52 protein-coding genes (2 of these 52 running past the window's edge) are annotated in these 55,606 nt (G+C 71.6%); 30 read left to right on the top strand and 22 right to left on the bottom strand.

All coding sequences use genetic code 11. The features are described from left to right. The 3 genes in view from ngcE to ACIBHX_RS34035 are tightly spaced (at most 17 nt apart) and all read right to left on the bottom strand, a layout consistent with a single transcriptional unit that may run on beyond the window. A protein-coding gene (ngcE, locus tag ACIBHX_RS34025) for an N-acetylglucosamine/diacetylchitobiose ABC transporter substrate-binding protein (protein WP_397071499.1) crosses the window boundary here: on the bottom strand, window positions 1–839 show its 5' portion. The gene continues 568 nt to the left of window position 1, outside the view; the window shows 839 of its 1,407 coding nt (coding positions 1–839); its start codon is at window positions 837–839; its stop codon lies off the left edge, out of view. Window positions 840–856: 17 nt separating this feature from the next. Beyond that, complete coding sequence (locus ACIBHX_RS34030; RefSeq protein WP_397071500.1) at window positions 857–1,591, bottom strand: sugar isomerase domain-containing protein; 735 nt, start codon at window positions 1,589–1,591, stop codon at window positions 857–859. A gap of 2 nt (window positions 1,592–1,593) precedes the next feature. Further along, complete coding sequence (locus ACIBHX_RS34035; RefSeq protein WP_397071501.1) at window positions 1,594–2,463, bottom strand: MurR/RpiR family transcriptional regulator; 870 nt, start codon at window positions 2,461–2,463, stop codon at window positions 1,594–1,596. A 79-nt stretch (window positions 2,464–2,542) separates the two neighbouring features. On the opposite strand from ACIBHX_RS34035, the gene ACIBHX_RS34040 reads away from it, so the two are divergent. After that, window positions 2,543–3,475: an N-acetylglucosamine kinase gene (locus ACIBHX_RS34040; protein ID WP_397071502.1), complete on the top strand. Its 933-nt coding sequence runs from the start codon at window positions 2,543–2,545 to the stop codon at window positions 3,473–3,475. Window positions 3,476–3,493: 18 nt separating this feature from the next. Here the strand turns inward: ACIBHX_RS34040 and ACIBHX_RS34045 are convergent, their stop codons facing one another. Next, window positions 3,494–4,570 carry a thiolase C-terminal domain-containing protein gene (locus ACIBHX_RS34045; protein ID WP_397071503.1) on the bottom strand — a complete coding sequence of 359 codons (1,077 nt, stop codon included), beginning with the start codon at window positions 4,568–4,570 and terminating at the stop codon, window positions 3,494–3,496. Window positions 4,571–4,831: 261 nt separating this feature from the next. Between ACIBHX_RS34045 and ACIBHX_RS34050 the strand changes: the two genes are divergently transcribed. Beyond that, complete coding sequence (locus ACIBHX_RS34050) at window positions 4,832–5,668, top strand: LysR family transcriptional regulator (protein ID WP_397071504.1); 837 nt, start codon at window positions 4,832–4,834, stop codon at window positions 5,666–5,668. Between the two features lie 15 nt (window positions 5,669–5,683). After that, window positions 5,684–6,304: a MerR family transcriptional regulator gene (locus ACIBHX_RS34055; protein ID WP_397071505.1), complete on the top strand. Its 621-nt coding sequence runs from the start codon at window positions 5,684–5,686 to the stop codon at window positions 6,302–6,304. On the opposite strand, the gene ACIBHX_RS34060 is transcribed toward ACIBHX_RS34055, so the two are convergent. Further along, window positions 6,288–6,950, bottom strand: a complete 663-nt coding sequence (locus ACIBHX_RS34060) for a ThuA domain-containing protein (RefSeq protein ID WP_397071506.1) — start codon at window positions 6,948–6,950, stop codon at window positions 6,288–6,290. The genes ACIBHX_RS34055 and ACIBHX_RS34060 overlap by 17 nt on opposite strands. 110 nt (window positions 6,951–7,060) lie before the next feature. Between ACIBHX_RS34060 and ACIBHX_RS34065 the strand changes: the two genes are divergently transcribed. Together ACIBHX_RS34065 and ACIBHX_RS34070 are read left to right on the top strand one after the other, a co-directional pair. Then, window positions 7,061–7,915: an RNA polymerase sigma-70 factor gene (locus ACIBHX_RS34065; RefSeq protein ID WP_397071601.1), complete on the top strand. Its 855-nt coding sequence runs from the start codon at window positions 7,061–7,063 to the stop codon at window positions 7,913–7,915. A 9-nt stretch (window positions 7,916–7,924) separates the two neighbouring features. Beyond that, the gene (locus ACIBHX_RS34070) at window positions 7,925–8,686 is read left to right on the top strand and encodes an SDR family NAD(P)-dependent oxidoreductase (RefSeq protein WP_397071507.1); all 762 of its coding nucleotides are present in this window, start codon (window positions 7,925–7,927) and stop codon (window positions 8,684–8,686) included. On the opposite strand, the gene ACIBHX_RS34075 is transcribed toward ACIBHX_RS34070, so the two are convergent. Continuing rightward, window positions 8,676–9,248, bottom strand: a complete 573-nt coding sequence (locus ACIBHX_RS34075; protein ID WP_397071508.1) for a TetR/AcrR family transcriptional regulator — start codon at window positions 9,246–9,248, stop codon at window positions 8,676–8,678. The genes ACIBHX_RS34070 and ACIBHX_RS34075 overlap by 11 nt on opposite strands. 83 nt (window positions 9,249–9,331) lie before the next feature. Here ACIBHX_RS34075 and ACIBHX_RS34080 point away from each other — a divergent pair, with 83 nt between their 5' ends. The 3 genes from ACIBHX_RS34080 to ACIBHX_RS34090 are packed head-to-tail and all read left to right on the top strand — an operon-like array spanning window position 9,332 to window position 13,216. Beyond that, entirely contained in the window at window positions 9,332–10,981 is a 1,650-nt protein-coding gene (locus tag ACIBHX_RS34080) for an FAD-dependent oxidoreductase (RefSeq protein WP_397071509.1), read from the top strand. Next, a complete protein-coding gene (locus ACIBHX_RS34085) occupies window positions 10,978–12,432 on the top strand; it encodes an ATP-binding protein (RefSeq protein WP_397071510.1) in 1,455 nt (484 codons plus the stop codon). Before ACIBHX_RS34080 ends, ACIBHX_RS34085 begins: the two co-directional genes overlap by 4 nt. 7 nt (window positions 12,433–12,439) lie before the next feature. Further along, entirely contained in the window at window positions 12,440–13,216 is a 777-nt protein-coding gene (locus ACIBHX_RS34090) for an SAM-dependent methyltransferase (RefSeq protein ID WP_397071511.1), read from the top strand. On the opposite strand, the gene ACIBHX_RS34095 is transcribed toward ACIBHX_RS34090, so the two are convergent. Further along, on the bottom strand, window positions 13,206–14,885 hold the full coding sequence (locus ACIBHX_RS34095; RefSeq protein WP_397071512.1) for a hypothetical protein: 1,680 nt from the start codon (window positions 14,883–14,885) through the stop codon (window positions 13,206–13,208). The genes ACIBHX_RS34090 and ACIBHX_RS34095 overlap by 11 nt on opposite strands. Before the next feature lie 158 nt (window positions 14,886–15,043). On the opposite strand from ACIBHX_RS34095, the gene ACIBHX_RS34100 reads away from it, so the two are divergent. Both ACIBHX_RS34100 and ACIBHX_RS34105 read left to right on the top strand, forming a co-directional pair. Next, window positions 15,044–16,096, top strand: a complete 1,053-nt coding sequence (locus tag ACIBHX_RS34100; RefSeq protein ID WP_397071513.1) for an LLM class flavin-dependent oxidoreductase — start codon at window positions 15,044–15,046, stop codon at window positions 16,094–16,096. Next, entirely contained in the window at window positions 16,093–17,550 is a 1,458-nt protein-coding gene (locus ACIBHX_RS34105) for an AMP-binding protein (protein ID WP_397071514.1), read from the top strand. The genes ACIBHX_RS34100 and ACIBHX_RS34105 overlap by 4 nt, the downstream gene beginning before the upstream one ends. 76 nt (window positions 17,551–17,626) lie before the next feature. Here ACIBHX_RS34105 and ACIBHX_RS34110 read toward each other — a convergent pair whose 3' ends face one another. Then, window positions 17,627–18,199, bottom strand: coding sequence for a TetR/AcrR family transcriptional regulator (locus ACIBHX_RS34110; RefSeq protein ID WP_397071515.1), 573 nt, complete (start codon window positions 18,197–18,199; stop codon window positions 17,627–17,629). Window positions 18,200–18,255: 56 nt separating this feature from the next. On the opposite strand from ACIBHX_RS34110, the gene ACIBHX_RS34115 reads away from it, so the two are divergent. Then, window positions 18,256–19,341 (top strand): cytochrome P450, encoded by a 1,086-nt coding sequence (locus ACIBHX_RS34115; protein ID WP_397071516.1) that lies wholly within the window; start codon window positions 18,256–18,258, stop codon window positions 19,339–19,341. Here the strand turns inward: ACIBHX_RS34115 and ACIBHX_RS34120 are convergent. Next, window positions 19,319–20,185: a cyclase family protein gene (locus ACIBHX_RS34120; RefSeq protein ID WP_397071517.1), complete on the bottom strand. Its 867-nt coding sequence runs from the start codon at window positions 20,183–20,185 to the stop codon at window positions 19,319–19,321. The two genes, ACIBHX_RS34115 and ACIBHX_RS34120, sit on opposite strands and share 23 nt — an antisense overlap. 29 nt (window positions 20,186–20,214) lie before the next feature. Here ACIBHX_RS34120 and ACIBHX_RS34125 point away from each other — a divergent pair, with 29 nt between their 5' ends. After that, complete coding sequence (locus ACIBHX_RS34125) at window positions 20,215–21,387, top strand: serine hydrolase domain-containing protein (RefSeq protein WP_397071518.1); 1,173 nt, start codon at window positions 20,215–20,217, stop codon at window positions 21,385–21,387. 2 nt (window positions 21,388–21,389) lie between these two features. On the opposite strand, the gene ACIBHX_RS34130 is transcribed toward ACIBHX_RS34125, so the two are convergent. Beyond that, window positions 21,390–22,193 carry an SDR family NAD(P)-dependent oxidoreductase gene (locus ACIBHX_RS34130; RefSeq protein WP_397071519.1) on the bottom strand — a complete coding sequence of 268 codons (804 nt, stop codon included), beginning with the start codon at window positions 22,191–22,193 and terminating at the stop codon, window positions 21,390–21,392. After that, entirely contained in the window at window positions 22,190–22,792 is a 603-nt protein-coding gene (locus ACIBHX_RS34135; protein WP_397071520.1) for an isochorismatase family cysteine hydrolase, read from the bottom strand. The genes ACIBHX_RS34130 and ACIBHX_RS34135 overlap by 4 nt, the downstream gene beginning before the upstream one ends. Window positions 22,793–23,064: 272 nt before the next feature. Here ACIBHX_RS34135 and ACIBHX_RS34140 point away from each other — a divergent pair, with 272 nt between their 5' ends. Genes ACIBHX_RS34140 through ACIBHX_RS34165 form a run of 6 tightly spaced genes read left to right on the top strand, consistent with a single transcriptional unit; the run spans window position 23,065 to window position 29,649 of the window. Beyond that, window positions 23,065–24,789 carry a serine/threonine-protein kinase gene (locus ACIBHX_RS34140; protein ID WP_397071521.1) on the top strand — a complete coding sequence of 575 codons (1,725 nt, stop codon included), beginning with the start codon at window positions 23,065–23,067 and terminating at the stop codon, window positions 24,787–24,789. A 40-nt stretch (window positions 24,790–24,829) separates the two neighbouring features. After that, window positions 24,830–25,054, top strand: coding sequence for a Zn-ribbon domain-containing OB-fold protein (locus ACIBHX_RS34145; protein WP_397071522.1), 225 nt, complete (start codon window positions 24,830–24,832; stop codon window positions 25,052–25,054). Then, window positions 25,051–25,368 (top strand): VOC family protein, encoded by a 318-nt coding sequence (locus ACIBHX_RS34150; RefSeq protein WP_397071523.1) that lies wholly within the window; start codon window positions 25,051–25,053, stop codon window positions 25,366–25,368. The genes ACIBHX_RS34145 and ACIBHX_RS34150 overlap by 4 nt, the downstream gene beginning before the upstream one ends. A gap of 16 nt (window positions 25,369–25,384) precedes the next feature. Beyond that, window positions 25,385–26,893, top strand: coding sequence for a class I adenylate-forming enzyme family protein (locus ACIBHX_RS34155; RefSeq protein ID WP_397071524.1), 1,509 nt, complete (start codon window positions 25,385–25,387; stop codon window positions 26,891–26,893). After that, on the top strand, window positions 26,874–28,913 hold the full coding sequence (locus ACIBHX_RS34160) for an acetate--CoA ligase family protein (protein WP_397071525.1): 2,040 nt from the start codon (window positions 26,874–26,876) through the stop codon (window positions 28,911–28,913). Before ACIBHX_RS34155 ends, ACIBHX_RS34160 begins: the two co-directional genes overlap by 20 nt. Beyond that, window positions 28,900–29,649 (top strand): glucose 1-dehydrogenase, encoded by a 750-nt coding sequence (locus ACIBHX_RS34165; protein WP_397071526.1) that lies wholly within the window; start codon window positions 28,900–28,902, stop codon window positions 29,647–29,649. Before ACIBHX_RS34160 ends, ACIBHX_RS34165 begins: the two co-directional genes overlap by 14 nt. 76 nt (window positions 29,650–29,725) lie before the next feature. Here ACIBHX_RS34165 and ACIBHX_RS34170 read toward each other — a convergent pair whose 3' ends face one another. Then, window positions 29,726–30,421, bottom strand: a complete 696-nt coding sequence (locus tag ACIBHX_RS34170) for a GntR family transcriptional regulator (protein ID WP_397071527.1) — start codon at window positions 30,419–30,421, stop codon at window positions 29,726–29,728. Window positions 30,422–30,626: 205 nt separating this feature from the next. After that, window positions 30,627–30,977 (bottom strand): VOC family protein, encoded by a 351-nt coding sequence (locus ACIBHX_RS34175; RefSeq protein WP_397071528.1) that lies wholly within the window; start codon window positions 30,975–30,977, stop codon window positions 30,627–30,629. A gap of 270 nt (window positions 30,978–31,247) precedes the next feature. On the opposite strand from ACIBHX_RS34175, the gene ACIBHX_RS34180 reads away from it, so the two are divergent. After that, window positions 31,248–32,873, top strand: a complete 1,626-nt coding sequence (locus ACIBHX_RS34180; RefSeq protein WP_397071529.1) for a CHAP domain-containing protein — start codon at window positions 31,248–31,250, stop codon at window positions 32,871–32,873. On the opposite strand, the gene ACIBHX_RS34185 is transcribed toward ACIBHX_RS34180, so the two are convergent. The 3 genes from ACIBHX_RS34185 to ACIBHX_RS34195 are packed head-to-tail and all read right to left on the bottom strand — an operon-like array spanning window position 32,868 to window position 35,670. Next, entirely contained in the window at window positions 32,868–33,695 is an 828-nt protein-coding gene (locus tag ACIBHX_RS34185) for a TIGR03619 family F420-dependent LLM class oxidoreductase (RefSeq protein WP_397071530.1), read from the bottom strand. The genes ACIBHX_RS34180 and ACIBHX_RS34185 overlap by 6 nt on opposite strands. After that, window positions 33,692–34,576, bottom strand: coding sequence for an acyl-CoA dehydrogenase family protein (locus ACIBHX_RS34190; protein ID WP_397071531.1), 885 nt, complete (start codon window positions 34,574–34,576; stop codon window positions 33,692–33,694). The genes ACIBHX_RS34185 and ACIBHX_RS34190 overlap by 4 nt, the downstream gene beginning before the upstream one ends. Continuing rightward, window positions 34,573–35,670 carry an acyl-CoA dehydrogenase family protein gene (locus ACIBHX_RS34195; RefSeq protein ID WP_397071532.1) on the bottom strand — a complete coding sequence of 366 codons (1,098 nt, stop codon included), beginning with the start codon at window positions 35,668–35,670 and terminating at the stop codon, window positions 34,573–34,575. The genes ACIBHX_RS34190 and ACIBHX_RS34195 overlap by 4 nt, the downstream gene beginning before the upstream one ends. A 54-nt stretch (window positions 35,671–35,724) precedes the next feature. Here ACIBHX_RS34195 and ACIBHX_RS34200 point away from each other — a divergent pair, with 54 nt between their 5' ends. Further along, window positions 35,725–36,705 (top strand): helix-turn-helix domain-containing protein, encoded by a 981-nt coding sequence (locus tag ACIBHX_RS34200; RefSeq protein WP_397071533.1) that lies wholly within the window; start codon window positions 35,725–35,727, stop codon window positions 36,703–36,705. On the opposite strand, the gene ACIBHX_RS34205 is transcribed toward ACIBHX_RS34200, so the two are convergent. Next, window positions 36,683–37,642 carry an alpha/beta hydrolase gene (locus ACIBHX_RS34205; RefSeq protein WP_397071534.1) on the bottom strand — a complete coding sequence of 320 codons (960 nt, stop codon included), beginning with the start codon at window positions 37,640–37,642 and terminating at the stop codon, window positions 36,683–36,685. The two genes, ACIBHX_RS34200 and ACIBHX_RS34205, sit on opposite strands and share 23 nt — an antisense overlap. A gap of 102 nt (window positions 37,643–37,744) precedes the next feature. Between ACIBHX_RS34205 and ACIBHX_RS34210 the strand changes: the two genes are divergently transcribed. Together ACIBHX_RS34210 and ACIBHX_RS34215 are read left to right on the top strand one after the other, a co-directional pair. After that, window positions 37,745–38,500 (top strand): SDR family oxidoreductase, encoded by a 756-nt coding sequence (locus ACIBHX_RS34210; protein ID WP_397071535.1) that lies wholly within the window; start codon window positions 37,745–37,747, stop codon window positions 38,498–38,500. A 105-nt stretch (window positions 38,501–38,605) separates the two neighbouring features. Then, a complete protein-coding gene (locus ACIBHX_RS34215; RefSeq protein WP_397071536.1) occupies window positions 38,606–39,325 on the top strand; it encodes a dienelactone hydrolase family protein in 720 nt (239 codons plus the stop codon). A gap of 329 nt (window positions 39,326–39,654) precedes the next feature. Here ACIBHX_RS34215 and ACIBHX_RS34220 read toward each other — a convergent pair whose 3' ends face one another. The 3 genes from ACIBHX_RS34220 to ACIBHX_RS34230 all read right to left on the bottom strand — a co-directional run bounded on the left by ACIBHX_RS34220 (window position 39,655) and on the right by ACIBHX_RS34230 (window position 44,981). Then, window positions 39,655–40,395, bottom strand: coding sequence for an ABC transporter ATP-binding protein (locus tag ACIBHX_RS34220; RefSeq protein ID WP_397071537.1), 741 nt, complete (start codon window positions 40,393–40,395; stop codon window positions 39,655–39,657). A gap of 156 nt (window positions 40,396–40,551) precedes the next feature. Continuing rightward, window positions 40,552–43,752: an ATP-binding cassette domain-containing protein gene (locus ACIBHX_RS34225; protein WP_397071539.1), complete on the bottom strand. Its 3,201-nt coding sequence runs from the start codon at window positions 43,750–43,752 to the stop codon at window positions 40,552–40,554. Further along, window positions 43,749–44,981, bottom strand: coding sequence for an ABC transporter substrate-binding protein (locus ACIBHX_RS34230; RefSeq protein WP_397071540.1), 1,233 nt, complete (start codon window positions 44,979–44,981; stop codon window positions 43,749–43,751). The genes ACIBHX_RS34225 and ACIBHX_RS34230 overlap by 4 nt, the downstream gene beginning before the upstream one ends. A 129-nt stretch (window positions 44,982–45,110) precedes the next feature. Here ACIBHX_RS34230 and ACIBHX_RS34235 point away from each other — a divergent pair, with 129 nt between their 5' ends. From ACIBHX_RS34235 to ACIBHX_RS34245, 3 genes are all read left to right on the top strand, one after another. After that, window positions 45,111–46,202, top strand: a complete 1,092-nt coding sequence (locus tag ACIBHX_RS34235; RefSeq protein ID WP_397071541.1) for an alcohol dehydrogenase catalytic domain-containing protein — start codon at window positions 45,111–45,113, stop codon at window positions 46,200–46,202. 137 nt (window positions 46,203–46,339) lie between these two features. Next, window positions 46,340–47,047, top strand: a complete 708-nt coding sequence (locus ACIBHX_RS34240; protein ID WP_397071542.1) for a BTAD domain-containing putative transcriptional regulator — start codon at window positions 46,340–46,342, stop codon at window positions 47,045–47,047. 103 nt (window positions 47,048–47,150) lie between these two features. Further along, window positions 47,151–47,453 (top strand): hypothetical protein, encoded by a 303-nt coding sequence (locus tag ACIBHX_RS34245; RefSeq protein WP_397071543.1) that lies wholly within the window; start codon window positions 47,151–47,153, stop codon window positions 47,451–47,453. A 7-nt stretch (window positions 47,454–47,460) separates the two neighbouring features. On the opposite strand, the gene ACIBHX_RS34250 is transcribed toward ACIBHX_RS34245, so the two are convergent. Further along, entirely contained in the window at window positions 47,461–49,656 is a 2,196-nt protein-coding gene (locus tag ACIBHX_RS34250) for an MMPL family transporter (protein ID WP_397071544.1), read from the bottom strand. A gap of 69 nt (window positions 49,657–49,725) precedes the next feature. Here ACIBHX_RS34250 and ACIBHX_RS34255 point away from each other — a divergent pair, with 69 nt between their 5' ends. Then, window positions 49,726–50,256: a TetR/AcrR family transcriptional regulator gene (locus ACIBHX_RS34255; protein WP_397071545.1), complete on the top strand. Its 531-nt coding sequence runs from the start codon at window positions 49,726–49,728 to the stop codon at window positions 50,254–50,256. A gap of 80 nt (window positions 50,257–50,336) precedes the next feature. Beyond that, window positions 50,337–51,545: a beta-ketoacyl-[acyl-carrier-protein] synthase family protein gene (locus ACIBHX_RS34260; RefSeq protein WP_397071546.1), complete on the top strand. Its 1,209-nt coding sequence runs from the start codon at window positions 50,337–50,339 to the stop codon at window positions 51,543–51,545. Here the strand turns inward: ACIBHX_RS34260 and ACIBHX_RS34265 are convergent. Further along, on the bottom strand, window positions 51,542–52,624 hold the full coding sequence (locus tag ACIBHX_RS34265; RefSeq protein WP_397071547.1) for an ROK family transcriptional regulator: 1,083 nt from the start codon (window positions 52,622–52,624) through the stop codon (window positions 51,542–51,544). The two genes, ACIBHX_RS34260 and ACIBHX_RS34265, sit on opposite strands and share 4 nt — an antisense overlap. A 100-nt stretch (window positions 52,625–52,724) precedes the next feature. Here ACIBHX_RS34265 and ACIBHX_RS34270 point away from each other — a divergent pair, with 100 nt between their 5' ends. The 3 genes from ACIBHX_RS34270 to ACIBHX_RS34280 all read left to right on the top strand — a co-directional run. After that, complete coding sequence (locus ACIBHX_RS34270) at window positions 52,725–53,954, top strand: Gfo/Idh/MocA family protein (protein WP_397071549.1); 1,230 nt, start codon at window positions 52,725–52,727, stop codon at window positions 53,952–53,954. Beyond that, on the top strand, window positions 53,951–55,198 hold the full coding sequence (locus tag ACIBHX_RS34275) for an ABC transporter substrate-binding protein (protein ID WP_397071550.1): 1,248 nt from the start codon (window positions 53,951–53,953) through the stop codon (window positions 55,196–55,198). The genes ACIBHX_RS34270 and ACIBHX_RS34275 overlap by 4 nt, the downstream gene beginning before the upstream one ends. Before the next feature lie 139 nt (window positions 55,199–55,337). After that, a protein-coding gene (locus ACIBHX_RS34280) for a carbohydrate ABC transporter permease (protein WP_397071551.1) crosses the window boundary here: on the top strand, window positions 55,338–55,606 show its beginning. 676 nt of this gene lie beyond the right edge of the window; only the first 269 of its 945 coding nucleotides appear in the window; it begins with the start codon at window positions 55,338–55,340; its stop codon lies beyond the right edge, outside the window.

The following is a 55,606-nucleotide window of genomic DNA, read 5'->3' on the forward strand; positions in this document are numbered from 1 at the left end:
CCCTGCAGCAGGTACTTGGCGCCGATCTCGGCCCACGCCGTCGCCGACTGCTTCATCGCGTCGGTCGTCCAGGCGCCGTCCTCAAGGTTGTCGATGTTGACCAGTGTCTCCGGGCCGCCGACCTTCGCGGCGAGCGTGAGCAGCGGCTCGTAGAGGTACTGCGGGAACTTGCCGGCGTAGGTGAACGGGGCCATCTTGCCGGACTTCTTGATCGTCTCGCAGAGCTTGAGGAAGTCGTCCCAGGTCTTCGGAGGCTCCCAGCCGTTCTCCTTGAAGACCTTGCCGGAGTACCAGATGCCGAAGATGTAGTTCACGTAGCCGACCACGCTGAACTTGCCGTCGTAGGTGCCGATCTTGACTGCGTTGGGGTCGAGGATGTCCCTGACCTTCTTGGACGGGTCGTCCCAGACCGGCGCGTCCAGCAGCGGCGCCAGGTCCTGCAGCTGGCCGTCCTGGGAGAGGGCGCCGAAGTCCATGAAGTTGGCGCCGGAGTTGTCGATGACGTCGGGCGGGTTGCCGCCGGCGAAGCGCGGCTGCAGGACCTTGGTGATCTCCTTGGTGAAGTTGTGCTTGACGTCCACCTTCGGGTACTTGCCCTTGAACAGCGGCTCATGGATGTCCTTGGCGTAGGCGTTGCCGAAGCCGCCGTCGAAGATCCACACCTCCAGCGGCTTGCCCCCCACGCCGAAGGGATTGTCCGCGCTGGTCGGGACCGCTGCGGGAGCCGACGAGGCCGGCGTGGACGACGGGGTGGCGCACGCGGCCAGCGCTCCCGCCAAGGGGACGAGGGCGGCCGCGCGAAGGAGCTCGCGCCGGTTGATGCGGGGGGTGTCGGACATGTATGACTCCTGACTTCCTATGCTCCGCGTCTGATCCGCCCTGCGTAGCGGTTCTCCAGGGCCTTGTTGTGTTCGTCGCCGCCGGCCACGTTCGCCGACAGGTAGATGGGTGGCGTCTCGCCGAGCGCCACGAGCTGCTCGATCGCCTCGGTGACCATCAGCTGGGCCAGCAGCGCCGAGGTGATCGTGGACACCGCGCCGTAGCTGCCGCCGCCGGGCAGCTCGAGGATGGCGTCGCCGTACGGCGCGCCGTTGTCCAGCACGACGTCGGCCAGGTCGAGCAGCTTGCGGCCCGACGGGTGGCGCGAGGTCATCCGGGTGGAGTGCTTGACCGAGGTGATGGCGATCAGCGGGTGGCCGCGGTCCTTGACGATCCCGGCCAGCTCGACCACGACGCCGTTCACGCCGGAGCTGGAGATCAGGACGAACACGTCCTGCGGCTGGACCGGCGCCAGGTCGAAGATCCGCTGGGCGACCGCGGGGTCGCGTTCGAGCTCGGGGGTGAGCACGGAGGGGGGCTGCCCGCCGTACAGGACCAGGTCCCTGGGGGTGAGCCGGTTGCTGGGGACCAGGCCGCCGGCGCGGCCGGCGATCTCCATCGCGATGGCCTCGGAGTGGCCCGAGCCGAAGGCGTTGACGATGCCGTCGGCTCTGAGGGACGCCACGACCAGGTCGGCGGCCTGCCGTATCCGGTCGCGCTGGGACTCGGCGACCTCGCGGGCCAGCTCCAGGACCTGTGTTGCGTAGGACAAGATCAGCCTCTCTCCACCCGATGACTCTCCACGGCGCTGATGGTCAGCTCGAAGGCCTGGTTGGTGCGCTCGTAGGTGCGCTGCGCGACCGCCACGTAGACGGCGTCCAGCACGAACAGCTGGGAGTGGACCGCCGCCAGGCCGCCAAGCCTGAACGTCGTCTCCCTGCTGGCGGTGGTCAGCACCAGCTCGGCCAGCTCGGCCAGCGGCGAGCGGGCGAACGAGGTGACCGCGACCGTCATGGCGCCGTGGCTGCCGGCCTCGACCAGGGCCTCCATCACCTCGCGGGTGCGACCCCGGTGGCTGATGCCGATGGCCACGTCGCCGGGCCCGAGCAGCGCGGCCTCCGACAGCGCCTCGTGCGCGTCGCCCGCGCTCCAGCACGGCACGCCGATCCTGCGCAGCCGCCCTTCCAGCATCTTGGCCACGTTGCCGCTGGTGGAAACGCCGAACAGCAGCACGCGGCGGGCAGCCACGACCGCGTCGGCCACCTGGGCGACGGTGTCGAGGGTGAGCTGGGCGGCGGTGTCCTGGATGAGGCGGGTGTCGGCGGCGGCCATCACCTCGATGGCCACGTCCAGCGGGTCGTCGGGGCCGATCTCGTGGCCGACGCCCGCGCCCCAGCCGGCCTGCGCGGCCCTGCCGGTCTCGGTGGCCAGCGCCACACGCAGCTCGGCGTAGCCGGAGAAGCCGAACGCCCGGCAGAACCGGGTCACGGTCGCGGGCGAGCTGCCCGCTCGCTCGGCGAGTTCGATGATCGTGGAGCGGGCCGCCTCGGCCGGGGCACCGAGGATCACTTCGCCTACCCGCCGCAGCGCCTCCGGCAATGCGGATAGTTCGGTCTCGATGCGCCCTAGAGCACCAGAAGTCACGAATATTCCTTCCGAATACCCGGTCTTCTGGCGAAAATTATTCTTGCTTCCCGGTCACGTCAAGACCCACAATCCAACCGTGACTAAATCGCTCGTGATCGGTGTTGACGCCGGTGCCACCTCCACGCGCGTGTCCGTGCACGCGCTCGACGGCACGCGCGTCGGCTACGCCAAGGCGGGTCCCGGCAACCCCACCGCCCACGGGCTGGCGAAAGCGGTCTCGGCGATCACTTCGGCGCTCGACCAGGCACTCGCCGGGGTGGACGCCGCGCAGGTCGCCGCCTCCCTGGCGGGCGTGGCGGGGAACGCCGACGAGCTGGTGCCCGAGCTCGCCGAGGTCTGGGCCGCGCGCGGCATCCCTGCCGGGCCTCGGATCACCGGCGACCTGCCGATCGCCTACGCGGCGGGCACCTCCTCCCCCGACGGCTCGGTGCTGCTGTCGGGCACCGGCGCGGACGCCGCTCGCTTCGCCGGGTTCGAGCTCGACGTGATCGCCGACGGGCTCGGGTGGCTGCTGGGCGACTTCGGGTCCGGGTTCTGGATCGGCAGGGAGGCGGCCAGGGTCACCGTGCACACCCTGGACCGCGGCGAGCCGACCGGCGCGCTCGGGGCGCTGGTGATCGAGCACTTCCTGGGCCCGGCTGCCGACCTGCCGCCACGCGGGCTCGCCGACCGGATCGTCCGCCTGGCGCAGGCCGACCACATGCGTCTGGCCGCCCTGTCGGCGCTGGTCAGCCAGGCCTTCGAGGCCGGCGACCCGGCGACCGCCACGATCGTGGCCGAGGCGGCCGACCACCTGGCGGCGACGCTGCGCCGGGTGCACGCCGGCGGTCCCGTGGTGCTCGCCGGGAGTGTGCTGACCTCCGAGGGTCCTGTACGGCATGCCGTACAGGACCTGCTGGCGGGTTACGAGGTGCGCACCGCCGGGGACGCGGCGGGAGCGGCGGCCTGGCTGGCCGCGCGCGAGCTGCTGGACGAGCCTGAGCGGGCGCACGCGGCGTTCACCCTTTGACGGCGCCCGCGGGGGCGGTTAGGAGGTGAGGAGGGCGGCGCTGCCGTAGGAGGCGCCGAAGCCTGTGACCAGGGCTACCTGCTTGCCCGCGCGGAGTTCGCGGACGGCTTGGGCGACGTTGTTGAGGCCGTGGACGTACCCCTCCGAGAGGAGGCCGCCGTGCGGGTTGACCCAGGCGTGATGGCGACCGAGGAGGTAGTCGCCGAGGTCCGCCCGCCGTACCAGGCCGAAGTCCTCCAGCTGGCGGGGCACGAGCCAGGAGTAGGCGTCGTAGAGGAGGGCCGTGTCGACGTCCGAGGGGCGCATGCCGGAGGCGTCCCAGAGCATGGGCGCCACGTAGGCCGAGAAGATCGCCGACACGTCCGGCGCGGTGGACATGGTCGAGCAGCCGGGGCCGCCGCCGCGGACGACCGCGTGGATGCGCGGGCCCGGCAGGGTGGCACTCACGAGGAGGGCGCAAGCGCCGTCCGTCTCCTGACAGCAGTCGACCGTCCGCAGCGGCGTGCAGACGTACGGCCGGCCGAGGTACTCCTCCCACGACAGCGGCTCCCTGCGCAGGGCACGCGGGTTGGCCTTGGCGTTGTCGCGGGACTGGGCGACGACGGCGTGCAGGTGCTCCGCCGTGAGCGAGGTGTCGTGCAGGTAGCGGGTCGCGGCGAGGGCGAACAGCGGGATCGGCCCGGCCATGCCGTACCTCTGCGTGACCTCCTCCTCGGGGCCCGTGGAGACGGTGTTCATGCGGCGGCCTGAGCGACCGTTGAGCGCCCGATATATCAGGACGTGGCGTGCGAGCCCGGCGTGGACGAGCATCGCGGCGGAGCCCAGGATAGACGCCGCCTGAGTGCCGCCGCCGGCGATGTCGTTGTGCCAGCCCAGCCGCTCGATCCCGAGCGCCCGCGAGACCTGCGTCACCGGCGCCGAGTCGCCGAGGTGGTAGCTGAGCACCGCGTCCACCTCCCCCGGCGCGATCCCCGCGTCCTGGCAGGCGGTACGGCAGGCCGCCACGGCGAGCTCTTCCTCCGTACGGCCGGACCGCCTGGACAGCTCCGTCATGCCGATCCCGGCGATCCCGGCGAGTCCGGCGAAGGGTTGCATGGGGCTCCCGAGCCTCGAAGTCGTCCGCCGGGGCGGGGCGCGATCCGTCCCGGCGGGCGACGCGTGTGGTGCTCGACCGTCACCGTAACGCTCCGCGGTCGTTAGGACAAGCGCTTGCTCGGTTCGACGTCGCCGCGGGGGAAGGGGCGGTGAGGGATCGTCATTGGATGGCAACCTAACCGGGGCGTGTTGGGTATCCCCTTTTGCGGGGCGGGGTGGCATCATCCCGATAGCCCGCTCCTATCAGCATCGAGGTGCGCGATGGATCTTCGCCAGGTCCGGTACGCGATCGCGATCGCGCGCGCGGGAAGCCTGCGCCGTGCCGCCACCGTGCTGCACATCGCCCAGCCGACCCTGTCCGAGCAGTTGAAGGCTCTGGAGAAGGCCATCGGCGTCGAGCTGTTCACCCGCTCGTCGAGCGGCGTGAAGCTCACCGAGGCGGGCGAGGTCTTCCTGGCGCAGGCGACCGTCGCGGTGGACGCGTTCGAGCGGGCCGTGCGCGCGGCCCGCGGCAAGGGCAGGTCCTCCCGGCTGGGCGTGGCCGACGGGCTGGACGACATGCTGGCCCGCCTGCTGCCCGAGTTGCACGATCCGCGGCTGCGCGTGGCGCCCATGCCCACCGCCGAGCAGATCGTCTCGATCATGGATGGCACGCTCCAGGCGGGCCTGGGTTACGCGCCCGGCTCGCTGCCCAGGAGCGTGGCGCGGATGCTCATCCAGCGCTCCCCCGTCCGCGCGCTGCTGCCGCGCGAGCACCGGCTGGCCGCCAACGGCCAGATCGCTCTGTCCGACCTGGCCGCCGAGCCGCTGGTCACGCCGGAGTCCGACGCGGGCCGCTATCTGGAGGGCTTCGTCCGGCACGGCCTGCACCCCCGGCTCGGCCCCGCGGCCCCCACCCACGACCTGGTGGTGAAGCTGGTCGAGGACGGCGCCGGATACACGCTGTGCGTCAGGGACACGGTGCCGGTGCCCGAGCGGCTGGCGTTCGTGCCGCTCGCCGAGGAGGTGCCACCCATCGAGGTGGTCTTCCTGTGGAACCGCCAGTCGGACGTGCACGACCTGGTGCACGCGGCCCGCCATCTGGCCAGAACGGGCTAACGCTATTGTCCACGGATGCGAATGTCCGAGCTGAGCACCACATCCGGGGTGCCCATCGCCACGATCAAGTACTACCTGCGCGAGGGCCTGCTCCACCCGGGTGAGCAGCTGGCGGCCACCCGCGCCGACTACGACGAGTCCCACCTCCGCAGGCTCCGCATGATCCGGGCCATGCTGGAGGTGGGCCGGGTCCCCGTGGCCGGGATCAAGAAGGTGATAGCGGCCGTCGAGGACGAGTCGCTCCCCCTCCACTTCGTCCTGGGCACCGCCCACTACGCCCTGGCCCAGAACGCCGAGCTCGAGCCGGGCCAGGAGTGGGCCCGCCAGGAGGTCGACCGCCTCATCACCGAGCTCGGCTGGCAGATCTCCCCGAACGCGCCCACCCGCGACGAGCTCGCCCAGACCCTGGTCCGCATGCGCCAGCTCGGCCTGCCCCAGGACCTGGGGCCCTACGCCGCCGCGGCCGAGAAGCTGGTCACGGAGGTGGAGATGGACCACGTCCCGCTCGGCGGCCCGCGCGAGGCTGCCGTCGAGACCCTGGTGCTCGGAACGGTCCTGTACGGCAGGGCCCTGGACACGCTGCGCCGCCTGGCACAGGAGTCGGAGTCGGCGCGCAGGTTCACACCGGGTTCTTGAGCACCCACTGCGCCGCCCGTTGCAGCAGGGTGCGGTGGATCTCGTTGTCGTAGGAACGGGTGTCGTGCCCGAGCGCGTCGTAGACGACGCGGCCGCGCCGTACCGGGCGGGCCCAGACCAGCGGCTGGCCTTCGGCGGAGGCCAGCGGCCGCACGTCGGGCAGCACGTCCAGGTCGGAGTAGACCTCGTCGACCACGGAGAAGTCGCGCAGCCCCTCGACGATCGGGTGCGAGCCGTGCACCCGGACGCTGGTCCAGCCGAGCGGCGGGTGGTGCGACTTGGGCCAGGTCCAGCAGCCGCCGAGCACGCGCGGCCAGCCCTGCCAGTCGTCGAAGCAGATCGAGGCCGCGTGCATGCACAGCAGCCCGCCGCCGCGGTCGAGGTGGTCGAGCAGGGTGGTGCGCGCCTGGGCGGGTAACGAGAATCCCCACGTGCCGCGCAGGTCGGCGAAGCGGTCGAGGCCCATCCGCCAGCGCAGGGCGTTGACGGTGATGAGCTGGTGCTCCGACGGCTCGCCGAGCGCTCCCGCGATGTCCTCGGTGATGTCGGATTCGACGCCGACCTCGGCCAGCACCTCCGCGAGCGCGGCAGACGTGGCGTCGAAGTCGTGGAACGGGCCTCCAGACAGGATCAGGTTTCTCGCCACGCCCCAAGCTCATCACGCTCAACGCGGCATTTCCATACCGACAACGCCCGCGCCCGGCTGCGGCTCAACTGGCGGCCCCGGTACGCCTGCTTCCTGGACGAGCAGGCATGATGCCAACCGTGGATTTCGAGGAGTACCGCTCCATGCTGCTCGGGCTGGCCTACCGCCTGCTCGGCAGCATGTGGGACGCCGAAGACGTCGTCCAGGAGGCCTGGCTGCGCTGGGAGAGCACGGACCAGAGCGAGGTGCGCGAGCCGCGCGCGTTCCTGGTGACGATCGTGTCCCGGCTGGCGCTGGACCAGCTGCGCTCCGCCCGGGTCAAGCGCGAGGCCTACACGGGCCCGTGGCTGCCCGAGCCGGTGCTGACCTCGCAGGCGGGCCCGCTGGACACCGCGGAGCTGCGCGACACCGTTTCCTTCGCCACGCTGCACCTGATGGAGCGGCTCTCGCCGCCTGAGCGGGCGGCGTTCGTGCTGCGCGAGGCGTTCGAGCTGCCGTACGAGGAGATCTCCGAGATCGTCGGCACGAGCCTGGCCAACGCCAGGCAGCTGCACTCCCGCGCGGCCAAGCGCCTGGCCGCGGGCCGCGACAGGTTCCAGCCGTCCGACCAGGAGCACGCCAAGCTGCTGACGCGCTTCATCGAGGCGGCCGCCGGCGGCGACCTGTCGGCGCTCACCGACCTGCTGCACGAGGACGTCGTGTCGTGGAGCGACGGCGGCGGCAAGGTCCGCGCGGCGCTCAACCCGATCCTCGGCCGCGACAAGGTCCTCGCGTTCTTCACCGGGCTGGTGCGGCGCTACAGCGGCTTCGAGTCGCACCTGATCGACATCAACGGCGAGGCCGCCCTCATGGTCACCATGGGGGACGACACGCGGGTGCTCACGTTCGGCATGCGCGACGGCCGCATCGCCGACGTGTTCCTGGTCGCCAACCCAGACAAGCTGGGCCGCGTCCAGGATCTATAGTCTGCCCCTATGGATCTCGGTATCACGGGCAAGGTCGCACTGGTCACCGGCGGGAGCTCGGGGCTGGGGCTCGCCTCCGCCAAGAGCCTGGCCCGCGAGGGCTGCAACGTCTGCGTGAGCGCCCGCAACCCGGAGCGGCTGGCCGAAGCCGTGGTCGAGCTGCAGGAGTTCGGCGGCGTGGTGCACGCCGTGCTGGCCGACGTGGAGGACCCGGAGGCGGCGCCGCGGGTGGTGACCGAGACACGCGAGGTGCTCGGTCCCGTGGACATCCTGGTCGCCAACGCGGGCGGGCCGCCGCCGGGGCGTTTCGTGGACATGGGCCCGGACGAGTGGGACATCGCGGTCCAGCGCAACCTGCTCGGCACGGTCCGGCTGATTCATGCAGTGCTGCCCGACATGCGCTCGCGCGGGTGGGGGCGGATCGTGACGATCACCAGCCGCTCGGCGCGCGAGGTGCTGGACGGGCTGGCGCTGTCGAACGCGACCCGCTCGGCTGTCGCGGGCGTTGTCCGTACGGTGGCCCGCGAGGTGGGCCGCGACGGGGTGCTCGTGAACAACGTGCTGCCGGGGCCGTTCGACACCGACAGGCTGCGCTCGATGGTCGGCGGCGAGGAGGGCATGGAGCTGGCGGCCAACGGGGTGCCGGTGGGCCGGGTCGGGCGGGCCGAGGAGCTGGGCGACGTGGTGGCGTTCCTGTCCAGCCAGCGCGCCTCGTTCGTGAACGGTGTCTCGCTGCTCGTCGATGGCGGCGAGAGCCGCGTCATCGCCTGACTGCGGCCCGCACGATGCCCTCGGCCCAGCGGGCGGGCTCATCCGGCAACGTGACGAAGTACGACAGATTTGCGCGATGGAAGCAAGCGCCCATGAGCAGGGTGGCCGCCGCCGCGCTGTCGAGCGCGGAGTCCAGGCGTCCGAGCCGCTGCTCCTCCCTCAGGTATCTGGCCAGGCGCTCGATGGGCAGGTGGGGGCCGCCGCCGATGGTGGCGAGCATCTCGCGGAACCCGGCCAGGAGCTGCGGGTCGCCGATCACGCCCGAGGCGATGCCGGCCGCCTTGCCGTAGAAGTCCAGCGCGGTCAGGGCGAACGCCGTGAGGTTGGCCACCAGGTCGCCCTGGCCCGCCTCCAGCTCGAGCCGCGCCAGCGCCGGAGCCATTGCGGGCATCCGCTCGAGCAGCACGGCCAGGACCAGCCGTTCCTTGCCGGTGAAGTGCTTGTAGAGCAGGGCCTCCGAGCAGTCGGCCCGCTGCGCGATGCGCTTGGTCGTCGCCCCGGCGATCCCGTGCTCCCGGATGACCTGCTCGGCAGCATCGATGATGCGCTCGCGCGTGTTCATGCGCACATCATATGAGTGAGCGCTTACTAACTTGGCGAGCCATGACATCCTTCCCTTAGAAGACATCAGGGGAAGGCAGGGGCATGGACAAGCCGGTCATCGTGACGGTCGACGACGACCCGGGCGTGTCGCGGGCAGTCGCCCGTGACCTCAGACGCAAGTACGGCCAGGAGTACCGGATCGTCCGCGCCGAGGATTCCGTGCAGGGCATCGAGGCGGTGAAGGAGATGCGGCTGCGCGGCGACGACGTGGCGGCGATCCTGGCGGACTACCGCATGCCGCAGATGAACGGGGTGCAGTTCCTCGAGGCCGCGATGGACATGTATCCGTACGCGCGGCGGGTGCTCTTGACCGCGTACGCCGACACCGACGCGGCGATCCAGGCGATCAACGTGGTGGACCTGGACCACTACATGCTCAAGCCGTGGGACCCGCCGGAGGAGAAGTTCTACCCGGTGATCGACGGCCAGCTGGACGCCTGGCAGCGCACCGAGCGGGTGGAGCGGTCCGAGCTGCGCGTGGTGGGCGACCGGTGGTCGGCGCCGTCGTACCGGGTGCGCGACTTCCTGGCGCGTAACCATGTGCCCTACCAGTGGATGCTGTCCGACGATCCCGAGGGGGCGCAGCTGGTGGCCGCGGCGGGCGAGGACTGCCACCTGCCGCTGGTGATCACCGTGGACGGCGTCACGATGGAGTCGCCCGACCAGGCCACGCTGGCCTCGGCGGTGGGCCTGTCGACGACGCCGGCCACCGACTTCTACGACCTGATCGTGATCGGCGGCGGGCCCGCGGGGCTGGGCGCGGCGGTCTACGGCGCCTCGGAGGGGCTCAAGACCGTGCTGGTCGAGGCGCACGCCTCCGGCGGGCAGGCGGGGCAGAGCTCCAGGATCGAGAACTACCTGGGCTTCCCCGACGGCGTCTCGGGGGCGCAGCTGGCGGACAGGGCGCGCAGGCAGGCGCTGAAGTTCGGCGCGGAGCTGCTGACCGCGCGCAAGGTCACCAGCCTGGAGTCGCGCGGCCAGGCCAGGGTCGTGGGCTTCAAGGACGGCGGGGAGATCGCGGCGCACGCGGTCATCCTGGCCACCGGCGTCACCTACCGCCGCCTGGAGGCGCCGGGCCTGGACGACTTCGTGGGCCGGGGCGTCTTCTACGGGGCCGCGCTGACCGAGGCTCCCTCGTGCCAGGACGGCGAGGTCTACATCGTGGGCGCGGCCAACTCGGCCGGCCAGGCGGCCGTCTACCTGGCGGGATTCGCGAGCAAGGTCAATTTGTTGGTGAGGAGTGACGGTTTGGAGAAGTCCATGTCGCACTACCTCATCGAGCAGATCCAGGCGCTGCCGAACATCGAGGTGCACCTGCAGACGCAGGTCACCGGCGGCGATGGCGACGGCCACCTGGAGCGGCTGACGATCGCCACCAAGGGCGAGGAGCGCACGGTCGACGCGCAGTGGCTGTTCGTGTTCATCGGCGCCGAGCCGTACACCTCCTGGCTGGGCGACACGATCGAACGCGACGCGAAGGGGTTCGTGCTGACCGGGCCCGACCTGGTGCACGGCGGCAAGCGTCCGCGCAACTGGACGCTGCGCCGCGAGCCGTACTACCTGGAGACCAATGTGCCGGGTGTACTCGCGGCGGGTGACGTGCGGGCCGACTCGATCAAGCGGGTGGCTTCGGCCGTCGGTGAGGGCGCGATGGCCGTCGCGCTCGTGCATCGTTACCTGGAGAAGCAATGACAACCCCTATCGACGGCCCCATCGACGGCACTGTCGACATCGACGCGCTACGCAAGCTGTTCCTCTTCGAGCGCCTGACGGACGAGCAGCTGAACCTGCTGGCCGCCAAGGGCGAGGTGCGCGAGTACGCCAAGGACGAGTTCATCCTGCGCCAGGGTGAGCCGTCGGATTCGTTCTTCGTCCTCATGGAGGGCGAGATCCAGATGATGACCGACACCGACGCCGGTCCCGTGGCGCAGCCGCGTTCCACCCAGCCGGGCGTGTACGCCGGGGCGGTGTCGGCCTACCTGGGCAACCGGGCGCCGGCCACCTACCAGCACTCGCTGCGGGCCTGCGCGCCCACCCGGATGTTCGTGCTGCCGGCCAAGAAGTTCGGCTACATCGTGACCGAGTGGTTCCCGATGGCCATGCACCTGCTGGAAGGCATGACGTACGGCGGGCGGGCCGCCCGGGAGATCATCGACCGGCGCCAGCGGCTGACCGCCCTGGGCACGATCACGGCGGGGCTGACCCACGAGCTGAACAACCCGGCGGCGGCAGCCGTACGGGCGGTGAGCGAGCTGCGCACGCTGATCAGGGAGTCGCGCCTGCAGCTGGCGGGGCTGGCCACCAACGGGATACCGCCGCAGAAGCTGCTGCACCTGATCGAGATGGCCGAGGGGTGCGCGGGGGCCGTGGGCACCCTGGCGCCGCGCAGCCCGCTCGAGGTGTCCGACGCCGAGGACGAGGTGGGCGAGGCGCTTGAGGATCTCGGCGTGAACGACGCGTGGGAGCTGGCGCCCTCGCTGGTCAACGCCGGGTTCAACCTGGAGACGCTGGCCAAGATCCGCACCAAGGTGGGCGAGGAGCACGCCGGGGTGGCCCTGCGCTGGCTGGCCGACGCGGTGGAGATCTCGCAGATGCTGGGCGAGATCACCGAGGCCACCGAGCGGATCACGTCGCTGCTTTCGTCGGCCAAGCAGTACTCCCAGATGGACCGGGCGCCGTTCCAGATGGTGGACGTGCACGAGCTGCTCGACAGCACGATCGCGATCTTCCGCGGCAAGATCCCGCCGGACATCAACGTGGTCACCGACTACGACCGGACGCTGCCGGAGATCCCTGCCTACGCCGGCGAGCTCAACCAGGTGTGGACGAACCTCATCTCCAACGCGCTGGACGCGATGGGCTCGCAGGGCACGCTGACCATCAGGACCGCGCACGACGAGGACGAGGCGATCATCGAGATCGGCGACACGGGTCCCGGCGTGCCGGACGCGATCAAGGACCGGATCTTCGAGCCGTTCTTCACCACGAAGACCGTGGGGCACGGCACAGGGCTCGGCCTGGACATCTCCTACCGCATCGTGGCCGGCCGCCACAGCGGCGAGCTGAAGACGCGCTCGGTGCCGGGCGACACCTGGTTCGAGGTACGGCTTCCGCTCAGGGAGACGCCGGGGGCGGTTGTATGATCGGCCCGTGGACCAGGTCCCAGTCGGGATAAATCCCCGTATCCCCAACGTCGCCCGGATGTACGACTACTACCTGGGCGGCAAGGACAACTTCGCCTCCGACCGTGAGGCCGCGGAGCAGGTTCTCGCGATCGTGCCCGCGACCAGGGACGCCGCGAGGGAGAACCGTGCGTTCATGCAGCGCGCGGTGCGGTACCTGGCCGAGCGGGGCATCCGCCAGTTCCTGGACATCGGCACCGGGCTGCCGACCCAGGGCAACGTGCACGAGGTGGCGGGCGAGGACGCCCGCGTCGTCTACGTGGACAACGACCCGATCGTGCTGACCCACGCCCGCGCGCTGCTGGCCGGGTCGCGGGACGTGGACGTGGTCCAGGGCGACCTGCGCGACCCGGCGGCCATCATGGACGAGGCGAAGCTGATCGACTTCTCCGAGCCGGTCGCGGTGCTGGTCGTGGCGGTGCTCCACTTCGTCCAGGACTCCGACGACCCCGCGCGGCTGATCGGGCTGCTCAAGGAGCGGATGGCGCCCGGCAGCCACCTGGTGCTCTCGCACGCCTGCCCCAACCGGCCCGTCGAGTCGGACGACATCTCGCACGTCTACGACGCGGCCACCTCCGGCATCAGGCTGCGCACGCGGGCGGAGATCCTGCCGCTGTTCGACGGGCTCGAGCTGGTGGAGCCGGGATTGGCGAACGTGGCCGAGTGGCGGCCCGAGGTGGCCGAGCTCGCCCCGCTGCAAGGGGTGGGCGACTACCTGCTCGGCGGCGTCGCGCTCAGGCCTTAGCCGCGCAGGCCGGGCCCGCCCAGATGACCCAGTCGCTGCCGGTGGCGGTGGCGGTCCAGCCGCTTGCCGGTGGTCCCGCGGCGAGCGGGGTCAGGGCAGTGCACGCACCGGCGGGCGGGGCGCCCTGGTAGCGCTCCAGCGCCGTCCATGACACCTGGTACGTCAGCGGGACCCACACGCGCCACGAGACCCGGGTGTCCAGCGCGACCCTGCCGGGTGGCGGCGCGGGCAGCCAGCCGGGTCCGGCGGCGGGCGCGGTCTTGGGTGCGAGGTCGGCCAGGAAGGCCAGGTGTACGGCGGCCACCCCGGCGGCGACCAGCGGCAGCCTGGCACGGCGCGGCATCCACAGCGCCATCGCCACCAGACAGGCCAGGAGCGACAGCGCGGCGGCCGAGGCGGCGATCATGTCGAGGCGCTGCCAGGCTCTGGTCAGGAAGTTCACCTCGGGGAAGTCGAAGGCGATGAAGCTGTACGTGGTCAGCCGGTCTCCCGCGTACCAGGCGGCCGCTCCCCCCGCGGCTACCAGGATCCCGGCTCCCGCCAGGGCCCGCCGTACGACAGCGGCGCGGCGCAGGCGCAGCAGGACGACGAGGCCCGCGAGGAGCCAGACGGCGGCGACGCAGGCGGTGTAGCGGCCGTAGACGTAGTTGCCGACCCGGTGCTCGTCGGGGAGCGCGGCCGAGGAGGCGTAGGCGATGCCCAGCGTCGTCAGCAGGAGCGTGGCGGCCAGCACGCGCGGGCCGGGAAGCCCGCCCCGCCTGAGCGCGACCACGGTGGCGCCCGCCATGCCGACCCCGGCGAGGCCCCAGGTGGCGGTGACCAGGTACCAGAGCTGGCCCAGCGCGCCGGACAGCGCCCAGGCCTGGCCGCCGGCGCTGGTGAGCCGGTCGGCCAGCATTCCCGACAGGTCGCGCACGCCGTCGTGGTAGAGCGCCGCCGACACCGCCCGGTTGAGCGCCAGCCCGGCCACGGCCACGGTCCCCGCGACGGCCAGCGCCTTCAGCCCGGCCGATCGCGGCACCCGGTGCGTGAGCAGCAGGGCGGCGACCACGACGACGAAGACCCCGAAGACGATCGTTCCCCGCATGTGCACCGCCGTGGCGTACCCGGCCAGCGCCCCCGCCACGATCCCTGACCTGCCCGCCGTACGGCCCTGCGCGAGATCGTGCAGCGCGATCAGCCAGCCGAGCACCAGCGTCGGCAGGATCGCGTCGGTCAGCGCCAGCCCGGCGAACTCCACCAGCGCAGGGCACAGCCCGGCTACGAAGGCCAGCAGCAGCGCGGGCCGCCTGCCCGTCCGCAGCCGCCGCAGCGCCAGGTACGCCAGGGGGAACGCGGAGGCCGCGGCCATCGAGCCGATCGCCACCACGAGCCGGTAGGCGGTCTCGGGATCCGAGGTCACCCAGAACGCCGGGACCAGCAGCAGCGGGTATCCGCCCTGGTAGAAGGTCGAGCCGGAGAAGTCGCCGCCCGGCCCGCCGGCCAGCCATCGGGCGGCGATCAGGTAGCCGGTCTCGTCCGGGTTGGCCACCGGGCCCGCGTGGTAGCGGAACAGCCACAGCCGTACGGCCAGCTGCGCGATCCAGCCGCCCACCAGGACCCAGGTGATCGATCTTCGCGGGGCGGGCAGCGTCACGCGAGGTCTGCTGCGGGCAGGTGCGAGCGTCATGGGTCCCCCTGATCCGGTGTGCTGGATCAGGAAGTCCACCAATGTCGGCATAACTCGGCCGTCACCCGACATGGTTATGCGGACGTTAGGGCTGGCATCCCGGCGTAGAACTGATACGCTCCCAAGCGAGCGCTTGGTCACATCGAGAGGCTGTCCGCATGAAGTTCTCGACCTTCCACCTCTTCCATCGGGCCGACGGCCAGAGCTTCAAGGAGGTCTACGACTACCACCTGGAGCTCATCGAGCTGGCCGAGGAGCTGGGGTTCGACGGGGTACGGCTGGCCGAGCACCACTTCCGTGACTACGGGGTCGTGCCGAACCTGTTCACGCTGCTGGCGCACGCGGCGGCCAGGACGTCGCGGATCAGGCTGGGCACCGGGATCGTCGTGCTGCCGCTGCACAACCCCGTCCACGTGGCCGAGGAGGCCGCGATGGTGGACCTGCTGTCCGGCGGGCGGCTCGACCTGGGTATCGGACGCGGATACCAGAGCTTCGAGTTCGAGGGGTTCGGCATCGACCTGGCCGAGGCCCGCGACCGCTTCAACGAGGCGCTCGAGGTGATTCTCGGGCTGTGGACGCAGGACGTCTTCCAGCACGAGGGCAAGTTCTACAAGACCGGCGCCGAGGTCTCGCTCGTCCCCCGCCCGCTGCAGGATCCGCACCCGCCGCTGCACGTGGCCGCCGTCTCCCCCGAGACCGTGACCATGTACGCCGAGCGCGGCCTGCCCATCCTGGCCGACCCCGCCGCGACGTTCCGCAAGGTCGTCAACGCGGCCAGGACATGGACGGAGCTGTCCCCCAAGCCCGGCGAGCTGGTCGTGGCCCGCACCGTCTACGTGGCGCCGACGCTGGAGCAGGCGCGCGAGGACCTGGCCAGGTTCGAGGCGATGTTCGACAGGTCGCGGATCTTCAACGAGAAGAGCTCGCCGATCGACCCGAAGACCGGGCGTGCCGCCCAGGGCTTCGAGTACTACCAGGACCGCTACCTGAAGGGCGGTTCCGTCTCCGCCGACTTCCGCTGGGAGCAGCTGGAGGTGATCGGCGATCCCGCGCGCGTCATCGAGCAGATCTCGCTGCTGCGCGACGCCGGGTTCGCCAACCTGCTCTGCGACTTCGGCAGCACGCGGCCGCTGCCGCTGGAGGAGATGAAGCGGGTCATGCGCTTCTTCGCCCGTGAGGTCATGCCCGCATTCCAGAGGGAGGTTCGATGATCCACTCGTTGACACTCTCCGACGTGCTGGCCGAGCATGCCCGTAGCCGCCCGCAGGTCACCGCCGCCGTGGACGGCGAGGTGCGGCTCACCTACCCCGAGCTCGACGAGCGCGTGTCCCGGCTGGCCGACGCCCTGGCCGGGCGCGGGGTCACGGCCGGGGAGCGGGTGCTGTGGGTGGGGCAGAACTCGCATGCCGTACTCGAGCTGCTGCTGGCCTGCTCGCGGCTGGGGGCGATCTTCTGCCCGGCCAACTGGCGGCAGTCCGCCCAGGAGCTCCAGTTCATCGTGGACGATCTGACGCCGCGCGTGGTGTTCTGCTCCCCTGATTCCGCTGCCGAGGCGTCCTGGATAGCGGACTACGCGGGCTTCGTCGCGAGCGGCTCCGTGCGGGACTTCCCGTCGGTGGACGACACCTCTCCCACGCTGGCGCTGTACACGGCCGCCTTCGACGGGCATCCTCATGCCGCCCTGCTCAGCAGCGCGGCCCTGGTCGCGCACAGTGCTTCCCTGCTGGTGGTACGGCAGATGGAGCCCGGGTTCACGTTCCTGAACAGCGGGCCGCTGTTCCACGTGGGCACCATGATGTTCTGCCTGGCCACGCTGCAGATCGGCGGGACGAACGTGTTCATGCCCGGCTTCGACGCCGAGGAGCTCTGCCGGCTGGTCGACGCGGAGAAGGTCACGCAGGCGTTCCTGTTCGGGCAGATGATCGACGCGGTGGTGGCGGCCAACGGCGGGGGGAAGTACGACCTGTCGTCGCTGCGGTTCGTCGCGCACTCTCCGGAGTGGGACGCGATGATCACGGTGGACGACTCGCCGTGGTGCCGGTCCACGATGGGCGGGTACGGGCAGACCGAGGTGGGCGGGATGCTCACTTTCCTGGGGCTCGCACCTGGGGGTGCCGGCTTCGCGGGGCGGCCTTCACCGCTGGTCCAGGTCCGCATCCTGGGTCCGGATGGCGGCGAGGTTCCGGCCGGTGAGGTCGGGGAGATCTGTGCCCGCGGCAAGTCCCTCTTCTCCGGATATTTCGCCCGTCCCGACTTAAATGCGGCTAAGTGTGCTCACGGGTGGCATCACACCGGGGACCTCGGGCGTCGCGAGCCCGACGGGACCCTCACGTTCATCGGTCCCAAGCTCCGCATGATCAAGTCCGGGGCGGAGAACATCTATCCGGCGGAGGTGGAACGCGCCCTCAAGTCCCACCCCGCGGTCACGGACGCCGCCGTCATCGGGGTCCCCGACGACCGGTGGCACCAGTCGGTCAAGGCCATCGTCGTCACCTCCTCCGAGGTCTCCCCGGAGACCTTGATCGCCCACGTCCAGTCGCAGATCGCCTCCTACAAGAAGCCACGCGACATCGTCTTCGTCCCGGAGATCCCCAAGAAGGGCTACACCCCGGACTACGACACCCTCGACACCACCCACGGCGGCGGCAACTACCCCGGCACCTAACCCCGAGCATGCCGGTCCGCGGACGGGCAGCCGTCCACCCGCGTCCGGGGGTTCGGGTGCTCGCCGGGCGGGTGGGCTAGAGGGTGAAGCCGGAATCGAGGGAGGCGAGGGCTCGGTCGAGTTCGGCGGGGCCATCGAAGTCGGGGTCGCGGACCCAGTCGAACCAGACGGCCATGACGACGCCCGCGATGGCGCCCGCGATGTTGCGGATTTCGGGGTCGTCCGTGGGTCTGCCCGCGCGGGTGGCCAGGAGGTCCCGGAGCGAGGCGAGGGCCTGGGTGATGTTGTCGAGGTTGGCGGCCCACAGCTCGGGGACGGTGAAGACGAGGCGCTCGATCTCCAGGCCGGCGGCGCGCTCCTCGGGCGTGCGCTGGGCGTTGACCTCGCGCAACGCCAGGCGGACCGCTTCGATGGGCCCGGCGTCGGCGGGCGCCGCGGTGAGCGCGTCCACGAACGGCGGGAAGTCGTCCATCACCACGAGGTCCTCTTTGGTGCGGAAGTAGCGGAACACGGTGCTGGGCGCGACTTCCGCGGCCTCCGCGATCTGCTCGACCGTCGTGGCGGCGAAGCCCTGATCGCGGAAGAGCCGCAGCGCCTCCCGCTGGATCAGCACCCGCGTCTTCGCCTTCTTGCGTTCCCGGAGACTCATGCACTGATTCTGCACCATGCTAGTCAACTTCCAAATGAGAGCGTACTCTCAAAATCATGCGACGTATTCAATCCGCCGACGGTCACCTCGGCTGGCTTGCGACCACGCACGCCGAGGTCCGCGCCGTGCTCGGCGACCCCCGATTCTCCGCCCGCCAGGAGCTCAAGCACCCCCTCCGGCAGGCCGTACGACCCAACGGCGCCACGGACCCGGCCGCGCCGGGCTGGTTCCCCGGCATGGACGCGCCCGACCACACCCGCTACCGGCGCATGGTGCACGCGCAGTTCAGCCCGCGCCGCATGCGGCAGCTCGAACCCCGCATCCGCGAGATCACCGAGGAACGCCTGGACGCCATGGCGGGGCCGACCGCCGACCTGGTCAGGGAGTTCGCGCTGCCGATCCCGTCGCTGGTGATCTGCGAGCTGCTCGGCGTGCCGTACAGCGACCATGAGTTCTTCGAGCAGCAGTCGGCGATGATCGCCCGCCTCGACCCGCGCGTGCAGGAGGCGATGGGCGCGCTCGCGACCTACCTGGGCGAGCTGGTCAGGAGCAAGCGCGACCTGCCGGGCGACGATCTGATCAGCGGGCTGATCAAGGAGGACGAGCTCACCGACGAGGAGCTGGTGAACATCGCCCTGCTGCTGCTCGTGGCCGGGCACGAGACCACCGCGAACATGATCGGCCTGGGCGTCCTGACGCTCCTGGAGGATCCGGCCCACATCGAGAGTCTCAGGCGAGACCCGGGCGCGGCGGTCGAGGAGCTGCTGCGACGCCTGTCGATCGTCGGGACCATCAGCCGGGCGGCGCTGGAGGACGTCGAGGTCGAGGGCACGCTGGTGGCCGCGGGCGAGACGGTGTCGCTCGACCTCATGGCGGCCAACCACGACGCCGCCGTGTTCGACGAGCCCGACCGGCTCGCGCTTGACCGCGAGGAGGCCAGGCTGCAGCTGGCCTTCGCCCACGGCCCGCACCTGTGCCTGGGGCACCACCTGGCCAGGCTGGAGATGCGCATCGCCTACCTGGCGCTGTTCGACCGCTTCCCCGGGTTGCGGGTGGCCGTGCCGTACGAGGAGGTGGTGTTCAAGCAGGGCGCCGTCCGCGGCCTGGTCGAGCTGCCTGTCACAGGATTGCGAGCGGGTTGACGGCGCTGCCGGTGCCGCCCTGGATCCGCAGCGGCGCCACCACGAAGACGAAGTCCGTACGGCCGGCCGCGGCGAGCTCCTCCAGCCACAGCATCTCGAGCAGGTGGACACCGTGGCGGTGCAGCAGGATCAGGTGGAGGTCGTCGTCCAGGTCCTCGTCGGAGAGCTGGCGGTCGTTCAGCCCCTCGATGGCGGCGTTGTCGCAGGCGACGACCGAGACGTCGTGGCGCGCGAGCCACCGTCCGGCGTCGGCGGACAGGCCCGGCTGGCCCGGCGAGCTGTCCCAGACCGTGGGCCAGCCGGTGCGGATGACGACCGCGTCGCCGGGTTCCGGTTCCGCGATGTCGGCCAGGACTTCCGGGGTGATGCGGTGGTCCGGCGGCAGGTGGTCGACGCCGAAATAGCCGGCCACGTCGTAGAAGAGGCCTCGGGCCACCACGCCGCCCACCTGCTCGATCCCGCACCGGGCGGCGCCGTGGGAGCGGACCCGGGCGGCCGGGTGACCGTTGTAGATCTCCTCGCCCGACCACATGTGGCACAGCGCGTCCATGTGCGTGGTCGTCCCGTGGGAGCTGACGATCAGCACGTCGTCGGCCATCCGCAGCCCGGGCCCGACCGGGCGGGCGCCGGCCGCATAGTCGCCGCCGTCGACCGACATGAAGTGCTGCGGCGCGGGGCGCCCCCTGAGCCGTGGGGCGCCCTTGACCGGCATCGCCAGGCTGAGCACCTGCCCGGTCCTGGCGGCGCCGAGCGCCCGCAGCACGACGTCGGGGGTGAGCAGGTTGAGCGTCCCGCGCTGATCCTCTGGGCCGAAGCGGCCCCAGTTGTTAGGCTCGGCAACCAAGTAAGCGCTTCCTTTCACGCGGAGGGTTCATGCACTGCCATCCCCGGTTCGCTCGAGTGCGCGCGGCCTTCGAGCGGAACTTCGCAGACGGGCACGAGGTCGGTGCCGCCTTCGCCGTCTATCTGGACGGCGAGCTCATCGTGGACCTGTGGGACGGGACGGCCGACCGGGTGTCGGGCAGGCCGTGGGAGCGCGACACGCCCGCCTTCATCTTCTCGTGCACCAAGGCCGTCACGGCGGCGGTGCTGCTGCGCCTGGCCGAGCGCGGGCTGGTGGACCTGGCGGCGCCCGTCAAGGAGGTGTGGCCGGAGTTCACGGCTCCTGCGACCGTGGAGCACTTGCTCACGCACCAGGCCGGGCTGCCGGTGATCGAGGAGCGGGTGCCGGTGGAGGAGTTCGGCGACCTGCCGGCGATCGCCGCCCGCCTCGCGGGGCAGCAGCCGGTGTGGGAGCCGGGGACGGCGCACGGCTACCACGCGCTGACGTACGGCTTCCTGATCGGCGAGGTGGTCCGCCGGGTCACGGGCAAGTCGGTGGGCGAACTGGTCGCGGCCGACATCGCCGGGCCGCTCGACCTCGAGCTCTGGCTGGGCGCCCCCGACCCGGTCATCGCCCGCGCGGCCCGCCTCACGACCAAGCGCCTCTCCCAGCAATCCGGTACGGCAGGCCCCACGGAACCCGCCACGGAAGCCCTCGAGGGCGGGGATGCGACAGCAGGACCACTGGCCGGGATGGTGGCGGCGGGACGGGATCCCGAGAGCCTGGTGAACCGGGCCATGGGGAATCCGCGGATCAACGATCTGGAGGGCGGGGCGAACAATCCGGCGCTCCTGCGGGCCGCCTGGCCGGCCGTGGGCGTCGTGGCGACGGCGCGCGGGCTGGCCGGGTTCTACCGGGCGCTGGTGGCCGGGGAGGTGCTGGAGCTCGGCACGCTGACCGACGCGATCCGCCCGAGAGTCAGGGGCGAGGACCGGGTGCTGCGGCTGGACAGCTCGTTCGGGCTCGGATTCATGCGTCCGGCGCTGACGTTCTTCTCCCCCGCCGAGACGGCCTTCGGCCACACGGGCAGCGGCGGCTTCATCGGGCTCGGCGACCTGGAGCACCGCCTGGCCATCGGCTACGTGATGAACCACATGGACAACGCCCCCGCCGGAAGCCTGCGCGGCTACCACCTCACCAAGGCGGTCTACGACTCGCTGTGACCTCACTGCATCGTCACGCCGCCGCTCACCGACAGCGTCTGTCCGGTGATGTAGGAGGCGCGCTCGCTGCAGAGATAGGCGACAAGTCCGGAAACGTCGGAGGGGGTGCCCAGCCGCCTCAGCGGAATGCCGCGGGCGATCTTGTCCACCAGGCCGGGGTTCTGGGCGTCGACCCGGCGCAGCATCGGCGTGTCCGTGGGTCCCGGGCAGATCACGTTGGAGGTGATCCCGGACTTGGCGACCTCCCGCGCCAGGCTCTTGGCCAGCCCGAACAGCCCAGACTTCGTGGCCGCGTAGGCGCCCTCGCCGCCCGAGCCCGCCCGAGCCCCGTCGGAGGCGATGAACACCAGCCGCCCCCACCCGCGCTCGATCATCCCGGGCAGCAGCAGCTTGGTGAGCAGCATCGGCCCGCGCAGGTTGACCTGCCACATCAGGTCCCAGTGCGCGGGATCGCTCGCGACGAACTCCTCCACGACGGACACGCCCGCGTTGTGCACCACGATGTCCACCACGCCGACGTCGCGGCAGAAGCTCTCGATGGAGACGGGATCGCTCAGGTCCAGTTCCTTGGCCTCGGCGGTGCCGTGCTCCGGCTCCTCGGACCAGGCGACGCCGCCGCGGTCCACGACCCAGGGCGCGTGGACGCCCACCTCGCCGGCCACCTTGGCCGCGCCCGCGGCGTCCAGGTCGGCCACGATCACGGCCGCTCCCTGGGCCACCAGGTCGGCGCAGATGGCCGCGCCGATGCCGCCCGCGCCCCCGGTCACCAGGGCGCGTCTGCCGTCGAGCTGCCAACCGGCTGTCATGCTTCCGAACCTAACATTTGCTTGAGCAGGTCGCCCGTGCGCACGCGGGTGGCCAGGAGGCTGATGGTGTTCCTCAGTACGGCTCGCGCGTAGTCGTCGGGGATGCCGGCCACGGCGTCCGTCACGACGGTGACCCGGTAGCCGAGGTTGACCGCCTCCAGGGCCAGGCCGGGGATGCCCAGGTTGAGCGAGACGCCCACGGCGATCACGTGGGAGACGCCCAGGGAGCGCAGCCTCATGTCCAGCGAGGTGCCGGTGAAGGGCGAGAAGCCGTGGTATCGCCTGCTCTCCAGGTCGCCCGGGTCCCGTAGTTCCGGGAGGACCTCCACGGCGGGGGTTGCTTCGAGCATGTGGGCGGGGTCTTTCAGCAGGGCGACGATGAACGGGCAGTTGTCGGTGTGGGATCCCGCCCGGTCCGCCCGGAAGGCGGCGGTGCAGTGGATGACCGGGATACCGGCCGCCCGGGCGGCCTCGAGGATCGCGGCGGTGTGCGGGATCACGTCGTGGGCCTCACAGGCGGCCACCAATTCCGGAAATTTCGTTAGATCGCCGACGACGCCTCGCTGCATCTCCATGACCAGAACCGCCGTGCGCGCCACCCGAGCCTCCAGCCTGCCGAGCGCTTGCTTGGTATGTGGACCTTACCATCCGGGTCCCGTGCGCCGTGGCGGCGGGTGAGTGTCATCGACTCGCCGGAAGCGCCGGTCGCGGGCCCCCGGCCGGAGTGCGGCGGGCGGGCGGTGGGGCGGCTCGCCGTACAGGATCGTGATTACGGAGAGTCACAGGATACAAGCAGATGACGAAATATCGTCACTCGTGACAACCGGAAACCCCAATGAGACCGTCGAATGAGAGACGGATGGGTTGGGGGTTGGACTTGGTTCCTGGCTACAGGGAAGTTCGCCAGCTCGGCGCCGGCCACAGCGGCCGGGTGTTCCTCGCCACCTACCAGGCCACCGGCGCCTACGTGGCGATCAAGTACCTGAACGCGACCCTGCGCAGGGACGACGAGTTCATGGCGCGCTTCCGGACGGACAGCCACGCCCTGGTGGAGATCGACGACCCGAACGTGGTCAAGCTCTACGAGTACGTCGAGACGCCGACCCGGGCCGCCGTCGTGATGGAGCTGGTCGACGGCGTCTCGCTGCGCACGATCCTGGCCGAGCACGGCCGCATCACTCCCGAGGCGGCACTGGTCGTCCTGAAGGGCACGCTGCTCGCGCTGGCCGCCGCGCACGAGCGGGGTGTGCCGCACCACGACGTCAAGCCGGAGAACGTGCTGGTCCAGGCCGACGGCACGAGCAAGCTGGCCGACTTCGGCATCGTCGTGCACGCCGAGGAGCCCGGCGTCCCGGCAGGCAGCCCGCCGTACATGTCCCCCGAGCTGTGGACGAACGGTACGGCGGGGCCGCCCGCCGACCTGTACGCCGCCGCCTGCGTGCTGTTCGAGACGGTGCGCGGCAGGCCGCCCTTCCGCGGCCCGAGCGAGAGGGCGACGGGCCCCGAAGCGGCCGCGGCCATGGGCACAGACGTCGCCGCCATCAGGGACAAGCACCTGGTCGAGCCCGTGCCGCTGGAGGTGGCCCCCGACACGCTGCGCGACCTGCTGCGGCGCGGGATGGCCAAGGACCCGGCCGCCAGGTACGCCTCGGCCAGGCAGTTCGCGGCCGAGCTCGAGGAGGACGCGGTCGCCGGCTACGGCCCCGAGTGGGAGCAGCGCGGGCGCCGGCACCTGGCCGAGCTGGCCACGCTGCTGGCGCTGAAGTTCCCGCTGGCCAAGACGGCCTCGACGGCCGAGGCCGCGCCCACGCTCAGGGAGCGGACGGTGCGGGTGCCGCGGTTGCCGCCGCACCTGTGGATCGCCGCCGCGACCGTGGTGGCGGTTCTGATCGCGGCGCTGCTGTCGGGCGGCCGGCTGCCTCCCGGGCCCGGCACGGTGCTGATGCCGCCGCCCAAGTCGCCCTCCTCGATGAACCCCTCCTCGATGAACACCGTCCCGGTGGACGACAAGACGCCGGAGCGCAAGGCGACCACCCCGCCGCCGCCCGTGAGGACGACGACCGCTCCCCCGACGCGGCGGCCCCAGCCCTCCTCGACCCCCACGCCGCCCGCCCCGGCGCCGACGCCGACGCAGGCGAGGGCCTCCGTGCCCGCCCGGCCCGCGGTGCAGGCGGCCAGCATCATGTCGTGGAGCGGCTCTGCAGGCTCGATCAAGGTCGCGGCCGACGGCACGGGCCCGGTGCGGCTGACCGTGTCCTACACCCGGCGCGACGGCGACGGCCCGGTCCGCACCCTGCACACCGAGAGCAGGACGCTGGCCGGCAAGACCGCCTACGTGGACGGCGTCCAGCGCGACCTCGGGACGGTGGCCTGCGGCCAGCGGTCGTACTTCGGCATCGTGGTGATGACGGATCCCGCCTCGGCCAACGGCCCGCAGGTCAGCGAGGTGGCCGTGGACGGTCCCGCGTGCCCGGGCCACACCACGACGCCGACTCCCACGCAGCACACCGCGGCGGGCTCGCCGACCCCGGACCAGCAGTCGAGCCAGGAGCCGTTCGCCCCCACCGACGTGCCCTCGGACGTCACGACCGAGTGACCCTTGTCGGTCAACCAAGCGTGCGCTAGCTTGGCGAGCGATGGCCGACGCAGAAACCGGTGTGGTGCACACCTTCACCGTGGTGCACCGCTCGTTCGTGCCCGCCTACCAGGGGCGCGAGCCGTACGTCCTGGCCTGGGTGGAGCTGCCCGGCGGCGGTCGCGCGTTCGGGCACGTCGTGGGGTGCCAACCGGAGGAGGTCAGGATCGGCATGGCGGTACGGGTGTCGTACGTCGACGGGCTGGCGCAGTGGAGGCCGCTATGAAACTGGGCAACGTGTTCGTCCCCGTCGACGACCTGGACAAGGCGATCGCGTTCTACGGGTTGCCGGTGAAGTTCCGCGACGGCGACAGGTTCGCGGCGCTGGACGGGGGCGGGGTGACGATCGCGCTGGCGGGCCCGGCCGAGCACGTCACCGCCGGGATCGCGCCGTCCTACAAGGTCGAGGACGTACGGCAGGCCGTGCGGCTGTTCGAGGAGCGCGGCGCCCAGGTGGTGCGGGAGCCCGAGAGCGGCCCGCACGAGACGCGGGCCGTGCTGCGTGACCCCTCAGGAAACGTCTTCGTGCTGTATTCGTGATTCGGAGGCACCCCCCATGTTCGGCAACTACGGTTACGCGATCTTGACCGCGGGGGCGATGCGGACCCCCGACCGGGTGGCGCTCACGTACTGCGGAGAACAGTCCTTCACCTACGACGAGCTGAACAGGGCTGTGAACCGGCGAGCGCACGCGCTGCTGGCCGCGGGCGTCGGGCCGGGGCAGCGGGTGGCCGCGCTGCTGAACGAGACGCTGCTGGTGGCCGAGGTGTACCTGGCCCAGGCCAAGATCGGGGCGATCACGGCGGCGCTGAACCCGTACTGGCCGGTCGAGACGCTGCGCGGGGTGGTCGCGCAGTCGGGGTGCACGGCCTTCGTCTACGACTCGACCGTTTCCTCCGTGGTCGAGGAGATCCGGCCGTCGCTGCCGGGGATCACCACGTGGATCGAGGCGTCCTCGCTGGAGTCCGCCTCGGAGGAAGAGCCCGCGATCGCCGGGTCCTTCGACGACCCGCTGGCGCTGTACTACACCTCGGGCACCACCGGGCTGCCCAAGCCGGTCGTCCACACGCACGCCTCGTCGCTGGCCACCGCGCAGATCTGGCTGGACGTGCCGCGCTCGCCCGACTCGGTGTTCGGGACCGGGGCGATCATCTGGGGCATCGGGTTCCCTGCCATCGTGGGGCCGGCGCTGTACGCCGGGATGCGACTGGTGCTCGAGCAGGACTGGGGGCCCGCGAACTTCCTGCGGGTCGTACCGCGGGAGCGGGTCACGCACGTGTCGCAGATCCCCTCGTTCTACTCCGCCCTGCTGGCCTCGCCGGACCACGAGCCGGTGGACCTGTCGTCGCTCAGGGTGATCATGCTCGGTGGGGAGCCGCTGACGGCGACCATGCTCGGGCGGATCAAGGAGCGGCTGCCCGAGGCGGGCGTGTACTCCTACTACGGCCAGACCGAGGCCCCCTACACCTGCATGGGCCGGGTCGACGACGGTTCGACCCCGCTCGGCTCGTCGGGCAGGGCCCGCACCGGCAACGCCGTCCAGATCACCGACCCCTCGGGCAACCGGGTCGTCGACCAGGTGGGTGAGATCAACCTGGCGGGCCCGCACCGGATGGCCGGCTACGACGGGCTGGCCGACAAGACCGCCGAGGTGCTGCGCGGCGAGTGGTACGTGGGCGGCGACCTGGGCACCCTGTCGGCCGACGGCGTGCTGCGGGTGCTCGGGCGGCGCGAGGACGCCATCGTCAAGGACGGCCGGTGGACCCAGCCGGCCACGATCGAGGAGGCCGCCGCGGCGCTGGACGGCGTGGCCGAGGCGGGTGCTGTCGGCGTTCCCGAGGGAGCCACGTCGCAGCGGATCCTGCTCGCCGTGGTGCCGCGGGCAGGGCAGTCGCTGGAGGCGTCGAAGGTGGCGCTCGCGCTGGCCGACACGTTACCGGCGCACCAGCGGCCCGACCACGTGGTGGTGGCCGAGTCGCTGCCGCACTTCGAGGACGCCTCAGGCGGGCCCGGCAAGCTGCTGCGCAGGGAGATCAGGGAGCTGTATGGCCACCTCTTGGGCTGAGCACGAGGTCAAGGCGCTGCTGCGGGAGGCGGGGATCCCGGTGCCGCGCGGGGTCCTTTCCCTGGACGAGGCGGGGTCGCTGACCCCGCCGCTGGTGCTCAAGGCGTACGGGCCGTCCCTGGTGCACAAGTCGGACTCCGGCGCGGTGGCACTCGGCCTCGATCTTCCCGATATTTCGGGCGCCGCCGCCGATATGCGGACTCGTCTCGGGGAGCGCGTCGCCGGTTTTCTGGTGGAGGAGCAGGTCCCGCCCGGTGTCGAGCTGATCGTCGGCCTCGTCAGGGATCCGTCCTTCGGGCCGCTCCTGCTCGCGGGACTGGGCGGTGTGTTCACCGAAGCCCTGCGGGACACGGCGATCCGCCTGTGCCCGATCACGGAGTCCGACGCGCGCGCGATGCTCGCCTCGCTGCGCGGCTCCAGGATCCTGTACGGCTGGCGCGGCGGCGACCCGGTCGACGTGGACGCCGTCGTGAAGCTCCTGATGACGATCGGTGGACCCGGCGGGCTGTGGGAACGGCTGTCGCTGGGCGAGTTCGAGCTCAACCCCGTCATCGCTTCGCCGTCCGGGGTCGTGGCGGTCGACGCCCGCTACCTCCCGGCCCCTATGCCTTCGGGGCAGGGAGATCCCGGCCCTCTTGTCGACTTCTCGGCGCTGTTCGAGCCTCGCCGGGTGGCCGTGGTCGGGGCGTCGGCGACGCGGCCGAACTTCGGGAACATGTTCCTGGAGTTCTACAAGACGACCGGGATACCGCTGGTCGCGGTGCACCCGTCGGCCCGCGAGATCGACGGCGTGCCCGCCGTGCCGTCGCTGAAGGACGCCGACGTCGACTACGCGCTGGTCGCGGTGCCCGCGGAACGCTGCGCCGACGTCGTACGGCAGGCGGGCGGCGTGCCGTACGTCCAGGTCATGAGCGGCGGCTTCGCCGAGGCCGGGAACCCGCAGCTTGAGGCCGAGCTTCTCGCGGCCGCACGCGAGAGCGGCACCCGGCTGCTCGGGCCCAACTGCATGGGCGTCTACTGCCCGCGCGGGCGCCAGACCTTCATCGGTGGCGGCCTCGGCCCCGCGGGGACGATCGCCCTGGTGTCGCAGAGCGGCGGCCTGGCCGGGGAGGTCGTCAAGGTCGGCGAGCGCCGCGGCCTCGCCTTCAGCCGCGTCGCCACCGTGGGCAACTCCGTCGACGTGACACCCGCCGAGCTCGTCTCGTGGCTGTCCGACGACCCCGCGACCCAGGCCATCGGCCTCTACCTCGAGGACCCCCGCGACGGCCGCGCCCTCTTCTCGGCGATCTCCGGGTCCCGCGTGCCCGTGGTCCTGCTCGTGGGCGGGCGTACCTCCCAGGGGCAGCGGGCCGCCGCCTCCCACACGGGCGGGCTGGTGAGCGACGCCCGCGTCTGGGAGGCGCTCGCCGCGCAGGCCGGCGCCGCCCTGGTCACCAGCCAGGACGACCTCATCGGCATCCTGCACTACTGCCAGTCCCACGCCTCCCGCCCCGCCCCCGAGGAGGGCGGGGTGCTGGTGGTGGGGCCGAGCGGCGGGGCGAGCGTGCTGGCCGCCGACGTGTTCTCGCGTGCCGGGGTGGAGTTGGCCGCGCTGCCCGACGCCGCGCTGGACGACCTACGGGCGCTTGGACTCGGGGTGGGCAGCTCGCTGGCGAACCCGCTGGAGGTCCCCGTGGGGCCGCGAGGCAGGCCGGACCTGGTGCGGGAGACGGTCACGGGGATCGTGCGGCGGCAGCCGTACGGCGATGTCGTGGCGCACGTGAACGTGCAGAGCTTCTTCACCTACGGGACGTCGGCCGAGCCGCTGCTGGAGTACGCGCGCCGGCTCTCCCGGGCGCAGGACGCGCTCGAGACGAGAATCACGCTCGTCGCCAGGAACGCCGAGTGCGCGCCCGCGGGAGTCGTGGACGAGGTCAGAGCGATCGTGTCGGGGATACCTGTGTACACGTCGATGGAGGCGGCCGCGGTCGCCGTCGCCGCCGGGCGGCGGCTGTTGGGAGGCAACGATGGGGCTGCTTGACGGCAAGGTCGCGCTGATCACCGGCGGGGCCCGCGGCATGGGCGAGGCGCACGTGCGGCTCTTCCTCGCCGAGGGCGCGCAGGTGGTCTTCGGCGACGTCCTGGAGGAGGAGGGCAAGGCGCTGGCGGAGGAGACGGGCGCCGTCTTCGTCCGCCACGACGTCACCAGCCCCGCCGAGTGGGAGCGCGCCGTCGCCACGGCCACGGAGCTTTACGGCAAGCTGGACGTGCTCGTCAACAACGCGGGGATACTGAAGTTCGGCCGGATCGCCGACATGACGATGGACGACTTCTCCCGCATCGTCGACGTCAACCTCAAGGGCACCTGGCTGGGCGTCAAGTCGGTCATCGAGCCGATGAAGGCGGCCGGGCGCGGCTCGATCGTGAACATCTCCTCCATCGAGGGCTTCATCGGCGCCGAGGGCCTGTCGGCCTACGCGGCCTCCAAGTTCGCCATCCGCGGCGTCACCAAATCGGCGGCCCGCGAACTGGCCCGCTTCAAGATCCGGGTCAACTCGGTCCACCCCGGGGCGATCAACACCTCCATGGCCATGGACGCCGACATGATGGCGGAGGTGGACGGGGAGGCGTTCGTCAAATCCATGGTCATCAAACGCTTCGCGAAACCCGTCGAGGTCTCCCACGTGGTCGCCTTCCTGGCATCCAACAGGTCCAGCTACTGCACGGGCAGCGAGTTCACGGTGGACGGCGGCCTCACCACCGGCGCCGGCTACTAATCGGCCATTTCCGTCCTGCGGTCACGCCTGCGTTGGCCCCATCGAGATCGAGAGTTACGCCGCTTAACGCGCGAGGTCAATGCCGCGAGGCGGGGGCGGGGCGGCGGCGGCGCGTCCGGGTGGCGGCTACGGGGTCGATGGTGGCCCAGGTGGCCGCCAGGGCGACCGAAGGAGTGCGGCCCCTGACGACGTGGCGCAGGGCCGCGGCCGCGGCCGCGATCGCGTCGTGGGATTGGATGGCCGCGTAGATCTCGTGGTGTTCGGCGCACTGCTGGTCCGGGTCACCGTGCGTGAGGCGGAAGAGCCAGCGTAGGCGCGCCTCGAGCGGGCGCATCATGTCGATGAGCAGCGCGTTGCCCGACAGCTCCACGACCGCCGTGTGGAACTCGGCGTTGGCCAGGGCGATGTCGCGGGGCTCGCCGCGGCTGGTGGCGTCGTCCGCTCTGTCCAGTACGGCGTGCAGCCGCGCCAGCCCGTCCGCGTCGGCACGCTGGGCGGCGAGCTTGGCCGCCAGCACCTCCAGGCTCTCCCGCACGTCGAAGAAGTCGTCCACGTCGGCCGGCGTGAACGGGCTGACCAGCACCCCCTGCCGGGGCACGAGCACGACGAGGCGTTCGGCCTCCAACCGGCCGAGAGCCTCGCGGACCGGGACGCGGGAGACGTCCAGCTCGGCCGCGAGATCGCGCTCGATGAGGCGCTGCCCCGGCGTCAGGTCGCCCTCGATGATGCGCTCCTTGAGCGTGTTGTAGACCGCTTCACGCGCCGTCGGCATGTCCCCAACCTTGTCACAGATAACGGTATACCGCTATTTGCCGGTATACCCCTACCGTGAAAGGAGGCCCGCTGTGAGCCTCCGCCCCCCGGTCGTCGTCCTGGCCCTCATCCCGTACGTGGCCATGATCGGTGGCATCCCCTTCTTCTCCGGCTCCGGCCGGATCCTGTTCGCTCTTCGAGCAGCGTGATCTCTTACGAGGGCGTTACGCGCGGTGGGAGACGACGTTGACGATCTTGCCGCTGGGGTCCTGGACGAAGAAGCGGCGGACGCCCCAGGCCTCGTCCTGGAGGGGGTGCACGATGGTGGCGCCGGAGGCGAGCATGGTGGCGTGGACGGCGTCGACGTCCTCGACCTCGACGCTGAAGTCGGCCTGCACCGGCGCCGTGGCGTCCTTGGTGACCAGGGTGACCTGGGCCGTGGGGTTCGTGGGCGAGGCGAGCGTGACCACCCAGCCCAGGTCCATGACCTCGACGAACCCGAGCCGCTCGTAGAAGGCCCTGCTCTCGTCCAGGGCCTCGGAGGCGATGTCCGGCACGACGCGTCTGATGCTCATGCCAGGCAGGCTAGTCGCTGCTTCCGACAGATCCCGGCCATCTGCCCGGATTCCGAGCTAAAGGTAGATCTTTTTAGGCTTTGTCGGGTTTGTTGGGAGATTTCTGGCGGCCTCTTGACCTGCGATTTTGCTGGTCTTGGCGCTTTGAAGGTTTCTTGACCCTGGCGTGACCTGCCCTTTTGCCAAGGTAATGTCCCCTCATCACGAAATCTGGTCACACGTGTCCCGGGGATCTCTCCTGTCGCCCCGGGCTGCGCCCCGGAAGGTTTCATGTCACCTGAGATGAAGAAGTACATCGACCTGCTCGAAAGCCAGATCGGCTACTCCGAGAAGGCCGGTGCCTACACCAAGTTCGGCGACTGGTACGGCAAGCACGTGGAGTTCGACGCCGACTACAGTTCGGGGCCCTGGTGTGACATGTACCTTTCGTGGGCCGCGGACAAGCTGGGCTACCAGGACTGGATCGGCCAGTTCGCCTTCACCCAGGCGCACGCCGAGTGGTTCAAGGAGCACGGCGCCTGGGGGCACAAGCCGGAACCGGGCGCGTTCGTCTTCTACGACTGGGGCGGCTCCCGGTCCATCGACAACATCGACCACGTCGGCCTGGTCACCAAGGTCGTGGGCGACAAGATCTTCACGATCGAGGGCAACATCGACGGCGGCACCGCCAAGCGCAAGGAGCGCGACACCAGCAAGGTCGTCGGCTACGGCTACCCTGAGAAGATCAAGGACCGGCTCGACGCCGAGGCGATCGCCAAGCAGCAGGCCGAGGAGCAGTCCACCCCGCCCGCCGACCCCGAGGTGGGAACGCTCCAGCTCGCCCAGAACGACCTCACCTCCCTGATCCACCCGCCCGCCGAGCCCGTCTCCCGCCCTGTCCCCCTCAGCGCCGGCGCCCCGGCCGGGACCCCGGTGTCAGCCCCGCCGGCCACCACGACGCCGAAGAAGGCCACGCCCAAGGCCGCGCCGGAGCCGCCGGAGAGCCCCAAGAAGGGCAAGCACGCCAAGCCGGCCACCGCCGACACCCAGGCCTCGACCACGCAGCCGCTGCCGGTCATCACGCACGCCTCCGCCGCCACGCCCCTGCCGGCGCTCAACTCCCCCACGCTGCTCGGCTCCGCGGTGGTGGCCGCCCTCGCGGTCCTGGCCGTCGCCAAGACCCGCCAGCGCCGCGTACGGCCGGCCATGGCCACCGCCCGCCCGGCCGCCACCCGCGCCCGCGGGAACCGCCGAGCCCCCAGCCGCCGGGCAGCCCGCCGCGCCCACAAGGAATCCCTCCCCGAGACCGCACTCCCGTCGCCCGCCACGGAACTCGCCGAGACCACGCTCCCGTCGCCCGCCACGGAACTGGCCGATGCCATGTCCGCCCCCGCCATGGAGCTCGCCGAGACCGCGTTCGAGCCCCAGGCCCTCGCCGATCCGGGAGACGTGCTGGCGGCCAGCATCGCGGCGGCCCGGGCGCTCACGATCCCCGAGGCGACGACCCCGTTCGACGCCTTCAGCCAAGGGCCCCGCCCCGACGCGCCGCTCGCCGCCGCGGAAGACCTACGGTTTGTCGAAACCCGGCCCACCACGGAAGCCCCGCGCCACGTCGACGGCTCGCCCACGGAAACCCAGCGTCACGCCGACGGCTCGCACATGGAAACCCGGCGTCACGCCGACGGCTCGCACATGGAAACCCGGCGTCACGTCGAGCCCGGGCATCACACCGTGCGGGAGTCCAGGCCCGAGCCGTACCGGGGGCGGCGCGGCGAGGCCCAGGAGCGCGTTCGCCGCCACCGTGGCGCCCGTCCCGAGGAGCCCCGGTTCAACCAGGACGCCCCGCTGCGCGGCCGCCGGCACCGCCCCGCCGTACCGGAGCAGACCCGCCGCAGGGGCCGCCACCGCGCGCTATGACAGCCCGTAGGCGCGGGCGAAGGCGAGGAGGGCCGATACGGCGTCGCGGGACCGACCCCAGGGCCGGACGATGAGGCGGTCGACGCCGAGCGCCGCCCACGCGGGGACCTCGGCGGGTGAGGCCAGCGAGTAGGCGTGCGCCGTGACCGAGAAGGGCCGGCCGTCGCGCAGCGCCGCCAGGTGGGCGAGCTGCGGCCCGATCGAGTCGAGCGTGTGCGGCATGCTGATCCACCCGTCGCACAGCCGGGCCGCGCGCCGCAGCGCCGCGGGTGATTCGCCGCCGGCGAGGATCGGCAGGTGCGCCTGGACGGGCTTGGGATCGAAGGCCACCTCGTCGAAGGAGTAGAACCGCCCCCGGTGCGACACGGCGGGCTCGGTCCACAGGCGGCGCGTGACCAGGATGGCCTCGTCCAGCCGAGCGCCGCGGGTCTCGAAGGGGATCTGGGCGGCGTCCCACTCGCCGCGGTACCACCCGGCGCCCACCCCGCAGACGGCGCGCCCGCCTGAGACGGCGTCGAGCGTGGCGAAGGCCCGGGCGGAGACGAAGGGGTGCCGCAGGGCGAACAGGTGGACGGCGGTGCCGAGCCTGACCCGGGTGGTGAGCGCGGCCAGGTGGCTGAGGTAGGCGGGGGCGTCGAAGAGCGGCGTGGTGGGTTTGATGCCGGGCTTGTCGGTGCCCGGGTAGACGGCCAGGGAAAGGTCCGTGGCGAAGACCAGGTGCTCGGGGAGCCATACGGATTCGAACCCGAGCTCGTCGGCGGCCACCGCGACGTCCTTCCACGCCGCCGGGTGCACCAGCCCGAGCGGCACGCCGTACTTCACGGAAACCTCCTCAGACTGGACAGCGAGGCCCTGACGCGGGCGCGGTGCTCGGCCGAGGTTCCGTGGGCAGCGGCCAGCGACCACGCCCTGGCCAGCCAGAAGCGCAGGTCCAGCTCGTGGGTGTAGCCGATGGCCCCGTGGATCTGGAGCGCCACCCGGGCGGCGAGGTCGGCGGCCTCCCCCGCGGCGGCCTTGGCCGCGCTCACATCCCGGGAGAAGAGCGAGAGCGCGGCCCGGTGGACCAGCGGCGCGGCGAACTCCAGGGCGATGGCCACGTCGGCGAGCCGGTGCTTGACCGCCTGGAAGGACCCGATCGGCTTGCCGAACTGGGTGCGCACGCGGGCGTAGGCCACCGTGGTGTCGAGCAGGTGGCGTCCCACCCCGATGAGCTGCGCCGCCGTGGCCACCGTGGCCTTCGCGACGACCGTCTCCAGCGCGACAGACAAATGCGAAATATCCGTATAAGTCACGTCGAAAAGCAGCCGCCCGGGATCCGGGCTCGGCCGCGGCGACAGCCGTACGTCAGAAGCGAGATGCAACCCCCCGTCGACAGCGACGACGACCTGGTCGGCGAGATCCGCGTCCGGGGCGAGGCCGCCGAGCTGCGCGCTGACGCACGCCTTGTCGAAGGGCAGGTACGGCAGCGCCACCAGGGTCTCCACCACGGGCCCCGTGAGGCAGGCGCGTCCCGTCTCCTCCAGCGCGGGCAGCGCGTCCACCAGTCGGAGCCCGAGCCCGCCGGGCGCGAGCAGGGTGAAGAACCCGAGCGCGGCCAGCTCGTCCCAGCCCGAGCCGCGCCGGGCCGGACTGGCGTGGTCGCGCAGCACGTCGCGCACGGTGGCGGCGATGGCCAGTTGGTCGTCGGTGAAGGCGAAGTTCATCGCGGCAGCCCCAGGACTCGTTCGGCGACGATGTTGCGCTGGATCTCGTTGGTGCCCGCGTAGATGGGGCCGGCCAGGGAGAACAGGAACCCGTCCAGCCAGGGCGTGGCCGCCGCCCGCTCGCCCAGGATCTCCATGGCCAGGGCGTGCATGCGCAGGTCGAGCTCGGACCAGAAGACCTTGCCCATGCTGCTGGCGGGCCCGATCTCGGCGCCTGACAGCAGGCGGTGCGCGACGCCGAAGGTGTGCAGGCGGTAGGCCTCCGCGTCGATCCAGCACCGGGCGGCCCTGTCGGCGAGCACGGGATCGCCGGTGGCGAGCCGGACGAGCCGGTCGGCGGTGGCCAGGAAGCGTCCCGGGCTGCGCAGGGCGAGCCCACGTTCCGACGAGGTGGTGGCCATCGCGATCCGCCAGCCCTCGCCGACCTCGCCGAGCACCATCGAGTCGGGCACGAACACGCCGTCGAAGAACAGCTCGGCGAAGCCGTGCTCGCCGTCCAGCTGCGCGATCGGCCTGACCGTGACCTCCTCGAGCGGGAACAGGAAGTACGTCAGCCCGTGGTGCCGCTCGCCGCCGGTGCGGAAGAGGCCGAACCCGTGGGAGGCGAAGGCGGCCCGCGAGCTCCACGTCTTGTGCCCGTAAAGCCGCCAGCCGCCGTCGGCCCGCTCGGCCCTGGAGGTGAGCGCCGCCAGGTCGCTGCCCGCCTCGGGCTCCGACCAGGCCTGCGCCCAGACGTCGTCGGCGCGGGCCATCCTGGGTAACAGGTTCTGCCGCTGCGCAGGGGTGCCGAAGCGCATGAGTGTCGGGGCCAGCAGGAAGATGCCGTTCTGGGTCACCCGGGCGGGGGCTCCGGCGGCCCAGTACTCCTCCTCGAAGATCAGCCACTCGATCAGGGTTGCGTCCCGCCCGCCGTACTCCCGGGGCCAGGACACGACCGACAGCAGGGCGCCGGCGAGCAGCGACTCCCAGCGGCGGTGCGCCTCGAAGCCCTCCGCGGTGTCCATGGACGGCAGGTCCCGGGGGACATGGGCGGCCAGCCAGGCGCGCACCTCGGCGCGGAAGGCCTGCTCGGCCTCGGTGAAGTCGAGATCCACACCAACCAAACTAGCGCACGCTTGGTCGCGTATCCAGCGGGGTACGCTGGGGCGGTGCGAGGACTGCTGCTCAGGCTGTCGACGCTGGACGCCGACGCGGAGAGCGCCGTGCGGGTGATCGCGTACTTCGACTCGCTGGTGCGGGACCACGTCACCGTCCCCTCCCTGCTCATGGCCACCGCCCGGTTCGCCCAGTGCCCCGTCGGGTTGCACGACGCCGCGACCGGCCGGACCTACCGGGCGGACCCCACGGTGGAGACCATCGCCGCGCCGCCCGAGGGGAAGCGGCTGGTCTGGATGGAGCGCGACGGCGAGCCGCACGGGCTCGACGAGATCGTGCTCGAACGCTTCGCCGCGGCCGCCGAAGTGACGCTGGAGCGGGCCGCGCGCGAGGGGCAGGACACGGCTCTGGTCGAGCTGGCCCTGTCGGCGGAAACCGGCGAGGCGGAGCGCACCAGGGCGCTGCGGCTGCTCGGGTTCGGCCCGGCGATGCCGGTGCAGGCACTGGCCGTCTCGGGCGAAGTGGCGGGCATCCGCGCGCTCGGCGGGCACGTGCGCGTGGCCCGCATCGGCGCGGTCGACGCGGTCCTGACCACGCCCGCGGTGAGCGCGCTGCCCGACGGGGCGCGTGTCGGGATCGGGCCCGAGCTGCCCGGCCTGCGGGTGGCCGAGTCCTGGGCGGGCGCGCGGACCGCGCTGCGCTTCACGGGTCCGCACGACCGGGTGGTGCGCTGGACCGACCTGGGCGCCCTCGCGCTCTTCGCCGGCCTGCCGCCGGCCGCGATCGAGGAGCTGCCCGACGTGCGCGCCGCCAGGCGGCTGGGCGACGAGGCGCTCGCCGCGGTACGGGCGCTGTGCGTGGCGGGCTCGGTCCGCGCCGCCGCCACCGCCGTCCACCTGCACCACAGCTCGATGGCCGCGCGCATCGCCCGCGCGGAGTCGGTGCTCGGCTTCTCGCTCGCCGACTCCGCCGGGCGCCTGCGCGCCCACCTCGCCCTGGCCCTGGTACGGCTCAGCGCAACAGAGCCCGCTTGAGCGAGGCCACCCTGGCCGCCTGGGCCCGCGCCGCGATCTCGGTGTCCGGGACCATCATGTCGAACCCGTGGAAGGCCCCCGGGTAGAGGTGGAACTCGGTCGACACCCCGGCCTGGACCAGCCGCAGCACGTAGTCGATGCACTCGTCACGGAACACCTCCAGCTCGCCCACGTCCACGAACGCCTGCGGCAGCCCGGACAGGTCCGTGGCCCGCGCGGGCGCCGCGTAGGGCGAGACGTCGTCCGTGCCGATCCTGTCGCCGAGCAGCGCCGTCCACCCGATCAGGTTGGCCGCCCTGTTCCACACCACGGCGTCGGTGAACTCGTGGCTGGACGGGGTGATGTTGCGGTCGTCCAGCATCGGGCACATCAGCAGCTGCAGCACCAGCGCGGGCCCGCCCCTGTCGCGGGCCAGCAGCGCCGTGGCCGCCGCCAGGCCACCGCCGGCGCTCGCCCCGCCCAGCGCCAGCCGCGCCGGGTCGATGCCCAGCTCGGCGGCGTTCTTGGCGGTCCACACCAGGCCCGCGTAGCAGTCCTCGACCGGCGCGGGGTGCGGGTTCTCGGGGGCCAGGCGGTACTCGACGGACACGGCCACGATGCCCAGCTGCTCGACGATCGGGATCAGGTGGGCGTCGTCGATCTCGGGCGTACCCACGATCATGCCGCCGCCGTGGATCCAGTACAGCGCCGGCCGCGCCGTGTCGGACGGCTCGGCGGGACGGTAGATCCGCAGCCGGATGTCGGGCTCGCCCTCCGGACCCGGGACCTGCCTGTCCTCGATCGACACCGTGGTCTCCGGCCGCGGGGTGGCCGCGATCACGGCGTTGAACTCGGCCCGCCGTACGGGGATGGTGTCCAGGGTCAGCTCGTACTCGGGGAGAGGCAGCTGCTCAAGCCCGGCGCGCAGCTCGGGGTCGAGGTTCGGATGAGTGGCCATTCCCCGATCGTGCGAGATGGCCGCCTCCCGCACAACCGCCATCCGGCTGCGATGACCGGCTCTTGACCCGCCATCTGGCCAAGCGCTTGTTACGATCACGGCATGCTGCTCCAGGACAAGGTCGCCGTCATCACCGGAGCGGGGCCCGGGCTCGGCCGTACGCTGGCCGGGCTCATGGCTGGGGAAGGAGCTCACGTCGTGGGGGTGGCCAGGACCCCTCGGGAGCTCCCCGGCGCGGTCACCATGAGCGCCGACGTGACCGTGCCCGCGGACATGGAGACCGTGGCCCGGGCGGTCATGGACCGCTACGGGCGGGTGGACGTGCTGGTCAACGCCGCCTTCCCGGGCACCCACCGCAGGAACGTGCTGGACATGTCCCCTTCTGACCTGGCTTCGTGGCGCGAAGCCGTCGACATCGGGACGTACGGCACGCTCGTCGCCTGCCGGTACCTCGCGCCGGTGATGGTCGCCCAGGGTTCCGGCTCGATCGTCAACGTCACCTCGATGTCCTCGCGCAAGGGCTACGCGGGCCGGTCCGACTTCGCCGTCGGCAAGGCCGGCGCCCACCTGCTGTCCCACTGCCTGGCCGACGAGCTCGGCCCCTCCGGCGTCCGGGTCAACTGCGTGGCGCCCGGCTGGATCGCCAGCGAGGTGCTCGACGACTGGATGCACACCCGGGCGGCGGCCGAGGGCGTCACGTTCGACGACATCCGCGACCGCGACGTGCGCGCCATGGCGTTACGCCGGATCGCCACCGAGGAGGACGTCGCCCGCGCCGTCATCTTCCTGGCCTCCGACCACGCCAGGGCCATCACCGGCGCCACCCTCGACGTGAACTCCGGCCAGCTCTTCACCTAGCTGTACGTGGTCGAGCGCCATCACGCGGGCACTGGATTCCCACGGCATCATCAACCCGGGCAAAGTCCTCTGGCGGGACAACCCTCCTGGTGCTTGGCTGGGATCATGTGTCACTCCGATGACAGCCGTCCGCCCGCGCCGCCCGTCGTGGGAGAGGTCGCCTCGCACGGCCCGCTCGAGCTGACCGCCGCCGACGGCAACCGCTTCATGGCCTACCGGGCCGATCCCGCCTCGCCCAACGGGCGCTCGATCGTGCTCCTGCCGGACGTGCGCGGCCTGCACCCGTTCTACCGGGACCTGGCCATCCGCTTCGCCGAGGCCGGCTTCCCGACCGTCGCGATCGACTACTTCGGCCGTACGGCGGGCCTGGGCGAGCGGCCCTCGGACTTCGACTTCATGTCCCACGTCAGGCGCCTGACCTCCGACAACGTCAGAGCCGACGCCGTGGCCGCCACCGCCCTGCTGTCCGGCCCCGTCTTCACCGTCGGCTTCTGCATGGGCGGCGGCCAGTCGCTCCGCCAGGCCATCGAGGGCAACGGGCTCGCGGGCGGGATCGGCTTCTACCCGGTGCTCCGCGTCATCGACGACGTCCCCGACACGCCCGGCTCGCCCGTCCTGCTGCTCCGCGCCGGCGCCGACACGGCCACCACACCCGAGGCGTACGACGCCTTCACCGCCGCCCTCGACCGCGTCGGCACCCCCCACGAAACACACATCTACGAAGGCGCCCCCCACAGCTTCTTCGACCGCGCCTACGCCGAGTGGGCAGAAGCCTGCCAAGACGCCTGGCACCGAATCCTCACCTTCACCAAACACCACACCTAGCGAGCCGCATCAGCGATACGCGGGGCTTCGGGACCGGCGCCCCGCTATGGCGAGAATCCAAGCGCCAGCCCTCCCACAGGCAAGCACCTCCCAGGCGCCGCGTCGGCGAGACGCGGGGCGGCGGGGGTCGGCGCCCTCGTATGGCGAGGCACCGGGACCGTGGTCGCCGGTTAACGGAGCGCCGTGGCGGTGGGCAAGGATCACCGACTCGCCAGAAGCGCCGGACGCGGGCCCTCGACCGAAGTACGGCGGGCGGCCGGTGGCGGCTGCTGGCCGTACACAAGCTGGGGCTGCACACACGCTGGGACCGCACACAAGAGGAGGAAACCTCACCCCAGGTACGCGGCACGGACCGAGGGATTGGCGCGGACCTCGGCGGGTGGGCCGGTTGCGATGACTCGGCCGAGGTCAAGCACCACGAGCCGATCGCATACCCCCATGACGAACCCCATGTCATGCTCCACCAGCAGAATCGTGGTGGACAGCCCCCGCAGGATCTCCCCCAGGCGCGCCGTCTGGTCAGCGTCCAGCCCAGAGGTCGGCTCGTCGAGCAACAACACCCGAGGCCGATCGACCAACGCCCGCGCGAGCTCGACCAGCCGCCGCTGCCCCACCGGCAGCGCATCGGCGTACGCGTCCCGCAAGCCGCCGAGCCCGCACAGCTCCAGGACCTCGCTGACGCGTTCCCGCCGCTCGCGCTCCAGCCGCCGCCGTCCCGGCCACCCGGCCAGATCCGCGACCAGCCCACCACCCCCGCCATGCCAGTCGAGCGCGGCGAGCACGTTGTCACCCACGCTCAGCCGCCCGAACACCTGCGTCCGCTGAAAGGTCCGCCGCACCCCACCGCGCGCCCGCCGCAGCGCCGACCACCCGGTCACATCGACCCCTGCGACCCGCACCCGCCCGGACCCAGGCCGCCGCAACCCCGACACGACATCGAACAGGGTCGTCTTCCCGGCCCCGTTCGGCCCGATCACCCCGCAGACCTGCCCCCGCGGCACCTCGAACGACACCCCCTCCAACGCCCGCACCCCACCGAACGCCACCGAAACCCCCTGGACCCCCAACATCACCTCACCCCTCCCCACCCGGTACGGCGTCCCAGCACACCACCAACGTCACTCCACCCCGCACAACAAGCACCATCCCGCCCCGTTTCGCCACCATCACTCCCCCCACAGACAGATCCCGGGGAGCGGGTCTCGATGAGTCCTGGGGCGTGGGGGTCATGACACACCCAGGTAGGCGGCGGTGAGGCGGTCGGGATCGACGTCCTGACGGGGGCCGCACCAGGTGACCCGGCCCAGGCGCATGAACGCCACCCGGTCCGCGATCGCCAGCGCCTCCGTGGCCTTCTCCTCCACCAGCAGCAACGCCACCCCGAGCGCCCGCAACTCGGCGAACACCTCGAACACCTGCCCCGTGACCAGCGGCGCCAGACCCAGCGACGGTTCGTCCGCGATCAGCACCTTCGGCGGCCGCACCAGCGCGGGCGCCAGTGTCAGCAGCTGCTGCTCGCCGCCCGACAGCGCACCAGCGACGACGGTACGGCGGGCCGCCAGCTGAGGCATCCGCTCATACACCGCCGCCGGATCCGGCAGCCAGGTACGCAGGTTCTCCTCCACGGTCAGCCCCGGGAAGACGCCCCGCCCCTCGGGTGCGAGCAGAATCCCTGCCCTGGCCCTCCGATGTGCGGGCCACCCTGTTACGTCCTGACCATCGAGCACGATGCTTCCCGCCCCCGCCGGAAGATCCCCCGCCGCCACGGCGCAGGCGGTCGACTTCCCCGCCCCGTTGGCCCCCAGGAGCGCCACGACCTCCCCGGCCCGTACTTCCAGATCAACCCCCCGCAACACGGTCACGTCCCCATAACCCGCAACCACCCCCTCCATCCGAAACACCCCCACCACCGCGCCGCCCGGTGCCCCGACGCCCGGTGCGCCCACGCCCGGTGCCTCGTCGCCCGACGACCCAACGCCCGGCGCCTCAGAGCGTGGAGGGTGTGAGTGCGGTGTGTCGTCGGGCGCTGCAGTGTCCTGGGGTGGCACTCGGGGAGCGAGGCCGGTCGGCGCCGAGGCCCGGCCCGCACCATCTAGCGCCACGCGATCACCGCTTGCCGTGGTCGCGAAGCCGTTGACGCTCGCCGTATCGGAGTCTGAGGGTCGTCGTGGCATTGGGGCCCGGGTGGGGGTGAGGACGACGTCGATGCTCGCCGTGTCCGGGTCTGAGGGTGGTTGTGAGTTCGCCGTATCGAGGTCGGAGGGTGGTGGTGGCGTTGAGGGCCGGGCGGGAAGGGCGTTGGTGCTGGCCGTGTCCGGGTCTGGGGGTGGTTGTGAGCTCGCCGTACCGGGGTCTTGGGGGGTTGGGGGTTGGGCTGGGGTGAGGAGGCCGTGGGGGTGGCGGGCCAGGAGGATGCCGCCTGCGCCGAAGAGGATGGCGCCCACATGGGATGACAGGCCCCAGGTGGCCAGGAGTTCGGGGACCGCCACGGCGATCAGGCCGCCCAGGAGGGCGCCGGCGATGCGGCGGACGCCTTGGAGGACGACGATCGCGAGCCAGACGAAGCCCGAGAAGGCCGGGAGGTCGGTGGCCGTGATCGAACCCTTGGAGATGGCGAAGAGGACGCCGCCCAGGCCGGCGATGGCCGATGCCAGGGCGAAGAGGGTGATCTTGGTGCGGACGGTCGAGAGGCCGGACGTGATGGCGGCGGCGGGAGCCGACCTGACGGCGAGGATGGCGCGGCCGGAGGCCGATCGGGTGAGGTTGCGGAGCAGGAGGGCCACGGCGCCGATGAGGGCGAGCAGGAGGAAGACCTGGACGCGCGGCGAGGAGGTGTCGGCGAAGCCGAGGCCGAGCGCGGGCAGTTGCCAGCCGATGGTCCCGTTGCTGAAGGTGTCCACCTGGAAGAGCACCTGGTCGGCCAGGAGGGCGAGCGCGAGCGTGGCGAGGGTCAGGACCCGCCCGCCGAGCCGCAGCGCCGGGAGCGCGACGAGCACGCCGACCAGCGTGGCCGCCAGCACGCCGAGCACGATCGCGGCGAAGAACGGCAGGCCGGAGGCGAAGGCCCAGCCGCAGGTCAGCGCGGCCATCGCGGCGAAGGAGGCCTGGGCCAGGTTCACCATGCCGCCGATCCCCGTGACCACCACGAAGGAGCAGAAGATCAGGGCGAGTACGAGTCCCTGAGCCGCCACGCCCACGTAGTACACGGGCCCGAGCATGGCGAAGACCACCAGCACGGCGGTCAGACCGGCCCAGGGCAACCGAGACCGGATGGCCACGGCACGCCCCGGATTCCTGGACGAACCGCCAGGGACCGCGGGACCCGGCACCCGACCGACGTCGGCAGCCGCGAGCTCCGAGGGCCCACCGACAGCGAGCGCAGGGATGTCACCGGTCGCAGGAGGACGGGACAATCCGCCGACGTCAGCGATCGCAGGAGGACGGGACGACCCGCCGACGTCACCGGTCGCAGGAGGACGGGACGACCCGCCGACGGCGGCAACCGCAGGGGCGCGGGACGACTCGCCGAGGTCAGTGGATGCGGTCCCGGCGACGCGTTCGCGGGAGCGGTTGAACAGCAGGAGGCCGACGAAGAGCAGGATGACGGGCACGGCGGTGCGCAGCCCGGTGATCTCCGACAGGAAGTCGGTGTACCCGGCGACCAGGTTCTGCACCACCCCGAGCCCCAGCCCGGCGGCGAAGGTCACCGGGATCGACCGCAGCCGCCCGAACACGGAAGCCGTGGCCGAGGCGAAGAGCAGCACCGTGTAAGCCGTGGCGTCCAGCCCGAGCACGGGCACGGCGAGTACCCCGGCGAGCCCGGCCAGCATGGACCCGAGCATCCACGCCACAGCGGAGGCCGCGTCCGCGTCGATCCCGCGTAACCGGGCCAGGCGGAGCCGGTCCACGCAGGCACGCATCCGCAGGCCGTACGGCGTGTGCCGGATGAACAGCCACAAGCAGACGGCGGTCACGGCCGAGAAGCCGAAGGTGATCAGCTGGTCGGAGTCGAGCAGGCCGATGGAGATCGCCGGGTGCGGCCCGATGCCGCGCGGCAGGGCCGTGGCGTCCGCGCTCGGCAGGTCGAAGACGTCCACGACGAGCAGGCCGAGGGCGGGCAGCGCGATCGTCAGGCCGATCGTGGCGACGATCTGCGCGGTCTCGCCCGCGACGGCGAGCCTGCGGAACATGACCCGGTGCAGCAGGTATCCGAGCGCGGGCGCGAAGAGCCCGACCGCGATGAGCGCCGCGAGCCACGCGGGCAGGACGGAGGTGAGCTGGTAGAACAGCAGCGCGGTCAGGAAGCCGAGCGCGCCGTGGGCGAAGTTGAAGATCCCTGTCGCGGCGTAGGACAGGGTCAGGCCCGCGCCCATGATGGCGAAGACGCCGCCGGTTACAAGGCCGCTGAGAATGTAGCCGAGGATCATTTGAGCGGGACGTTGTCGAAGCACTTCATGTTCTTGGCCACCTGGAAGGCGCCGTTGACCAGCTTGACCAGCGCGCCGCAGCCGTTGGGCTCGGTGTGGTCCCTGGGGTAGTCGACCTTGCCGAAGCCGGGGTTCTGGTAGCCGTAGGAGCCGTTGCCGACGGCCAGGAACTTCTCCCGTGTCAGGTCCTTGCCCGCCTTCTTCAGCATGTCGAGGAAGATGTCGGCCGACCAGTAGCCGATCGCCATGTGCTGGGTCAGCTGGGCGCCGGGTGCGACCTTCTCGACGTCCTTCCTGAACTGGGCGATCTCCGGCGCGGACGACTCGAAGGGTTCGAACATCGGGGCGGCGATCACGCCCTCGAGTGCCTGGGCGCTGGCCGGGTCCTTGAGGATGGCGGAGTCGTAGCTGGTGGCATCGGTGAGCACACCCTGGTATCCGGCCTTCTTCAGCGCCGAGTAGAGCCCGACGTTGAACTTCGTGCCCGCGATGATCGAGGCGACGATGTCGGGCGCCTTGCCGCCGTTCGAGGTCATGATCTTGTTGACGTACGGCAGCCAGTCGGGCGGCGGGGCGGCCGCGGGCAGTCCGGAGTCGAGCCCGACGAGCTTGAACCCGGCCGCCTGGAACGACTGCGAGATCGTGGTCCCGCCGTACTTGCTGCCGCTGGAGTCGGTGGTCTGCACGTACACGGTCTTGCCCGCGGCCCCGCCGAGCAGGTCGGCCATCTGCCTGCCCCACCAGGTCTGGGAGCCGGCACCGGGCTTGGGCGCCAGGCAGCCGTTGTAGCCGAAGCCGGTCTTGGTGCCGCACCACTGCGGCCCTGTCGCCCAGCCGAACCACGGCACGCCCTGCTGCTCGAGGAAGGCGGCGCCGCCGAAGTTGGGCGCGTGCACCGGCACGAGCGCGAACACCTGGTCCTTCTGCACGAGCTTCTTGGCGGCCGCGTCGCCCTTGGCGGCGTCCTGGTTGTCGTCCTCGGCCCCGATGAACTCGATCTTCCTGCCGTTCACGCCGCCTTCGGCGTTGGCCCGTTCGAACCTGGCCTTCGCCCCGATCTCGGCGTCCTTGGTGGAGTAGCCGCTCGCGCTGGTCTTGGTGAGGACGCCGCCCACCTTGACCGTCGTGTCCGTCACGCCCTGGGTGCCGCCCTCCGAGCTCCCCTTCTGCTGTGCCGCGCACCCGGCGAGCAGCACGAGCGCCGCCGCCGCACACAGTCCTCGCCGCATTCGATCCTCCGCTGTACGGCTAGCTCTTTCGGCCTAGCGCTCGCTTGGTTTTGTGTGAGCGTAGATTTCGCCGGAAAACGCGTCAAGGGAGGTAGCCAAGCAATCGCTTGTCCGGATAGCGTGATCGGCATGCTGATGCGTGCCGCCTTGCTGACCGGCTTCCACGCACCGATGGAGATCCGCGAGGTGGAGATCGCCGACCCGGGTCCCGGCGAGGTGCGCGTCCAGATCAAGGCGTCCGGCGTGTGCGGGTCGGACCTCAAGGCGGTGGACGGCAAGAGCCCGGTCGTGGCCCGCCTGCCGTTCATCCTGGGACACGAGAGCGCCGGGGTCGTCGAGAGCGTCGGCGAGGGCGTGACCGCGGTCAAGCCGGGCGATCACGTGATCATCTCGATGAGCGGACCGTGCGGGAAGTGCCGCCAGTGCGGCGCGGGCCGCTTCCACCTGTGCTCGGGTCCCGCCAGGATGACCGCGATCATGGGCGGCGAGCCGCGCGTCTCCACCGGCGATCAGGAAGTACGCAGATTCATCGGGATCGGCTCCTTCGCCGAGTACGCGGTGGTCCGCGAGGCCACCTGCGTGAAGATCGCCAAGGACGCCCCGTTCGACGCGATGTGCCTGCTGGCCTGCGGCGTCATCACCGGCGTCGGCGCGGTCATGAACGTCGCCCGCGTCACCCCCGGCTCCAGCGTGCTCGTGGTCGGCTGCGGCGGCGTCGGCCTCAACGTCATCCAGGGCGCCGTGCTGGCGGGCGCGACCACGATCATCGCCGCCGACGTCGCCGAGCAGAAGCTCAAGCTGGCCGAGCGGTTCGGCGCCACCTGCACGCTGTCGGCCGAGGATCTGCCGCGCCAGGTGGGCGAGCTGGTCAGGGGCGGCGTGGAGTACGCCTTCGACGTGACGGGCGTGCCGGGGGTGCTGGCCCAGGCGTTCGCCGCCACCCAGCCCGGCGGCACCACGGTCATGGTCGGCAGCCCGCCGCACGGGCAGCCCGCCGAGATCGACCCGGCGCTGCTGTTCTCCTCGCGCCGCCTGATGGGCACCCAGGGCGGCGACGCGGCCCCGCATCGCGACCTGCCCATGCTGGCCGAGCAGTACCTGCGCGGCCGCCTCGACCTGAACGGCCTGATCACCGAACGCCTGCCGCTCGACCAGATCGACCAGGCGATGACCCACGTCCGCGAGGGCGCGGTCGCCCGCAGCGTCATCGTCTTCCCCTGAAACCGCGCCGGCAAGCCGTGCAGCAGCACGGTGAACGATCTACCTGCCGCAGGGTTTGGCGTCGCCGGTCGGCCCCCCGAAAAGTGCCGCGAAACGGGTGGGTATCGTGAAAACACGGAAGGGACCGGGAGGACCATGTGGAGCTCCGCCTCGTCCTGCTCGGCGGCTTCCGCCTGCTCGCCGGGGACGACCAGATCGCCGTCTGCAGCGGGACCGAGCGCCTGCTCGCCTTCCTCGGCCTGACGTGCCAGGCCGTCTCCCGCCATCTGATGGCCGCCACGCTCTGGCCCGACGCCCCCGAGCGCCGGGCGCACGCCAGCCTGCGCTCGGCGCTGGCCCGCCTGGACGGCACGGGCAGGCGGATCCTGCACATCGGGACCAGTGAAATCCACCTGGCGCCGGGAACGGAGGTCGACTTCAGCTCCGCCCGCACGCTGGCCCAGCGCATCCTCGACCCGGCCGCGCACGTCGCGGCGGACGATCTCGGCGCGCGCGCCGTCGACCTGCTCTCCCGTGACCTGCTGCCCGGCTGGTACGACGACTGGGTGCTGGCTCCGGCCGCCGAGTGGCGCCAGCTGCGGCTGCACGCGCTGGAGGCGCTGTCGAGGCTGTTCCTGGAGTCGGGGCGGCACGCCGACGCGGTGGCCGCCGCGTGCGTGGCCGTGCACGCGGACCCGCTGCGGGAGAGCGCCTGCGCCGCGCTCATCCGGGCACACCTGGCCGAGGGCAACCAGGCCGAGGCCCTGCGCCGCTTCGAGCTGTACGAGCAGGGCCTGCGCCAGGAGCTCGGTCTGCGCCCGACGAGTCGCATCCGGCAGCTCATCGCCGATCTGCGCGGCCGGTGACGCCGCCGTCACGCCCGCATCACGCCGGGGTGACCGGGCCGTCGTCATGCTGGCAGGTGAACGCCGGGGCCCGTCCCCGGCACGGGAAGGAAAGGGGTCAGAGATGCGCGCCACACTGGTAGCGGTTCCGGCGCTTCTCACCGCCCTCGCGTTCGGGTCCACGGCGGCACCGGTCTGGGCCAACCCCACGAGCTCGGCGAAGCAGACGGTCGCCGCCGAGCACGCACCGCAGCCGAAGAAAAAGAAGAAGACGCAGTTCAAGCTCGGCTTCAACCAGGGATTCTCCAGCGGGTGCTCTGATGGCAAGTTCAAGCAGCCCTTCAGCCCGCCCAGGTCAGGGGACAGCCAGTTCTCGAAGGGCGTCCACGCCGGATACATCGAGGGCTTCGAAAGCTGCAAGCCGTAGTCAGGCGTCACCCTACGGTGGTCGCCAGCGGGCGAGGCTCCTGCTCGGCCTCCTCGTGCCCCTCAACTGACAGGTTGGGCAGCAGACGATCCAGCCAGCGGGGGCACCACCAGTTGAGGCGGCCGAGCAGGACCATCGTGGCGGGGACCAGGAAGCCGCGGATGATCGTGGCGTCCACCGCGATCGCCACGGCCAGGCCGACGCCGAACGTCTTGACCATCGGGTCGGGATAGGCGATGAACGCGACGAAGACGGCGACCATGATGAGCGCCGCCGACGTGATCACCCGGCCGGTCGATCCCAGGCCCTCCGCCACCGCGCGGCGGTTGTCGCCGTGGCTCAGGTACGCCTGCCGTACGGAGGTCAGCAGGAACACCTCGTAGTCCATGGACAGCCCGAACAGCACCGCGAAGAGCATGAGCGGGACGTAGCTCTCGATCGGCACCGTGAAGAACAGGGTCTGCAGGTACGAGGCGTCCGCCGGCGGGTCCATCCCGACGAGACGGCTGCCCAGGCCGATCGAGAAGACCAGCGCGAGGGCGCCGAAGGCGGCCCCGAGCGAGACCAGGTTCATCAGCGCGGCCTTCACCGCCACCACCGGCGCGCGGAAGGCGAACAGCAGCAGGAGGGCGCTGAGCAGCACCACCACGCCGATGACCAGCGGCGTCCGCCCCGACATGCGGTCGCCCGCGTCGGTGAGCGCGGCCACCTTGCCGCCCACGTGGATCCGTGGCGACAGCGCACGGATGTCACGCACGACGTCGGCGGAGCGCGGGTCGCTCGGGGCGTACGAGGGAATCGCCTGAAGAAGCACCGACCGCCCGGAGGTGTTGAGCTTCGCGGGCGTCACATGCGCCACACCCGAAATATCCGAAATATCGCGAGAAATCCCGGTCACCAGCGGATCCGATACCGACTCCACCCGCGAAGGCAGCTCGGCCACCACGACCATCGGCCCGTTGGCCCCCGGCCCGAACCCGACCGACATGAGCTCGTAGGCCCGCCGCCCCGGCGAGTCAGCCGCTGCGTACCCGTCGTCGAGCGGCCCGAGCTTGAGCGCCAGGGCCGGGGCCGCGAGCGCCGCCAGCACCAGCACGCTGCCCACCAGCACCCGCCACGGCCTGCGCGCCACCCACGCGCCGAGCCCGCCCCACCCGCCGGATTCGGAACGCCGGCCCAGGAAGGGCACCTTCAGCGCGTTGACCCGGTGCCCGAGCAGCCCGAGCAGCGCGGGCACCAGCGTCACCGAGGTGAGCACCGCGCAGATCACAGAGATGCCGGTGATCCACCCCAGCGTGCGCAGCAGCGGGAACCCGCCGAGCATCAGCGCGCTCAGCGCGATGATGACGGTGCCGCCGGCGAACACGACCGCCCCGCCGGAACTGGCCACGGTACGGCGGACCGACTCGTGCACGGGCACACCGGAGGCCAGCAGCTTGCGGTACCGCGACAGCAGGAACAGCGCGTAGTCGATGCCCACGCCCAGCCCGATCATCGTGGCCATGATGCCCGCCTGCTTGGGCACGTCCACGACGTGGCCGAGCAGCCCGATCACGCCCAGCCCAGCGGCGACGCTGACCAGCGCGGTGAAGATCGGCACCAGCGCCGCGACCAGCGTCCCGAAGGCGAACACCAGCACCAGCAGCGCGCACGTCACGCCGATGATCTCGCTGGGCCCGGTCTTGATCTCCTTGTCGGCCGGGGTGGAGCTGTCGGCCGCCACGACCTCCAGCCCGATGCGCCGCGCCGGATCGGCGGCCCTGGACAGGGCCTGCGTGGTCTCGGCGAGCTTGGCGGGGTCGTGTCCCTGCAGCCGCACGGTGATCAGGCCGATGCGCAGGTTGGAGGAGATGCCGCCGTAGCGGAAGGGCGTGTCGACCTGCACGACGTGCGGCACCCGGTGGATCGCCACGATGGCCGCGTCCACGGCCTGCTTCCTGCGCTCGGCGATCAGCGGCCCCTTGTCGGAGTAGACCACGAGCTGCACGGTCCCGCCCGTGGCGTAGCCGGGGCCGAAGCCCTGGCGCATCAGGTCATGCGCGCGCTGGGCGTCGGTGCCGGGGATCGTCACGTCATTGCTCACGGGACGGCCGGCGACCAGGCTCCCACCCATCAGCCCGGCGGCCGCCACCACCCACGCCACCAGCACGATCCAGCCGTGCCGTGCACACCATCCGCCGAGCCGTCCAAGTAAGCCGCTCATTTCTACCCCCGTCCTGTACGCCCGTACAGGACTACGATAAGGCCGGAACGCCCAGCAAGAAATGAGACGATGACCACACTCGACGATGCGCAGGACACCCGGAGCCGCATCCTCGCCGCCGCCAGGGAGCTGTTCGCCGAGCGCGGCTACGCCGCCACCTCGCTGGCCGACATCGCCGCGGCGGTCGGGCTGACCAAGACGGCCGTCGCCTACCACTTCCACCCGAAGGACCGGCTCGCGGCCGAGCTCATCGCGCCCGCTGCCGACGACATCTTCACGCTGCTCGGCACCGACTTCCCCGACCGCGGGGCGCTGGTGGAGGCCCTGGCGGAGTTCGTGGTGCGGCACCGGGCCGTGCTCCGGCTGCTCATGGAGGACCTGGGCGGCGCGGACGAGGCCCCGCCCGGATCGCCGGGTGAGGCGATCCGCACCTTCCGCGACGTCATCTTCGCCAAACTGGTCGGGACCGACCCCGATCCCGAGACCCGCGTCCGCGGCTGGGCCGTGCTCGGCGCCCTGCAGTGGGGTGTCGTGCAGACCATGGACCTGCCCGCGGAAACAGTGAGACCCGCGCTGGTCCGTTCGGCTCTGGCCATATAGGTCCGCCACAAGATCCGGCCCGCGTCCTTGGCGGATCGCCACCCCCTGCTGTGAGGCCGCGAGCTGGCAGCGTGGAAGGCATGACCGACGTTGTGATCACCGGTGTCGGCGCGATGACCCCGCTGGGCCACGACGCCGCCACCACCTGGGCGGGGTTGCTGGCAGGACGTTCGGGCGTGGTCGCCCTGGAGGAGGACTGGGCCGCGGCCATGCCCTCGCGCATCGCGGGCCGCCTCACCGCCGATCCGGCCGAGCTGCTCGGCCGCCCCATGGCCAGGCGGCTCGACCGCTGCGAGCAGGTCGCGATCCTGGCCGCCCGCGAGGCCTGGGCGGACGCCGGCAGCCCGCAGGCCGACCCGGAACGGCTGGCCGTGGCCATCGGCACCGGCACCGGCGGCGCGGTCACCATGCTGGAGCAGGACGACGTGCTCGAGCGCGCCGGGGTGCGCCGCGTCTCGCCGCACACGCTGCCCATGCTGATGCCCAACGGGCCCGCCGCCTGGGTCAGCATCGAGCTCGACGCACGGGCCGCCGCGCACGCCCCGGTCAGCGCCTGCGCGGCCGGCTCCGAGGCGATCGCCGCTGGCCTGGACCTCATCAGGTACGGCAGGGCCGACGTGGTCGTGGCGGGCGGCGCCGAAGCCTGCCTGCATCCGCTGACCATGGCCGCCTTCGCCCAGGCCCAGGCGCTGTCGCGGCGCAACGACGAGCCCGAGCGGGCCAGCCGCCCCTTCGACGCCGACCGCGACGGCTTCGTGTTCGCCGAGGGGGCCGCGGTGCTGGTGCTCGAGCGGGCCGAGCACGCCGCGGCCAGGGGCGCGCGGGTCCTGGCCCGCCTGGCGGGCGCGGGCATCACCGCCAACGCGCGCCACATCACGGCCTCCGACCAGGACGGCCAGCGCCGCGCCATCGAGCAGGCCCTGCGTACGGCGGGCCTGTCCGGGCACGAGATCGGCCACGTCCAGGCGCACGCCACCTCGACTCCCGGCGGCGACCCCATCGAGGCGGCCGCGATCGCCGAGGCCGTCGGCTCTCACGCGCCGGTCACCGCGATCAAGTCGGCCACCGGCCACCTGTGCGGCGCCTCGGGTGCGCTGGCCACCGTGGTGGCGGCCCTGGCGATGCGCGACGGCCTCATCCCGGCCACGCGCAACCTCGACCGGCTCGACCCAGCGGTCAAGCTCGACGTGGTCACCGGCGGCCCGCGCACCTGGCGGCCCGCCCCGACGCTGGTCAACGCCTTCGGCTTCGGCGGGCACAACGTCGCGCTCGCGCTGGCTCCCGCCTAGAGGTCGAGCACCTCGCGCTCGACGTGGTCCAGCGCCAGCCGTACCCCTCCGAGGGCGACGCTCTTGTCGCCGAAGGTGGACATGACCACGGCCGGGGCGCTCAGGCACAGGTCCGTGAGGTGGCGGCGCAGCGGACCCAGCAGCACATCGCCCGCCTGGGAGTAGCCGCCGCCGATCACCAGCAGGTCGGGGTCGATGGCCAGCACCAGCGCCGACGCGCCGATCGCCAGGTTCTCGGCGAAGCGGTCGACGGCGGCCAGGGCCTCCGGCTCGCCCGCCCGGGCGTCGGCGAAGATCTCGGTGGCGGGACGCTCGCTGACCAGCTCGGCCGCGGCGAGCTCCCAGCCCACCTGCCGCAGCGCGCCGATCTCGCCCGCCGCGCCCGTGCGGCCGGCGTGCAGCCGCCCGCCGATCAGGATCCCGGCGCCCGCGCGGTGCCCGACCAGCACGTAGACCACGTCGGAGGCGTGCTGGGCGCTGCCCTGCCAGTGCTCGGCCAGCGCGGCCAGGTTGGCGTCGTTGGCGGCCAGCCCCGTGCAGTCGAACCACCGGCCCGCCAACCCGGCCAGGTCCACGCCCGTCCACCCGGGCAGCACGAGCGACAGCGTCACCCGCCCCGACCTGTCCACGATGCCGGACGTGCCCACGCACACCGCCCATACGCTCGTGCGCGACACCCCCGCCCCGTCCACGCAGGCCCAGGCCGTACGGCGGGCCACCTCCAGCCGCTCGGCCGCCTCGGCGCCCTCGGAGACCGCCGTGCGCTCCCAGGCGATGACCTCGCCGTTCAGGTCGGCCAGCGCGACGAGGATCTTGTTGGCGCCCACGTCGACGCCGAGCACGTGGCCCGCATCGGCCCTGAACCCGAACCGGCGCGCGGGACGCCCCATCACGCCCTCGTCCGGCGGCACCTCCCTGACCCAGCCGCGCTCGCCCAGCTCGTCGAGCACCGCCTCGACGGTCTGCCGCGACAGCCCGGTGATCCTGCCCAGCTGGGTCACCGTGGCCACCCCCTCGCCACGCAGCGCCCCGAGCGTGGCCCGGGTGTTCACGCGGCGCAGCAGCGAGGCGTCAGTCACTTACCCGACCTACTTTCATAACTCCCCTATTGACGCCTATCTGCCTGGATCCTAGCATCGGCCGACATACGTGAATTGGTTACATATGTGGAGGCTTTGCATGGTCACTCTGGCCGTCGTCGGCGCCGGTTCGCGGGGGACCGCCTATGCCCGGCACGCCGTCGAGCACGGTGGTGCCCAGGTGGTGGCGGTGGCCGACCCGCTGGAGATGCGCCGGACCCGCTTCCCCGAGGCGGCCAGGTACGCCGACTGGCGCGCGCTGGCCGCGCTCCCCCGGCAGGCCGACGCAGTGATCATCGCCACGCTCGACCGCGACCATGTGGAGCCCGCCGAACGCTTCGCCGAGCTGGGCTACCACATCCTGCTGGAGAAGCCGATGGCCGTGACCGAGGAGGACTGCCGCCGGATCGTGGCCGCGGCCGAGCGGTCCGGCTCGGTGTTCGCGGTCTGCCACGTGCTGCGGTACACGCCCTACACCAAGGCGCTCAGAGCGCTGATCGACGAGGGCCGGGTGGGCGAGATCGTCAGCGTCCAGCACCTGGAGCCGGTGGGCTGGTGGCACCAGGCCCACTCCTACGTGCGCGGCAACTGGCGCAGGGCCGACGAGTCGACGTTCATGCTGCTCGCCAAGTCCTGCCACGACCTGGACTGGCTGGTCCACCTGACCGGCAGGCCGGTGACGCGGGTCTCCTCCTTCGGCGGGCTCAAGCACTTCACCGCGACCAACCGGCCTTCCGGAGCCTCGGATCGATGCCTGGAGTGCGCCGTGGAGGCGACGTGCCCGTACTCGGCGCCGCGCCTGTACCTGCCGCTGGCGGGGCGGGACATCTGGCCGCTGTCGGTGATCACCGAAGACCTGTCGGAGGAGGGCGTCCGCCGCGCGCTGGCCACCGGCCCGTACGGCAGGTGCGTCTACGCCTGCGACAACGACGTGGTCGACCACCAGGTGGTGAACCTGGAGTTCGAAGGCGGCGCCACCGCGTCGTTCACGATGACCGCGTTCACCCCGTCCATGCACCGGCAGACCCGCGTCTTCGGCACCCACGGCTCGATCGAGGGCGACGGCGACCGCCTGACCGTCACCGACTTCGTGACCGGGGAGATCGAGACCATCGACACCCGCCCGACGGGGGACGCCACGGCGGCGGGCGGGCACGGCGGCGGCGACGGGGGGCTCGTCGGCGCGTTCCTGGAGGCGATCGCCACCGGCGACCGCTCCCGCGTGCTGTCCTCGCCGAGCGAGAGCCTGCACAGCCACCTGATCGCCTTCGCCGCCGAGCAGTCCCGGCTGACCGGCATGACCGTCCCGCTGGAAGGAACCCCCCGATGAAACACCTCGGAAAGACCGGCGCGCTGCTGGCGCTCGCCGTCGCGCTGACCGCCTGCGGAGCCACCGCTGAAAAGGCTCAGCCGCAGGCCGACGGCGGGCGCGGACCGCTGACGTTCATCAGCGGCAAGTTCGAGGCGGAGGCCACCCAGAAGATCGTCGACGCCTGGAACGCCTCGCACCCCAGCGAGAAGGTCACGGTCAGCCTGCTCCCCGAGAGCGCCGACGAGCAGCGCCGCAAGCTCATCCAGAACGCGCAGACCAAGTCGGACGCCGGCGACGTGATCCTCATCGACGCCGTGTGGACCAGCGAGTTCGCCGCCAACCGCTGGGTGGACGAGCTCCCGCTGGACACCGCGGACTTCCTGCCCACCACCGTCGACACCGGCAAGTACCGCGACAAGCTCTACGCGATGCCGCTGTTCACCGGCACTGGCCTCCTCTACTACCGCACCGACCTGGTCAAACAGCCGCCCAAGACGTGGGCGGAGATGAAGCAGATCTGCAACAAGGTGCTGCCCAAGCAGAAGGGCATGAGCTGCTACAGCGGCCAGTTCGACAAGTACGAGGGCCTGACCGTCAACTTCTCCGAGGCGATCAACTCAGCGGGCGGCGAGCTGATCGACGCCTCCGGGCAGCCGCAGCTCAACTCCGACGCCGCCAAGAAGGCCGCGCAGTTCCTGGCCGACGGATTCAGGAGCGGCATGATCCCCAAGGAGGCGATCACCTACAAGGAGGAAGAGGGGCGGGTCGCCTTCCAGGAGGGCAAGCTGCTCTTCTACCGCAACTGGGCCTACGGCTACGAGGCCGCGCAGAAGACCGACGGCTCCAGCAAAGTGGTCGGCAAGTTCGACGTGGCGCCCATCCCCGGGCTCGACGGGCCTGGCGCGGGCACGCTCGGCGGCAACAACCTGGCGGTCTCGGCGTTCTCCAAGCACAAGCGGAGCGCCGCGGACTTCGTCGCGTTCATGACCTCCGCGGAACAGGAGAAGGCCTTCGCCGAGGTCAGCTCCATGCCCCTGGCGCGGGCCGCGCTGTATGACGATCCGGCCCTGATCAAGAAATATCCGTATCTTCCGGCGCTCAAGGCGGGCATCCTGGCCGCCAAGCCGCGCCCCAAGGTCGTGAAGTACGGCGACGTGACCGCCGCCATCCAGGAGTCGGCCTACGCCATCGTCTCGGGCGCCAAGCCCGTCGACCAGGCGCTCACCGAACTCCAGTCCACCCTCAGCCCCCTGCTCAAGTGATGAACCACCTAGAAGGCCCAGGACGGAGTCGTAACGGCGATCAGCCCCGTCCTGCTAGCCGTGGCGTCTCCCTGGACAGAGCCCGGCCCCGTGCGGCGGGTGGCGGTGGGGCGGCTCGCCGTACCTCCTGGAACCTGTCGTGATCACGGCGGCCATGGCGGCGCGGCGGGGCAGGCGCGTCAGGGCGAGGCGGCGCGGAGAGTCACTGCTGGCGGCGGCCATGTTGTCGCCGACGGTGGTCGTGCTGGCGTTGGTGGTGTTCTATCCGCTGGTGGCGGCGGCGCGGGAGTCGCTGTACACCAGCGGGCAGACGCTGGATGCCGACGGTTTCGTGGTGGAGGGCGAGCAGTTCGCCGGGCTGGCGAACTACGCGGGCGTGGTGGGCGAGCGTTTCGCCAACGCGGCGCT

Origin of the sequence: Nonomuraea sp. NPDC050536 (assembly GCF_044457685.1) — a bacterium.
Classification (GTDB): Bacteria; Actinomycetota; Actinomycetes; order Streptosporangiales; family Streptosporangiaceae; genus Nonomuraea.

Bases quoted from the DNA above. Each gene is read 5' to 3' on its own strand.
- ACIBHX_RS34270 (WP_397071549.1), top strand. From the start codon at position 52,725: ATGGTCACTCTGGCCGTCGTCGGCGCCGGTTCGCGGGGGACCGCCTAT.
- ACIBHX_RS34095 (WP_397071512.1), bottom strand. From the start codon at position 14,885: ATGACGCTCGCACCTGCCCGCAGCAGACCTCGCGTGACGCTGCCCGCC.
- ACIBHX_RS34100 (WP_397071513.1), top strand. From the start codon at position 15,044: ATGAAGTTCTCGACCTTCCACCTCTTCCATCGGGCCGACGGCCAGAGC.
- ACIBHX_RS34250 (WP_397071544.1), bottom strand. From the start codon at position 49,656: ATGAGCGGCTTACTTGGACGGCTCGGCGGATGGTGTGCACGGCACGGC.
- ACIBHX_RS34150 (WP_397071523.1), top strand. From the start codon at position 25,051: ATGAAACTGGGCAACGTGTTCGTCCCCGTCGACGACCTGGACAAGGCG.
- ACIBHX_RS34220 (WP_397071537.1), bottom strand. From the start codon at position 40,395: ATGTTGGGGGTCCAGGGGGTTTCGGTGGCGTTCGGTGGGGTGCGGGCG.
- ACIBHX_RS34105 (WP_397071514.1), top strand. From the start codon at position 16,093: ATGATCCACTCGTTGACACTCTCCGACGTGCTGGCCGAGCATGCCCGT.
- ACIBHX_RS34130 (WP_397071519.1), bottom strand. From the start codon at position 22,193: ATGACAGCCGGTTGGCAGCTCGACGGCAGACGCGCCCTGGTGACCGGG.
- ACIBHX_RS34175 (WP_397071528.1), bottom strand. From the start codon at position 30,977: ATGAGCATCAGACGCGTCGTGCCGGACATCGCCTCCGAGGCCCTGGAC.
- ACIBHX_RS34080 (WP_397071509.1), top strand. From the start codon at position 9,332: ATGGACAAGCCGGTCATCGTGACGGTCGACGACGACCCGGGCGTGTCG.
- ACIBHX_RS34230 (WP_397071540.1), bottom strand. From the start codon at position 44,981: ATGCGGCGAGGACTGTGTGCGGCGGCGGCGCTCGTGCTGCTCGCCGGG.
- ACIBHX_RS34050 (WP_397071504.1), top strand. From the start codon at position 4,832: ATGGATCTTCGCCAGGTCCGGTACGCGATCGCGATCGCGCGCGCGGGA.
- ACIBHX_RS34125 (WP_397071518.1), top strand. From the start codon at position 20,215: ATGCACTGCCATCCCCGGTTCGCTCGAGTGCGCGCGGCCTTCGAGCGG.
- ACIBHX_RS34255 (WP_397071545.1), top strand. From the start codon at position 49,726: ATGACCACACTCGACGATGCGCAGGACACCCGGAGCCGCATCCTCGCC.
- ACIBHX_RS34055 (WP_397071505.1), top strand. From the start codon at position 5,684: ATGCGAATGTCCGAGCTGAGCACCACATCCGGGGTGCCCATCGCCACG.
- ACIBHX_RS34085 (WP_397071510.1), top strand. From the start codon at position 10,978: ATGACAACCCCTATCGACGGCCCCATCGACGGCACTGTCGACATCGAC.
- ACIBHX_RS34245 (WP_397071543.1), top strand. From the start codon at position 47,151: ATGCGCGCCACACTGGTAGCGGTTCCGGCGCTTCTCACCGCCCTCGCG.
- ACIBHX_RS34160 (WP_397071525.1), top strand. From the start codon at position 26,874: ATGGCCACCTCTTGGGCTGAGCACGAGGTCAAGGCGCTGCTGCGGGAG.
- ACIBHX_RS34205 (WP_397071534.1), bottom strand. From the start codon at position 37,642: ATGGCCACTCATCCGAACCTCGACCCCGAGCTGCGCGCCGGGCTTGAG.
- ACIBHX_RS34235 (WP_397071541.1), top strand. From the start codon at position 45,111: ATGCTGATGCGTGCCGCCTTGCTGACCGGCTTCCACGCACCGATGGAG.
- ACIBHX_RS34210 (WP_397071535.1), top strand. From the start codon at position 37,745: ATGCTGCTCCAGGACAAGGTCGCCGTCATCACCGGAGCGGGGCCCGGG.
- ACIBHX_RS34165 (WP_397071526.1), top strand. From the start codon at position 28,900: ATGGGGCTGCTTGACGGCAAGGTCGCGCTGATCACCGGCGGGGCCCGC.
- ACIBHX_RS34180 (WP_397071529.1), top strand. From the start codon at position 31,248: ATGTCACCTGAGATGAAGAAGTACATCGACCTGCTCGAAAGCCAGATC.
- ACIBHX_RS34065 (WP_397071601.1), top strand. From the start codon at position 7,061: ATGCCAACCGTGGATTTCGAGGAGTACCGCTCCATGCTGCTCGGGCTG.
- ACIBHX_RS34155 (WP_397071524.1), top strand. From the start codon at position 25,385: ATGTTCGGCAACTACGGTTACGCGATCTTGACCGCGGGGGCGATGCGG.
- ACIBHX_RS34190 (WP_397071531.1), bottom strand. From the start codon at position 34,576: ATGAACTTCGCCTTCACCGACGACCAACTGGCCATCGCCGCCACCGTG.
- ACIBHX_RS34045 (WP_397071503.1), bottom strand. From the start codon at position 4,570: ATGCAACCCTTCGCCGGACTCGCCGGGATCGCCGGGATCGGCATGACG.
- ACIBHX_RS34170 (WP_397071527.1), bottom strand. From the start codon at position 30,421: ATGCCGACGGCGCGTGAAGCGGTCTACAACACGCTCAAGGAGCGCATC.
- ACIBHX_RS34070 (WP_397071507.1), top strand. From the start codon at position 7,925: ATGGATCTCGGTATCACGGGCAAGGTCGCACTGGTCACCGGCGGGAGC.
- ACIBHX_RS34075 (WP_397071508.1), bottom strand. From the start codon at position 9,248: ATGAACACGCGCGAGCGCATCATCGATGCTGCCGAGCAGGTCATCCGG.
- ACIBHX_RS34115 (WP_397071516.1), top strand. From the start codon at position 18,256: ATGCGACGTATTCAATCCGCCGACGGTCACCTCGGCTGGCTTGCGACC.
- ACIBHX_RS34225 (WP_397071539.1), bottom strand. From the start codon at position 43,752: ATGATCCTCGGCTACATTCTCAGCGGCCTTGTAACCGGCGGCGTCTTC.
- ACIBHX_RS34110 (WP_397071515.1), bottom strand. From the start codon at position 18,199: ATGAGTCTCCGGGAACGCAAGAAGGCGAAGACGCGGGTGCTGATCCAG.
- ACIBHX_RS34275 (WP_397071550.1), top strand. From the start codon at position 53,951: ATGAAACACCTCGGAAAGACCGGCGCGCTGCTGGCGCTCGCCGTCGCG.
- ACIBHX_RS34215 (WP_397071536.1), top strand. From the start codon at position 38,606: ATGTGTCACTCCGATGACAGCCGTCCGCCCGCGCCGCCCGTCGTGGGA.
- ACIBHX_RS34260 (WP_397071546.1), top strand. From the start codon at position 50,337: ATGACCGACGTTGTGATCACCGGTGTCGGCGCGATGACCCCGCTGGGC.
- ACIBHX_RS34145 (WP_397071522.1), top strand. From the start codon at position 24,830: ATGGCCGACGCAGAAACCGGTGTGGTGCACACCTTCACCGTGGTGCAC.